Source organism: Shewanella sp. 8A (assembly GCF_023475945.1).
GTDB lineage: Bacteria > Pseudomonadota > Gammaproteobacteria > Enterobacterales > Shewanellaceae > Shewanella > Shewanella xiamenensis.
The window spans coordinates 1-48,097 of the sequence record NZ_JAMDJP010000034.1 but is presented as its reverse complement, the minus strand read 5'-3'; the positions used below and the strand labels follow the sequence as shown (position 1 = coordinate 48,097).

36 protein-coding genes and 3 tRNA genes are annotated in these 48,097 nt (G+C 46.0%); 23 read left to right on the top strand and 16 right to left on the bottom strand.

Annotated features, from left to right (window positions below; translation table 11 throughout):
• Window positions 1–176 precede the first annotated feature (176 nt).
• The 9 genes from ppiD to M0413_RS19220 all read right to left on the bottom strand — a co-directional run bounded on the left by ppiD (window position 177) and on the right by M0413_RS19220 (window position 9,272).
• Window positions 177–2,042, bottom strand: a complete 1,866-nt coding sequence (gene ppiD, locus M0413_RS19260; RefSeq protein WP_069454684.1) for a peptidylprolyl isomerase — start codon at window positions 2,040–2,042, stop codon at window positions 177–179.
• 226 nt (window positions 2,043–2,268) lie between these two features.
• Window positions 2,269–2,556: a nucleoid-associated protein HU-beta gene (hupB, locus tag M0413_RS19255; protein WP_255211589.1), complete on the bottom strand. Its 288-nt coding sequence runs from the start codon at window positions 2,554–2,556 to the stop codon at window positions 2,269–2,271.
• 244 nt (window positions 2,557–2,800) lie between these two features.
• The gene (gene lon / locus M0413_RS19250; RefSeq protein ID WP_144345840.1) at window positions 2,801–5,158 is read right to left on the bottom strand and encodes an endopeptidase La; all 2,358 of its coding nucleotides are present in this window, start codon (window positions 5,156–5,158) and stop codon (window positions 2,801–2,803) included.
• A 132-nt stretch (window positions 5,159–5,290) separates the two neighbouring features.
• Complete coding sequence (clpX, locus tag M0413_RS19245) at window positions 5,291–6,571, bottom strand: ATP-dependent protease ATP-binding subunit ClpX (protein WP_144345839.1); 1,281 nt, start codon at window positions 6,569–6,571, stop codon at window positions 5,291–5,293.
• A 99-nt stretch (window positions 6,572–6,670) separates the two neighbouring features.
• A complete protein-coding gene (clpP, locus tag M0413_RS19240; protein WP_037417193.1) occupies window positions 6,671–7,279 on the bottom strand; it encodes an ATP-dependent Clp endopeptidase proteolytic subunit ClpP in 609 nt (202 codons plus the stop codon).
• 89 nt (window positions 7,280–7,368) lie between these two features.
• The gene (tig, locus tag M0413_RS19235; protein ID WP_249555326.1) at window positions 7,369–8,673 is read right to left on the bottom strand and encodes a trigger factor; all 1,305 of its coding nucleotides are present in this window, start codon (window positions 8,671–8,673) and stop codon (window positions 7,369–7,371) included.
• 261 nt (window positions 8,674–8,934) lie between these two features.
• Window positions 8,935–9,010 (bottom strand) — tRNA-His (locus M0413_RS19230).
• Window positions 9,011–9,019: 9 nt separating this feature from the next.
• Window positions 9,020–9,096, bottom strand: a tRNA-Arg gene (locus M0413_RS19225).
• Window positions 9,097–9,195: 99 nt separating this feature from the next.
• Window positions 9,196–9,272 (bottom strand) — tRNA-Pro (locus tag M0413_RS19220).
• 351 nt (window positions 9,273–9,623) lie between these two features.
• Here M0413_RS19220 and folD point away from each other — a divergent pair.
• A complete protein-coding gene (folD, locus tag M0413_RS19215) occupies window positions 9,624–10,478 on the top strand; it encodes a bifunctional methylenetetrahydrofolate dehydrogenase/methenyltetrahydrofolate cyclohydrolase FolD (protein WP_011623249.1) in 855 nt (284 codons plus the stop codon).
• Window positions 10,479–10,570: 92 nt separating this feature from the next.
• On the opposite strand, the gene cysS is transcribed toward folD, so the two are convergent.
• The gene (cysS, locus tag M0413_RS19210) at window positions 10,571–11,950 is read right to left on the bottom strand and encodes a cysteine--tRNA ligase (RefSeq protein ID WP_069454683.1); all 1,380 of its coding nucleotides are present in this window, start codon (window positions 11,948–11,950) and stop codon (window positions 10,571–10,573) included.
• A gap of 140 nt (window positions 11,951–12,090) precedes the next feature.
• Here cysS and M0413_RS19205 point away from each other — a divergent pair, with 140 nt between their 5' ends.
• Together M0413_RS19205 and M0413_RS19200 are read left to right on the top strand one after the other, a co-directional pair.
• Window positions 12,091–12,582 (top strand): peptidylprolyl isomerase, encoded by a 492-nt coding sequence (locus M0413_RS19205; protein WP_011623251.1) that lies wholly within the window; start codon window positions 12,091–12,093, stop codon window positions 12,580–12,582.
• Window positions 12,583–12,591: 9 nt separating this feature from the next.
• Entirely contained in the window at window positions 12,592–13,311 is a 720-nt protein-coding gene (locus M0413_RS19200; protein ID WP_037427923.1) for a UDP-2,3-diacylglucosamine diphosphatase, read from the top strand.
• 73 nt (window positions 13,312–13,384) lie between these two features.
• On the opposite strand, the gene miaE is transcribed toward M0413_RS19200, so the two are convergent.
• Window positions 13,385–14,167, bottom strand: coding sequence for a tRNA isopentenyl-2-thiomethyl-A-37 hydroxylase MiaE (gene miaE, locus M0413_RS19195; RefSeq protein ID WP_069454682.1), 783 nt, complete (start codon window positions 14,165–14,167; stop codon window positions 13,385–13,387).
• A 280-nt stretch (window positions 14,168–14,447) separates the two neighbouring features.
• On the opposite strand from miaE, the gene M0413_RS19190 reads away from it, so the two are divergent.
• The gene (locus tag M0413_RS19190; RefSeq protein WP_037427921.1) at window positions 14,448–15,044 is read left to right on the top strand and encodes a Yip1 family protein; all 597 of its coding nucleotides are present in this window, start codon (window positions 14,448–14,450) and stop codon (window positions 15,042–15,044) included.
• A 193-nt stretch (window positions 15,045–15,237) separates the two neighbouring features.
• Here M0413_RS19190 and glnS read toward each other — a convergent pair whose 3' ends face one another.
• The 3 genes from glnS to M0413_RS19175 form a co-directional block, all read right to left on the bottom strand.
• A complete protein-coding gene (gene glnS, locus M0413_RS19185; protein ID WP_037417167.1) occupies window positions 15,238–16,908 on the bottom strand; it encodes a glutamine--tRNA ligase in 1,671 nt (556 codons plus the stop codon).
• Between the two features lie 184 nt (window positions 16,909–17,092).
• Window positions 17,093–19,387, bottom strand: a complete 2,295-nt coding sequence (feoB, locus tag M0413_RS19180; protein ID WP_144345835.1) for a Fe(2+) transporter permease subunit FeoB — start codon at window positions 19,385–19,387, stop codon at window positions 17,093–17,095.
• Entirely contained in the window at window positions 19,380–19,619 is a 240-nt protein-coding gene (locus M0413_RS19175; RefSeq protein WP_011623257.1) for a FeoA family protein, read from the bottom strand. Before M0413_RS19175 ends, feoB begins: the two co-directional genes overlap by 8 nt.
• A 425-nt stretch (window positions 19,620–20,044) precedes the next feature.
• Here M0413_RS19175 and M0413_RS19170 point away from each other — a divergent pair, with 425 nt between their 5' ends.
• The 14 genes from M0413_RS19170 to panP all read left to right on the top strand — a co-directional run bounded on the left by M0413_RS19170 (window position 20,045) and on the right by panP (window position 41,892).
• A complete protein-coding gene (locus M0413_RS19170; RefSeq protein ID WP_249555324.1) occupies window positions 20,045–21,010 on the top strand; it encodes a DmsE family decaheme c-type cytochrome in 966 nt (321 codons plus the stop codon).
• Window positions 21,011–21,023: 13 nt separating this feature from the next.
• Window positions 21,024–23,162 (top strand): MtrB/PioB family decaheme-associated outer membrane protein, encoded by a 2,139-nt coding sequence (locus M0413_RS19165; protein ID WP_249555322.1) that lies wholly within the window; start codon window positions 21,024–21,026, stop codon window positions 23,160–23,162.
• Window positions 23,163–23,197: 35 nt separating this feature from the next.
• The gene (locus tag M0413_RS19160; protein ID WP_249555320.1) at window positions 23,198–25,117 is read left to right on the top strand and encodes an OmcA/MtrC family decaheme c-type cytochrome; all 1,920 of its coding nucleotides are present in this window, start codon (window positions 23,198–23,200) and stop codon (window positions 25,115–25,117) included.
• A gap of 245 nt (window positions 25,118–25,362) precedes the next feature.
• Window positions 25,363–27,543 carry an OmcA/MtrC family decaheme c-type cytochrome gene (locus tag M0413_RS19155; protein WP_203431907.1) on the top strand — a complete coding sequence of 727 codons (2,181 nt, stop codon included), beginning with the start codon at window positions 25,363–25,365 and terminating at the stop codon, window positions 27,541–27,543.
• A 329-nt stretch (window positions 27,544–27,872) separates the two neighbouring features.
• Entirely contained in the window at window positions 27,873–29,843 is a 1,971-nt protein-coding gene (locus tag M0413_RS19150) for an OmcA/MtrC family decaheme c-type cytochrome (RefSeq protein WP_249555318.1), read from the top strand.
• A 68-nt stretch (window positions 29,844–29,911) separates the two neighbouring features.
• A complete protein-coding gene (gene mtrA, locus M0413_RS19145; protein ID WP_037417148.1) occupies window positions 29,912–30,913 on the top strand; it encodes a decaheme c-type cytochrome MtrA in 1,002 nt (333 codons plus the stop codon).
• A 12-nt stretch (window positions 30,914–30,925) separates the two neighbouring features.
• Window positions 30,926–33,019, top strand: a complete 2,094-nt coding sequence (locus M0413_RS19140) for an MtrB/PioB family decaheme-associated outer membrane protein (RefSeq protein ID WP_249555316.1) — start codon at window positions 30,926–30,928, stop codon at window positions 33,017–33,019.
• Window positions 33,020–33,299: 280 nt separating this feature from the next.
• Window positions 33,300–33,914, top strand: a complete 615-nt coding sequence (locus tag M0413_RS19135; RefSeq protein ID WP_249555314.1) for a hypothetical protein — start codon at window positions 33,300–33,302, stop codon at window positions 33,912–33,914.
• Between the two features lie 2 nt (window positions 33,915–33,916).
• Window positions 33,917–34,627 carry a uracil-DNA glycosylase family protein gene (locus M0413_RS19130; RefSeq protein ID WP_249555312.1) on the top strand — a complete coding sequence of 237 codons (711 nt, stop codon included), beginning with the start codon at window positions 33,917–33,919 and terminating at the stop codon, window positions 34,625–34,627.
• Window positions 34,628–34,645: 18 nt separating this feature from the next.
• Window positions 34,646–35,878 (top strand): sugar diacid recognition domain-containing protein, encoded by a 1,233-nt coding sequence (locus M0413_RS19125; protein WP_172587500.1) that lies wholly within the window; start codon window positions 34,646–34,648, stop codon window positions 35,876–35,878.
• A gap of 254 nt (window positions 35,879–36,132) precedes the next feature.
• The gene (locus M0413_RS19120; protein WP_249555310.1) at window positions 36,133–37,125 is read left to right on the top strand and encodes a catalase family peroxidase; all 993 of its coding nucleotides are present in this window, start codon (window positions 36,133–36,135) and stop codon (window positions 37,123–37,125) included.
• A gap of 301 nt (window positions 37,126–37,426) precedes the next feature.
• Complete coding sequence (locus M0413_RS19115) at window positions 37,427–38,785, top strand: GntP family permease (RefSeq protein WP_037427906.1); 1,359 nt, start codon at window positions 37,427–37,429, stop codon at window positions 38,783–38,785.
• 58 nt (window positions 38,786–38,843) lie between these two features.
• Window positions 38,844–39,989 (top strand): glycerate kinase, encoded by a 1,146-nt coding sequence (locus M0413_RS19110; RefSeq protein ID WP_249555308.1) that lies wholly within the window; start codon window positions 38,844–38,846, stop codon window positions 39,987–39,989.
• A 253-nt stretch (window positions 39,990–40,242) separates the two neighbouring features.
• Entirely contained in the window at window positions 40,243–41,892 is a 1,650-nt protein-coding gene (gene panP / locus M0413_RS19105; RefSeq protein ID WP_249555306.1) for a pyridoxal-dependent aspartate 1-decarboxylase PanP, read from the top strand.
• Between the two features lie 364 nt (window positions 41,893–42,256).
• Here the strand turns inward: panP and M0413_RS19100 are convergent, their stop codons facing one another.
• Both M0413_RS19100 and M0413_RS19095 read right to left on the bottom strand, forming a co-directional pair.
• On the bottom strand, window positions 42,257–42,697 hold the full coding sequence (locus M0413_RS19100) for a hypothetical protein (RefSeq protein ID WP_249555304.1): 441 nt from the start codon (window positions 42,695–42,697) through the stop codon (window positions 42,257–42,259).
• 751 nt (window positions 42,698–43,448) lie between these two features.
• Window positions 43,449–44,006 carry a hypothetical protein gene (locus M0413_RS19095; protein WP_249555302.1) on the bottom strand — a complete coding sequence of 186 codons (558 nt, stop codon included), beginning with the start codon at window positions 44,004–44,006 and terminating at the stop codon, window positions 43,449–43,451.
• Window positions 44,007–44,285: 279 nt separating this feature from the next.
• Between M0413_RS19095 and M0413_RS19090 the strand changes: the two genes are divergently transcribed.
• The 5 genes from M0413_RS19090 to M0413_RS19070 all read left to right on the top strand — a co-directional run bounded on the left by M0413_RS19090 (window position 44,286) and on the right by M0413_RS19070 (window position 47,735).
• Entirely contained in the window at window positions 44,286–44,750 is a 465-nt protein-coding gene (locus M0413_RS19090; protein ID WP_023267497.1) for a hypothetical protein, read from the top strand.
• A gap of 63 nt (window positions 44,751–44,813) precedes the next feature.
• Window positions 44,814–45,188 (top strand): hypothetical protein, encoded by a 375-nt coding sequence (locus M0413_RS19085; RefSeq protein WP_249555300.1) that lies wholly within the window; start codon window positions 44,814–44,816, stop codon window positions 45,186–45,188.
• 141 nt (window positions 45,189–45,329) lie between these two features.
• On the top strand, window positions 45,330–46,097 hold the full coding sequence (locus M0413_RS19080) for an SDR family oxidoreductase (RefSeq protein ID WP_218678464.1): 768 nt from the start codon (window positions 45,330–45,332) through the stop codon (window positions 46,095–46,097).
• A 13-nt stretch (window positions 46,098–46,110) separates the two neighbouring features.
• Window positions 46,111–47,004: a bifunctional transcriptional activator/DNA repair enzyme AdaA gene (locus M0413_RS19075; protein ID WP_249555298.1), complete on the top strand. Its 894-nt coding sequence runs from the start codon at window positions 46,111–46,113 to the stop codon at window positions 47,002–47,004.
• 77 nt (window positions 47,005–47,081) lie between these two features.
• Window positions 47,082–47,735 (top strand): Vat family streptogramin A O-acetyltransferase, encoded by a 654-nt coding sequence (locus tag M0413_RS19070; protein WP_144375635.1) that lies wholly within the window; start codon window positions 47,082–47,084, stop codon window positions 47,733–47,735.
• Window positions 47,736–48,097: the final 362 nt, after the last annotated feature.

Genomic DNA, 48,097 nt, shown 5'->3' with positions numbered 1-48,097 from the left:
ATGAGACCGCATCTGAGTTTAAATATGGCAACGCCCAATCAGGTGCACAATAGAAAAGGCCAGCTACTGGAGCTGGCCTAAAAACTGTCAACCTATCTTAGGACGGGACAATTAGCAAAACACTTTATATTTGCTTTGCGAACATAAGGGATAGACTGAGTTATCCCTTATCACCATTAACCTTCTACAGGATAATGGATTTTCGCATTCGCTTTCAGTGACTCGATCAAACCGCGGTAATCCGCTTCGCTGTATTGTGCATTTAGGCGTTGTTTTAGTGCATTGACTAATTCATCGCTAACAGACTCAGCCGCGTTCACTTTGTCCAGTGCAATCACAGCATAGCCATTTGCTAAAGCGACAGTATCAACCACAGGTGCGGCACTCGGCGTTGGCATTTGGAAGGTTTTAGTCACAATGGCCGCGTCTAAATCCTGTGCACCACGCCCCAATTTAGCCTTAGCGATTAAGCTCACATCAGCAGCGCCCGCTTTCACTTGCGCCATTAACTCTTCTGCTTTAGCACGTGCTGCTGCGTTCGCTTGATCTTGCTTTAAACGCTCTGCGATGTCGGCCTTCACTTCGGCTAATGGCATAGTGCCCGCATCGTGATGTTCTTTCATGCGAATAACCACTACATGATTCGGCTCAAGCTCAATCACTTCACTATTTAGCCCTTGGCGCATCACTGAGTCTGAAAATGCTGCTTTTACTACATCAGGCTTGTTCAATGCCGCTGGCACATCATCACGCGAAAATAGCGGCGTTGTCTTAATCTCAACACCCACTACTTTTGCAGTTTCGGCTAAGGTATCAGGCACTTCGTAGCTGGTATCAGCCAGTTTGCTCTGCAAGCTATAGAATTGATCTACCGCTTTTTTCTCTTGTAACTGAGCAATAATCTTAGTTTTAACGTCAGCAAAGGGCACTGTGGTACCAGGCTGAACGTCTAACAGTTTGATGATGTGGAAACCAAAATCTGTTTTGACGACAGCTGAGTGTTGGCCTTTTTGCAGAGCAAAAAGCGCAGCATCGAATGAGGGGTCCATCACACCGGGCTCAAACCAGTCTAATTTTCCGCCCTGCTCTGCACTTAAGGTATCTTCAGAATTGGCTTTGGCTAACTCAGCAAAATCAGCACCGTTATCTAACTGCTTGGCTAAATCTTCAGCCTTGGCTTTCGCAGCGGCTTCATCGCTACCTGGGCCAATCAGAATGTGCGCGGCTAAACGTTTCTCGTTAGACACATATTGTGTCTTATGCTCATCGTAGTAAGCCTGAGCTTCTTCTTCGGTCACTTTGCTGTCTTTGGCAAAATCAGCCGCGTTTAACTCAACATATTCTAAACTCACCTTCTCTGGGCTCATAAACTGGCCCTGGTTGGCGTCATAGTAGTTTTTTACTTGCTCGTCTGTCACAGAGGCATTGGCAAGGTATGGCGCAGAGTCCACCACTAAATAACGAATGTCGCGAGTTTGGCCTTGCAGCTCAGCTAATTGTTTAGCTTCACCGGGTAATACAAATTCAGTGCCCACTAACGCCGCAGTTAACTGACGACGAGTCATATCGACACGCATCATGCTTCTAAAGGTTTGTGGCTGATAACCTAACTGACGCAAAATAGCCTGATAACGGTCGTTATCAAATTTACCGTCAGTTTGGAAAGCGGGTTCAGATTTAATCGCTGCAATAATTTGTTCGTCAGAAACACGTAATCCCATCGCAGCGGCAGCTTGATCGATCAGTTTGTCTGCCACTAGACGCTCGAGAACGCTCTGCTTAATGCTTTCTAGGTATCTTTCGTCCGCAGATAGGGCAGCAAACATTTCGCCCAGTTGTTGTTCCATACGAGCGCGTTCGCTCTGGTAGGCTTGTTCTAACTCGGCTTTAGTGATCTTGTCACCGTTGACTTCTGCGGCAGGTACATCGGAAGTTGAGCCTAAATAGCTACTCACCCCTGCAAATGCAAAAGATAAAATCACAAGTACGAGAATGCCTTTAGCAATCACGCCTTGCGAACCATCGCGGATCTTTTCTAACATCAGATATCTCGCTCGTTGCGATTAACAAAATAAAAAGGCGCATCAGGTTGAGATGCGCCTTTCTGTAATTAATAGGGATTATTCAGACGCTACCACTGGTAAGTGCTAAAACCCCGAGTAATGGTAGAAATTGACCTTCAAAATCCATTACTTTCAATTCGTAAAAAGCACTGTTTAAACAGTGCTTATCATTACGAACGCCTTACAAAGGCTGCGATATCAAAAATTAATTGACAGCGTCTTTCAGAGCTTTACCCGCTTTAAAAGCTGGGATCTTTGCTGCTGCGATTTTGATTTCTTCACCCGTTTGTGGGTTGCGGCCAGTGCGTTCAGCGCGCTCACGCACTTCAAAAGTACCAAAACCAACAAGAGAAATTTTATCGCCTTCTTTCAAACCTTCAGTCACAGCTGCGATAAAAGAATCCAGTGCACGGCCGGCAGCGGCTTTAGAAATGTCAGCACCAGAAGCGATTTTCTCGATTAGTTCAGATTTGTTCATGTCATCCCCTTGAATGTAATTTTTTTGCGCCGCAACCAAATCCGTCTCTAGAGCGGTCTGCGGAGGCTTTTATAACAAGCTTGAATTCAAAGTTCAAGCTGAGTTCGAAAACCAAAGAAATAAAACTAGATACAGCTCAAAGCCAGTTGCCCCAAGGGCTTGGAGCAGCTGGCTCTCCACTGACCTAGGCTACCACAGGTCTGCGCTTTGTTAAGCCCCTTTTTTCATTTTTTTTAACGTCATAGCGCATTTTCTTGCGTTATGCCAAGTTTTTAACCACTTCGAAGCCTTCAACGGGTCTTTCTAGCGCCAGTTTTAACACTTCGTCGACCCAACGCACAGGGCGAATTTCTAAATCGGCAATGACATTGGCAGGAATTTCTTCCAGATCGCGCTCATTTTCTTTTGGAATAAGCACCAATTTAATGCCACCGCGATGTGCTGCCAGCAGTTTTTCTTTTAAACCACCGATAGGTAACACTTCACCGCGTAAGGTAATTTCACCCGTCATGGCCACATCGGCGCGCACAGGGTTACCAGTGAGGCTGGAAACAAGCGCAGTACACATTGCAGCACCTGCGGATGGACCATCCTTCGGCGTTGCTCCTTCTGGTACGTGCACATGGATATCACGCTTCTCATAAAAGTCGCCATTGATACCCAATTGTTCCGCACGGGCACGCACAACGGTCATCGCCGCTTGAATCGACTCTTGCATCACATCGCCAAGTGAGCCTGTGTAAGTCAACTTGCCTTTGCCGGGCACTGAAGTCGCTTCAATGGTGAGCAAATCACCACCCACTTCAGTCCAAGCCAACCCTGTGACTTGACCGATTTGGTTGTTCGATTCCGCCTTGCCATAGTCAAAACGCTGCACACCGAGGAAAGACTTGAGATTATCCGCGGTGACTGTAACTGACTTGATGGATTTATCCAGCAGGATCATTTTCACGACCTTACGGCAAATCTTAGACAACTCACGTTCTAGCGCCCGCACACCCGCTTCACGGGTGTAGTAGCGGATGATGCCGACTATCGCACTGTCTTCAATATGAATTTCATTCGCTTTAAGGCCGTTACGCTCGATTTGCTTCGTCAATAAATGCTGCTTAGCGATATTGAGTTTTTCATCTTCGGTATAACCCGACAGACGGATCACTTCCATACGATCTAAAAGTGGCCCCGGAATATTCATCGAATTCGAGGTCGCCACGAACATTACATCGGATAAGTCGTAGTCGACTTCGAGGTAATGGTCGTTAAAAGTCGCGTTTTGTTCAGGATCGAGCACCTCTAATAGTGCTGATGCTGGGTCGCCACGCATGTCCGAACTCATTTTGTCGATTTCATCCAGCAGGAATAAGGGGTTTTTCACGCCCACTTTGGCCATTTTTTGGATGATTTTACCTGGCATAGAGCCAATATAGGTACGGCGATGTCCACGAATTTCCGCTTCATCACGCACGCCGCCTAAGGCAACACGCACATACTTACGACCCGTCGCCTTGGCAATCGATTGACCGAGTGAGGTTTTACCTACACCTGGTGGTCCAACTAAACACAGGATTGGCCCTTTCAGTTGACGCACACGGCTCTGCACCGCCAAGTATTCCAGAATACGGTCTTTGACCTTTTCCAAACCATAGTGGTCAGTATCCAATACCTCTTGGGCTTTCGCTAAATCACGTTTGATTTTAGAGCGTTGACTCCAAGGCACAGACGTCATCCAATCCACATAGCTACGAACCACGGTCGCTTCGGCAGACATCGGCGACATCATACGTAATTTGTTCAGTTCAGCGACCGCCTTTTCTTTGGCATCGCTTGGCATATTGGCTTCTTCAATCTTACGATTTAAGACTTCAAATTCGTCATGGCCTTCGTCTAAGTCACCCAATTCTTTTTGGATGGCTTTCATTTGCTCGTTCAGGTAGTACTCACGTTGGCTCTTTTCCATCTGCTTTTTAACGCGGGTGCGGATGCGTTTTTCAACCTGTAACAGGTCAATTTCCGACTCCATCATCGCCATTAAATATTCAAGACGTTCGCCAATATTGGTCATCTCAAGGACAGATTGTTTGTCCTCAAGCTTAAGCGGCATGTGAGCCGCCATCGTGTCAGCAAGGCGCGCCGCTTCATCGATACCTGAAAGAGAGGTTAAAACCTCTGGCGGGATCTTCTTGTTGAGCTTGATATAGCCTTCAAATTGGCCAATCGCGCTACGAACCAAGACTTCCTCTTCTTTGTCTTCTAAAGGCTCAGATTCGAGATATTCAGCCTTAGCCACAAAGAAATCTGTTTCTTGGGTATAACGCGTAATACGGGCGCGGCGACCACCTTCGACCAACACTTTGACTGTACCGTCTGGTAGTTTCAGCAGTTGCAGAATAGATGCCACTGTACCAACGTCAAAGATATCGTCTTTGGTCGGCTCATCTAACTCAGCATCACGCTGAGCAACTAAAATAATTTGCTTATCCTGGGCCATTGCCGTTTCGAGACAACGAATCGATTTTTCTCGGCCAACGAACAACGGAATTACCATATGGGGATAGACCACCACATCTCTCAGTGGCAGCACGGGGAGTTCGATATGCGCTTCACGCTCTAAGGTCATAGTTCGATTCCGTTTAAATAAAAGGGATTTGTTAAGGAGTATATTGGGGCGGTTTAGGCCCTTTCAATGGTCAATACGAAAAAAGGAGCCCATTGGACTCCTTGATTTTCAGTTTATTAGCTATCTGTACAATTATTGTTCGCCAGAAGCCACCTGTGCTTCATTGCGCTCATAAATCAGAATCGGTGCAGACTCACCATTAACCACTGACTCATCGACAACCGCTTTCACTACACCTTCTATCGATGGGATATCATACATAGTATCAAGTAAGATACCTTCTACGATTGAGCGTAAACCACGGGCCCCTGTTTTACGTGACATGGCTTTATGGGCAATCGCTTTAAGTGCATCTTCGCGAAACTCTAATTCGACCCCTTCCATCTCAAACAGTGCGTTGTACTGCTTAGTTAAGGCATTTTTAGGCTCAGACAGAATTTGCACTAATGCATCTTCATCCAATTCAGTTAGTGTAGCAACGACTGGTAGACGGCCGATAAACTCGGGGATCAAGCCGTATTTAACTAAATCGCCTGGCTCAACTTGAGACAGGGTTTCAGATATCGTTGCTTTATCTTTTTCGCCTTTAACTTGCGCACCAAAACCGATACCCGAACCCACGTGAGCACGCTGTTCAATCACCTTTTCAAGACCCGCAAATGCACCACCACAGATAAACAGGATCTTAGAGGTATCTACCTGTAAGAACTCTTGCTGTGGATGCTTACGCCCACCTTGTGGCGGAACCGCGGCAACCGTACCTTCGATAAGTTTCAGTAGCGCTTGCTGCACACCTTCACCCGATACGTCACGGGTAATTGACGGGTTATCCGATTTACGGCTGATTTTGTCGATTTCGTCGATATACACGATACCACGCTGCGCTTTCTCAACGTCGTAATCGCACTTTTGCAGCAGCTTTTGAATGATGTTTTCAACGTCTTCACCCACATAACCGGCTTCAGTTAAGGTGGTAGCGTCTGCCATAGTAAATGGGACATTCAATGAGCGCGCGAGCGTTTCGGCCAGCAGTGTTTTACCACTGCCCGTTGGACCAATCAGCAGAATGTTACTCTTGCCCAATTCCACCCCATCTTTAGGGGATGAATTTCTCAGACGTTTGTAGTGATTGTATACCGCAACAGAAAGGACTTTTTTAGCTCTGTCCTGCCCAATGACATAATCATCTAAATGTGCACGCAACTCATGTGGCGTGGGTAATTTATCATTATCACGCTTGGGGGAGATTTCTTTAATCTCTTCACGAATGATGTCATTACATAACTCGACACATTCGTCGCATACATATACTGATGGGCCTGCAATCAGTTTTCTGACTTCATGCTGGCTCTTACCGCAAAAAGAGCAGTACAGCAATTTACCGCTGTCACCATTATTTTTGTTGTCGCCCATTAATTACCTCATTTGCAGTCTGCTCTACTGCTTATCTTAAACTTGTTCACTTTAAACTCAGCGTTGCTTTACAGAGCATAGCCCAGTCAAAAGTAAAAATCAGCTGCGTTTAGTCATCACTGCGTCAACTAAACCATATTCCACAGCTTGAGTAGCGCTCATGAAGTTATCGCGATCAGTATCACGCTCAATTACTTCGAGTGGCTGGCCCGTATGCTCTGACAGCATCAGGTTCAGTTTATGCTTGATGCCTAAGATTTCTTGGGCATGAATAGCGATATCAGAAGCCTGACCTTGGAATCCACCCAGTGGTTGGTGGATCATCACGCGAGAATTAGGTAAGCAGAAACGCTTGCCCTTTTCACCGCCAGCTAATAAAAACGCGCCCATACTGGCCGCTTGACCAATACACACCGTACTCACATTAGGCTTAATAAATTGCATGGTATCGTAAATCGCCATGCCCGCGGTGACTGATCCACCGGGTGAGTTGATATATAAAAAGATATCTTTATCTGGGCTTTCTGATTCGAGGAATAGCAACTGCGCCACAATCAGATTTGCCATATGCTCTTCAACTTGACCCACTAAAAAGATAATCCGCTCTTTTAACAGACGAGAATAAATGTCGAATGAGCGTTCACCCTTAGCAGTCTGTTCGATCACCATAGGCACTAAAGCACTTTGTATGTCTGACGCATTATGCATTATTCATTTCCCTAAATAAAAATGGCTCGCATGAGGAGCCTCATACGAGCCATTATAAATGGCGAACTGCCAATCAAGTCAAGCTTAGCTTATGCGCGACCTGTAGCCTTGTTCATAAATTCTTCAAAAGCGACTTCTTTTTCGGTCACTTTGGCTGTTTTAAGCAGTGCTTCAACAGCTTGCTCTTCAAGCGCAACGTTGCGCATGTTTTGCATCAGCTCTTTATTGCTGTTGTAATACGCAATCACTTCACTTGGATCTTCATAAGCAGAAGCCATAGAAGCGATTAAGCCTTGTACACGCTCATCTTCCGCTTTCAGCTCGTTAGTCTTGATGACTTCGCCTAATAACAGACCGATCTTCACGCGACGAGCTGCTTGCTCAGTGAATAATTCAGCTGGCAGTTCAGGCATGTTCGCCGTTTGACCGCCGAAACGTTGCATCGCTTGTTGACGCAATACGTTAACTTCACCATCGATCAGTGCTTTTGGCAGTTCGATGTCATTGTTAGCTAATAAACCTGCGATCACTTGCTCTTTCACATTAGCTTTTAACGCTTGCTCAAGCTCACGGTTCATGTTCTTACGGATTTCAGCTTTAAGGGCTTCTAAACCACCTTCGCTGATACCGAATAATGCTGCAAACTCATCGTTTACTTCAGGTAAGTTAGCCGCTAATACTTCAGTTAAGGTGATAGCAAACTTAGCTGCTTTACCTTTTAAGTTTTCAGCGTGATATTCTTCAGGGAAAGTCACGTCGATAACGAACTCTTCACCGGCTTTGTGACCTAAGATACCCGCTTCAAAACCTGGGATCATACGGTTACTACCTAATTGCAGTTCGAAATCGTCAGCTTTACCACCTTCGAATTCAACACCATCAACTGAACCCACAAAGTTCATTTTCACTTTGTCGCCGTCAGCGGCTTCACGCTCAACTGCGGCGAAAGTCGCGTGTTGCTTACGTAAAGTTTCGATCATGCTGTCTACATCTGCATCGGTTACAGAGGCTTTTGGTTGCTCTACTTCAATTGCATCTAAACCTTTCAGCTCAACTTCTGGGTAGATTTCGAAAGTTGCTACGAATTCGAATTTTTCACCGTCAGTTGCACCTGGAACGAAAGTTGGTGCACCTGCTGGGTTTAATTTCTCAGCGATGATCGCTTCGATAAAGTTACGTTGCATCACTTCACCAGTGATGTCTTGACGAATAGCTGCGCCATAACGTTTGTTGATTACAGTAACAGGCACTTTGCCAGGACGGAAACCTGGGATACGAGCACGCTTAGCTTCACGTTGTAAACTGTCTTTAACCAGTTTTTCAATTTGTTCAGCAGGAACAGAAATGGTCAGGCGACGCTCTAGGCCTTGGGTTGCTTCAACAGAAACTTGCATTGTTTTACCTCGAAATTTGTCTAACGTCCTTTGTAATAGTCGAATCTTCAACTATTCAGGTATTCGTTTCTTGATCATTAAATTTGACTACAATGCCCACCACTACTGGCTTTTGGCACAGGTCGCTGTTAGTTGATATCTATCAAGACGCGACATTATAGCCACCGTTTTGTGCAGAGTCGAGCCTCAACGGCCGAATCTAGGGTATAAAAAAAGCGACCAGAGGTCGCTTTTTTTATTTTGTACTCAAAGTACTAAAAATGGGGTGACTGATGGGGCTCGAACCCACGACAACCGGAATCACAATCCGGGACTCTACCAACTGAGCTACAATCACCACTGAAACTGGTACGCCCGGCAGGATTCGAACCTGCGACCACCCGCTTAGAAGGCGGGTGCTCTATCCAACTGAGCTACGGGCGCATGGTCTACAGATTACTCTGCATCCTAACCGGCGTTGGATAGCATTTGGCTATCCATGCTACTCGCTCACTTAAACACTCGAGCAAATAACAATTAAAGTGGTCGGTGATAGAGGATTCGAACCTCTGACCCTCTGGTCCCAAACCAGATGCGCTACCGGACTGCGCTAATCACCGAAGGTCTTACTATATTTGGCATTAACTGAGAGAGTTTCCTCTATTCTACTCTCATCCAAAATCTGGATTTATTACAGTACTGTGCTAATCACCAAAAAAGTTTTCAAAGCAAATCAACACATCTGCTCGAGAACGGAGCGCATCTTAGCCCCTCACTTTGCACCCGTCAACGATTTTTTTAACCGTTCATGCTAGATGCTGAATTATCAGTCGAATACGCTTTTTTTTATCCATTTCACGACGGCATTTGCCATGACACACCCGCTACGCCCTGTTAAAATAGCCGCGATTGCCAATCTCTGTGTTAACTACCGTTTTAACCATCGCCAATATAAAGGATATCCTACACCCATGACAGCCCAAATAATCGACGGCAAGGCGATTGCTCAATCCATCCGCACTCAACTGCGCGAAAAAGTTACCGCCCGTAAAGAGGCTGGACAACGCGTACCAGGTTTAGCCGTGATTCTCGTGGGAGCAGACCCCGCCTCTCAGGTTTATGTTGGTAGTAAACGTAAAGCCTGTGAAGAAGTGGGATTTATTTCTCGCTCTTACGATCTCGATACCAGTTATACCGAGGAAGCATTATTAGCCCTTATCGACGAACTCAATGATGATCCGACGATCGACGGTATCTTAGTGCAGCTCCCTCTGCCTGCGCATATCGAAGACTCTAAAGTGATCGAGCGCATTCGCCCCGATAAAGATGTCGATGGTTTCCACCCATATAACGTTGGCCGTTTAGCGCAGCGTATTCCGGTGCTGCGCTCTTGCACGCCGATGGGCATTATGACACTCATTAAATCCACTGGCGTCGATACCTATGGCTTAGATGCGGTTGTCGTTGGTGCCTCGAACATTGTCGGCCGACCAATGACACTCGAGCTACTGCTTGCGGGCTGCACCACCACAACTTGCCATCGTTTTACTAAAAACCTCGAACAAAAAATTCGCCAAGCCGATTTAGTGGTGGTTGCCGTGGGTAAACCTGGCTTTATCCCTGGTGAATGGATTAAACCCGGCGCTATCGTTATCGATGTGGGTATCAACCGCTTAGAAAATGGTACCTTAGTGGGCGACGTGCAATATGATGTTGCTGCGCAAAACGCTAGCTTTATCACACCTGTACCTGGCGGTGTGGGACCAATGACCATAGCCAGTCTTTTAGAAAACACCTTATATGCCGCCGAGCAATATCACGACTAGGTTCTAGGTTCGGCAAGCATAAAAAAACCTGCATAATGCAGGTTTTTTTATTGGCTGAAGATTTTTTTATTAAAAACAATAGCTAATTAAGCCTATTTCTTACGCCAAGTGGTGCCACTTGGGCCATCCTCTAAGACCACACCAAGCTCATTTAACCGATTACGCGCCACGTCAGCCGCTGGCCAATCTTTTTCACTGCGAGCGCGGTTACGTTCAACGATCAATGCTTCAATCTCTGCAACCTCATCGTCACTGCCCTCACCTTTAAAGAAGGCCTCGGGAGATTGATGCAGTAAGCCCAGCACATCAGCAAGTTGTTTCATTGACACGGCTAATGCAGAAGCCTCTGCCATATCAGTGAGTTTCAGACGGTTGATCTCACGCACCATATCAAACAGCACTGAATAGGCTTCAGGGGTGTTAAAGTCATCGTCCATTGCCGCTTTAAACTTAGCGACAAACTCTTCGGCAGGTGCCGGCGCTACAGTCAGGTCAACATCTTTAATCGCAGTGTATAAACGCTCTAACGCCGCACGCGCCTGCTTGAGGTTTTCTTCAGAGTAGTTAATCTGGCTACGATAGTGACCCGATAGCAGGAAGTAACGTACGGTTTCAGCGTCGTAATGACTTAATACATCACGAATGGTGAAGAAGTTGCCTAAAGATTTAGACATCTTTTCGCGGTCGATCATCACCATGCCAGTGTGCATCCAATAATTTACGTATGGCGTGTCATGGGCGCAGCAAGACTGGGCAATTTCATTCTCATGGTGTGGAAACTGTAAATCTGAGCCGCCACCGTGGATATCGAAATGTAAACCTAAGTGCTTGCTATTCATCGCCGAACATTCGATATGCCAGCCTGGTCGACCCGGTCCCCATGGAGATTCCCATGTTGGCTCACCCGGTTTAGACATTTTCCACAGCACGAAATCCATTGGATTTTGCTTATTATCATCAACCTCAACCCGTGCACCAGCCTGTAATTGCTCCAGATTCTGGCCAGATAGGCGACCGTATTCGGGGAAAGAGGCCACACTAAACAGCACATCGCCATCGGCAGCGATATAAGCATGACCACGGGCCAATAAACGTTCGACCATATCGATGATTTCGGCAATGTGCAGAGTGGCACGTGGTTCGAAATCGGGACGGATCATATTCAGCGCATCGAAATCCTTGTGCATTTCACCAATCAAGCGATCGGTTAATGTATTGCAGTCTTCTTGGTTTTCGTTAGCACGCTTGATGATTTTGTCATCAATATCGGTGATGTTGCGCTGGAAATTCACTTCATAACCCGCGTAACGCAGGTAGCGAACGATCATATCGAAGGAAACAAAAGTACGCCCATGGCCAATATGACAGAGATCGTAAACGGTCACGCCACATACATACATCCCAACTTTTCCGGGATTAATAGGCTTAAATTCCTGTTTTTGGCGGGTAATACTGTTGTAAATCTTCAACATCGGTATTCTCTTCAAAGATAGATTCAAGTGTAAAATCAAGGGGTCAGTCTACCACGCTGACGAGGGTTTTGAATACTGCACTTTGCGCGCAATCCGAGATAAGTTAGAATCGCGCCACTATTTACTGAGAGTATGAAAACATGATCACATTACACACTAATTTTGGCGACATTAAACTGCAACTGAACGCCGAAAAAGCCCCGCTGACCGTGGCAAACTTTATGAAATATGTTGACGAAGGTTTCTTCGACGGCACCATTTTCCACCGTGTAATTGACGGCTTTATGATCCAAGGCGGTGGTTTTACCGCTGAAATGAGCCAAAAACGTTGCCATGAGCCAGTGAAAAACGAAGCCAACAACGGTTTATCAAACCGTACTGGTACTATCGCGATGGCGCGTACTTCGGACCCACACTCAGCGACGGCTCAGTTTTTCATCAACGTCAACGATAACACCTTTCTCGATTTCAAATCTGAAAGCATGCAAGGTTGGGGTTACTGCGTGTTTGGTGAAGTGGTTGAAGGCATGGACATCGTTGAAAAAATCAAAGCTGTCAGCACTGGTAACCGTGGCATGCACCAAGATGTGCCATTAGAAGCGGTTGTGATTGAAAAAGTAAGTGCGGCCTAATTCCCTAGGATGCGAACCTTATTTATTGGCGATCTGCACTTAAGTGCCGATCGCCTCGATATCACCCAAGCCTTTAATCGTTTTCTCGATACCGAACTTGATGATGTAGATGCTCTCTATATTCTGGGGGATCTCTTTGAGGTATGGGTCGGCGACGATTTAGCCTTGCCCTTTGCCATCGAATTAGCGCGCAAGCTCAAGCAAGTCTCCCAAACCTTGCCCATCTACTTTATTCACGGTAATCGTGACTTTATGTTAGGCAAACAATTTGCCGATGCTGCGGGTATGCAAATGTTGCCCGAAGTCAAATGCTTAGATCTCTATGGTGTTAACACGGTTATTTTGCATGGCGACAGCTTGTGTACCTTAGATAAAGCCTACCAACGCTTTCGCAAATTACGCAGTTTTGCCTTTGCCCGTTGGCTTTATAGCTGTTTGCCGAAGAAAAAACGTCAAGCCATTGCCAATAAAATCCGCAGTAACAGCCAAAGCAGTAATCAGCAAAAAAGCTATGTGATTATGGACGTAGAACCCAGTGCGGTGAATGCGTTATTTGCTCAAACCCACAGCAAACAGATGATCCACGGTCATACCCATAGGCCTGCTATCCATGAATTAAACAATGGCTGCAAACGCATTGTAGTCGGTGATTGGTACGAGCAAGGCAGCGTGTTAGTGGTCAGCGCCGACGGTGTGGAGTTAAAAAGTCTGCCCTTCGACGCCAGCTAAGCACCTATAGCGTCTTCACCATTAACACATCTACCGCTAAGGCCTCATACCTGAATATGGTTGAGGCCGCTATTTATCTTTCCCACTGGGCAACTAAGGGTTGACCACTGTGGAAATGAAACTCGTCATCGGGCGCCATAATCAATTCGGCTTCTCTCTCGCCAAAATAAGCAACTCGCTCGCTGATATCCTCAGTCGATACTAACTGTGCCAGCTTAAGATAATCCTCAAAATGACGCGCCTCTGAGCGCAGCAGTGACACATAAAACTTACTTAACTCTGCATCCAAGTAAGGCGCTAATTTGGCAAAGCGCTCACAGGAGCGCGCCTCAATGTATGCACCCACAATCAACTTATCCCGCAGAATATCCTTCTCATGGGTGGTCACGTGGCTCATCATCCCTTTTGCGTAACGCCCAGCACGAATATTACGATATGGGATTTGCCGTGCGTGCATCAGCTCCAGCACTTGCTCAAAATGATGGAATTCTTCTTTTATCAAACGGATCAGTGGTGGGATCAGATCCTGTGCAAAAGCAAAATGTTGATTCGGCTGTAGATTGGCTACCAACTCATTCTTTTTGACATCACGAGCCAAAAACTGCTCGATATTGCGATCCTTATGATAAACAAATTCCTCATAGGGTTTCGCCCATGCCAATAGCGATTGTCCGCTGTCTTTATCCAAGGCATATCGCCTCAATAAGAACATCGCAGTCTGCGCCGCTTTTAGCTCACAATTACAATGGTCAATTAAGAGTTCATCTAACGAGGCAGAGGCTCTTGCTACATCAATCCAAGTTTGCGGCGTCTCACAACGAAGAAACGCATGAACAGGTGCCAGTAATTGCTGCATGGGATCACTCAAAAATCTTAAAGAAAATATCGCCATATTTTACGCGTAATTATCAACAAGCTATAGCTTTAGACACCAGTAAACTTGACTAGCTGAACTTTTTGTTCAATAAATAATCTACACTTTAAGAACTGAGATCCTGATCACGGCACATCTCAATTCAAAGAGTAGGCAATCGGGAGTTAAAGGGATTGTGGAGCATTAACCCTGATTGCAGAGCTGTTATCAGCTCGTCTGACGTTTGGCGAGCCAACATCAATGCTGAACAAGGATAATTATAATGATACTGAATCACTTAATGGGGTTATACACTCATCCAAAGCAAGAGTGGCATGCGATTGAACAAAACCATGAAGCACTCAAAAGTAGCTTAAGTCACGTTCTTCTCATCGCACTCATTCCCGCTGTCTGTAGCTTTATTGCAACAGCTTACATTGGCTGGAATCCAGGAGCCGGTGATCCTATTTATCTCACGCCGCAAAGTGCAATGTTTATGTCCGTAGGTATGTATTTTGGCCTAATTGCAGGCGTCTTTGCCCTCGCCTATTTAGCCTTTTGGATGGCAAAAACCTTCGATGCTCAGCCAACTTTCACCCAAGCATTAGAACTCGCGTCGTACACCGCAACACCGCTGTTTATGGTTGGTTTGGCGGCACTCTACCCAGTACTCTGGTTTATTATGATTGTTGGGCTGATTGGTTTAGCCTACTCGGTTTATCTGCTATATGCAGGTGTGCCCATCATTATGAATATCCCTGAAGAGAAAGGCTTTATTTACGCCAGTTCGATGGTCACAGCAGGTTTAGTGCTCTTGGTTGGATTAATGGCCACCAGTGTTATCCTCTGGAGCATTGGGTTTGGTCCTATGTACCAATAAGGGATTAATCCGCACTCAGGTGCAAACGACTTGAAATACTGATAGTGATAAATTGATAGTGGCAAATAGACGTGTTGAAAACGAAAAGTTGTAAAACAGAAAAGGCCCTTAGCTTGAAAACACTAAGGGCCTTTTTATTCTTTACTGCTGTTGACAGTTAGTCGCGACAGAGATTATCGCGGCCATCAACTTGCTATTCAAACGAGTCCCGCAGTGCAACCGTTAGGTTAAACACTAAATGCTCGGCTGAAGAGTCTTTATTGTCAGCACAGAAATAACCTTCACGCTCAAACTGATAAGCTTTTTCCGCTGGCGCATTCGCAAGGCTTGCTTCAACTAAACCATTAACCACTTCAAGTGAGTTAGGGTTAAGCACTTCATCCACTGTCTCGGCAGCAGCAGGATTTGGATCAGTGAACAAGCGTTGGTATAAACGGAATTCAGCAGGTTTAGCCGTAGTCGCTTCAACCCAATGGATTACGCCTTTCACCTTGCGACCATCGGCAGGGTTTTTACCTAAAGTATCGGCATCGTAGCTACAGTAGACGGTAGTGATATTACCTTCACTGTCTTTGTCACAACGTTCGGCTTTAATCACATAGGCGTTACGCAGGCGCACTTCTTTGCCCATGACTAGACGTTTGTACTGCTTATTGGCTTCTTCTCTGAAGTCAGCCACATCGATATACAGTTCGCGGCCAAAGGCGAGTTCGCGCGTCCCCATGCTTTCATCGCTTGGGTGAGACGCCGCTTGAATCGTCTCGATTTGACCTTCTGGGTAGTTCTCAATCACCACTTTTAATGGGCGAAGTACGGCCATCGCACGTGGGGCATGTTCGTTGAGCTCTTCACGGATGCAGGCATCGAGCATCGCCGCTTCAATCATGTTTTCTTGCTTAGTGATACCAATACGTTGGCAAAACTCGCGGATAGACGCTGGGGTATAACCACGACGGCGTAGACCTGCAATTGTTGGCATACGGGGATCATCCCAGCCGGTTACTAACTTGCGTGTCACTAAGTCATTTAATTTACGCTTAGACATCAGCGTATATTCAAGATTTAAGCGTGAAAACTCATATTGACGAGTACGATTTGGCGCTTGAAAATCATCTAAATTGTCGAGAACCCAGTCATACAGACGGCGGTTGTCTTGGAACTCAAGCGTACATAATGAGTGCGTAATGTGCTCGAGCGCATCGGAAATACAGTGAGTAAAATCGTACATTGGATAAATGCACCACTTATCACCCGTTTGGTGATGGTGAGCAAAACGAATACGATAAATCACCGGATCGCGCATACACATAAAAGGCGATGCCATGTCAATTTTTGCGCGCAGCGCACATTCGCCCTCTTTGAATTCACCTAGACGCATTTTTTCAAATAAGCGCAGGTTTTCTTCCACAGGAGTATCGCGATAAGGGCTATTTTTACCAGGCTCTTTTAACGTGCCACGGTATTCACGGGTTTCATCAGCATTGAGAAAACACACATAGGCTAAGCCTTTATTGATTAACTCAACGGCATATTGATGTAATTGGTCGAAATAGTTAGAGGAATAACGCACCTCACCATCCCACTGGAATCCCAACCAACGCACATCCGCCTGAATAGAATTGACATAATCGATGTCTTCTTTTTCAGGGTTGGTATCATCAAATCGTAAGTTACAGAGACCTTGGTAATCGCGGGCGATGCCAAAGTTCAAACAGATGGACTTAGCATGACCTATATGTAAATAACCATTTGGCTCAGGTGGAAAACGCGTCTGCACACTCGTGTGCTTACCGCTTTTCAGATCCTCATCAATGATATTACGAATAAAGTTACTCGGACGTACTTCAGTGTCCACATGACTCATGGAATTCCTCTTTGCGAACAATGGCAATTTTAACAAAACCAGCATGATCCTACAGATCTCGGCCAGTTACAATGCCCAGTATTAAAAACTAAGGGTTATGCCGTGGATAGTAAAACAATAAAAGCAGCCGTGAAAGCTGCTTTTATCTTTGTAACCACTAAGCTGACATTTATTACTCAGGGATTTACTCAGTAATAATCCGCACACCTGGGATAATTTGCTGAGTTCTGCGCCCTTTACGTTTTAGCCATAGATAGAATATGACTAACGCACTGAGGAAGAAACCAATCCATAGACCCGATTGCAATGGGTGCTCGGCAAAGGTTGCTACTTGGTAAGCGATAGTTGCACTGCCATAGGCCAGAGAGAATGTCCATGTCGCTGCAAACGTTGCCCAACGAGTACCAAACTCGTTCACTAAAGCGCCCATCGCCGCAACACAGGGAGTATAGAGTAAGATAAACAGCAAATAAGAAAACGCTGCCACCTTGGTAGTAAACCCAGATTGCAAGGCACTAAAGGTTGACGTTGCAACACCTTGCGCCTCTGCCGCAACATCGGTACTGGACACATCGCCTACAGATAACTTAAGCGGGTCTTCCAAATCTAAACCAAACAAGTTTGCTGGGATAGTCGCAAGAGCCTCATTAAAACTATCGGCTAATGGTGTTAATTCGCCGTCCTCAGAACCGGCATTGGTATATAAGCTATTGAGTGTTCCCACCACAGCTTCTTTGGCAAAAATCCCAGTGATAATCCCGACCGTTGCAGGCCAGTTATCTTGCTCAATTCCCATTGGCGAGAAGATAGGTGTCACTTTCTGGCTCGCTACGCTTAAGAGTGACGCTTGGCTATTCTCATGGCCAAAGCTACCATCTACCCCTATCGCATTGATAAAATTGAGCAGTGTCACCACTAGTACAATGGTTTTACCCGCACCAAGGATAAAACTCTTAGTCCGCTTACCAGTACGCACCATCACCGCTTTAAATTTAGGCAACTCATAACTTGGTAACTCCATCACTACCGCACTACTGGTGCCTGGTAATAAAGTGCTTCGCAGCAACAATCCGGTACCTATGGCCGCAAAAATCCCGATGATATACAGTAAAAATACTAGATTTTGGCCAGAGTCAGGGAAAAATGCCGCCGCAAATAGTGCATACACAGGCAACCGTGCGCCACAAGACATAAAGGGAGCCATCATTCCCGTGACAATACGCTCACGCTCACTGCCTAAGGTACGCGTTGCCATAATGGCTGGTACAGAGCAACCAAAGCCCACGATCATTGGTACGAAAGCTTTGCCCGGTAAACCTATGCGACGCATTAATCCGTCAACCACAAACGCGGCACGAGCCATATAGCCCGAACTTTCAAGAACAGATAAACCAAGGAATAATGCCGCAATCACAGGAATAAACGTAGAAACGGTTTGAATACCTTGGCCCACACCACCCGCAAGGATAGTCACCAACCAAGCTGGCGCGCCTATGTTATTGAGCAGTGCACCAAAATGATCGACCAGTAATGCCCCTGCGAACACATCGAAGAAATCGATAAACGCACTGCCGATGTTGATGCTGAACATAAACATCAAATACATGACAAATAAGAACACCGGAATGCCAAGTACAGGATGTAAGACTAATTTATCGAGTTTATCACTCAAGGTTAAGAAGCCATCGGCTTTAACGGAACCTTGGAATACTCGCTCCACAAAATTAAAGCGAGTGGTTGCGACCATCACTTCAATGTCGTGTCCTTGCTGCGCAATTTGCTGAGTACAAGTATTCACCTCATCCTGAAGCTCAGCATTTTTACAGCTACCACAACCAGAACCGTTACCCAACATCGCTAAGGCGCGGCCACGGCTTAAATTGGGATCTTTACTACAAAGTAGTTGCACGCCTGCTTCAATTTGCTCGTCGTAATCAAGTAACAAAGGCGCTTCAGATACACGACCTTCAAGTAAGTCAAGCACTTGCGCTTGAACTTTAGCAACATCAGCAGGATCGCGGGAACAAACCCCGATCACTGGGCAGCCAAGCTCTTGGCTCATTTTCTTTAAATCGACACGAATGCCACGCTTGATAGCTGCATCGATTTTGTTCAACACCACCACCATAGGGATCGACAATTCACGCAGTTGTGCCGTCAAATAGAGGTGGCGCTCGATATTGGTCGCATCAACTAAGTTAATGATGCCATCGACACGTTGTTCGGCGAGATATTGTTGAGCAATCTGCTCATCGAGAGAACAATCACAGCTATTACCCGCAGGGAGTAAATCATAGATACCGGGTAAGTCGGTTAAGTAAACGTCAGCACCATTGAGAGTGAAATGACCGGTTTTTTTCTCAACCGTCACACCGGACCAGTTGCCAACTTGCTGATTCGCGCCTGTAAGCGCGTTAAAGAGTGTTGATTTCCCAGCGTTTGGGTTACCAACGGTGACGCAATGAAACTGCTTAGTCATTCGCCTTTTCCACCTCAATAATGTCTGCCAAGTCTCTGCGCATACAAAGCTTACTACCACGAATATCCAGCTCTAAACCAGAGCCCATTGGCGCTCGGCGAATCAAAGAAAATCGTGTATTTGGGGTAATGCCCATGGACAATAATTTACGCTTCACTGTTTGCGGCAAATCTAATCGCCCGATTTCAGAAATAATGCCACGGTCACCGGGACTGAGTTCGCTTAACTTCATTACCTATTTCACCTTGTAACAGCTTCAGCTTGAAAAACTGTGCTCATTTTATCTGAGCTATGGAGCTAATAACTTTACCTAGATCAAGCTTTTTGACTGGTAACGATAATAGTTTTCAATTGTGTTGAGTATTATGTGACAAAAATCTCAATGAATAAACGCCTGACCGAAAATAAAAATGCCAGCTAGCTGCCACCATTTATCGCAATCGAACAACATGTTCAATAAGCGTTAAAAAAAGTCATCCTCGGTACAAAATGAGATATTGATCACGCTTATTGTTTATCCCTACAAAATCATTCCTCTTTACAGTCAACCAGCTAAAAAATGTTAAGCACTTGTCACGTGCTTGTTCTAATATTAATCAGCTAAATTAGCGATGTCGAAAGCTTGAAAAATAACAAATAAAACGCACTCGGGAATAGATGAACATGGATATTGGTTTAAAGTTCAAAAGCATAACTCAGGTTATGCTTGCTCTGATGTTATCGATACTCAGCCTTTCAACGGTAGCAACACCTTGGGATGACAAGCCACCCGAGGAGGTCGTCGCGACTTTGGACAAAAAATTTGCCGAAGGTAAGTACTCGGCCAAAGGAGCTGACACTTGCCTGATGTGCCATAAGAAAAGTGCCACTGTGATGGCCATTTTTGATGGTGTACATGGTAATCCTAATGTCAAAGATTCCCCCATGGCCGACTTACAGTGTGAGGCTTGCCACGGCCCACTCGGTAATCATAACAAGGGCGGCAAAGAGCCGATGATCACCTTCGGCCAGAATTCTCCGGTTCCCGCGCAAAAACAAAACAGTGTCTGCATGAGTTGCCATAACGACGATCAACGCATCGCGTGGAAAGGTAACCACCATGACAATGCCGATATCCCTTGCAGTAGCTGCCACCAAGTACACGTGGCAAAAGATCCTATTAGCGACAAAGCGAACGAAGTAGCGATTTGTACCCAATGCCATACTCAGCAAAAAGCGGATATGCACAAACGCTCATCCCATCCACTACAATGGCAACAAATGGTCTGTAGCGATTGCCACAATCCCCATGGCAGTTTAAATGATGCCAGTCTGAAACAAATGAGCGTCAACGAAAACTGTTACAGCTGCCACGCCGAAAAACGCGGTCCTAAATTGTGGGAACATGCGCCAGTCACCGACAATTGTGCTAACTGCCATAACCCCCACGGCAGCGTGAATGAGTCAATGCTCATCAGTAAACCGCCACAATTATGCCAACAATGCCACGCCTCCGATGGCCACAGCAGTAATGCTTACTTTGGTAATAAAACCAATGCCTTCACCTCGGGTAATTCCTGTATGAATTGCCATGGACAAGTGCATGGTTCAAACCATCCATCCGGCAAGTTGCTCCAGAGATAACAAGGGAATGATCATGCCAATAATGAACATATCGACTCCTAAAGCTTATTTCTCACTCACATTACTGGCTTGGGCGATTAGCGGCGTACTTAACACATCCCATGCTGAAGGATATGAAATCCAAAAAGCGAATCGCAGCGGCGTAAAAAGTGAGTCATGGAGCTGCAAGCAATGCCAGCCCAAAACAGGGCGCCAAGGCAACGTCAGCGCCACGCTCGCCTATAATGACGGTGAAGATAGCCGTTTTGGTAATCGCACTGGCACGGATAAAGATGGCTTGGTCGGTGCTGTGGGCGCCGATATACAATACCAAGCTGAGAGTGGTTACCAAACCCGGCTAGAGGCCGATAAACTGGGATTTGATACGGGGTCTGCCAAGCTCACCACAGGCCAACCTGGACACTATCAAATCCAATTAGGTTATAAAGGGCTCGCCAATTATCAATACAATCAGCTAAAAAGCCCTTATCTCACCGATAACGATAAGATGCTCTTGCCCGATAATTGGGTAGAGGGAGCAACGACACAGTCCATGCCGTTACTGCAATCGAGTTTAATCGAGCAGGACTTAAGCATTACGCGGAATAGATTCAACCTCGGCGGTTACTACGCAGGCCATATCTCATCGAGCAGCCGCTACAAAGCCTCGGTGAACTACCAGCATGAAAACCGCAGCGGCGCGAAAAAGACCAGCGCAAATATTCTCACTAACAGTGTGATGTTGGCGCAGCCAATTAATGACAGCACAGATGAAGTCGATGCCAGAGTTTATTTTGGCGGCGCAGGCTGGCAAGCGGGCATAAACAGCCAGATAAGCCAATACAAGAATGACCATCAGGCACTGCTATGGCAATCGGCCTATACGCCCATATTTGGTGCGGCCTACTTTGGCCAAAATGCCGTCGACCCAGATAACAAGGCCTATCGGATCGCAGCCGAGGCCAGTGGTGGTCAAAATGGTCATAACATCCTTATGCACGCAGGCATCAGTAACATGTCACAGGATGAGGCTTTTCTGCCAGCAACCATTAATGGCCCCTCCCCTGTACTGCCAACCGATAATTTAGATGCCCAAGTGGACGTCCTAGATATGGTGCTTAAGTATTCAGGCCGCATCACACAGGATTTGAGTGTTCAAGCCAGTTATAACTATCAAGACAGGGAAAACAAGACGGCTCAGTTAGATTTCCCACAGGTCGTGACCGACAGCTTTTATCAAGGCACAGCTACAAATCGTCTCTACGATAAACGCAGTAAACAATTTGATCTCAAAGGTAAATATCGCCTAACGCCGTCGGCCTATGCTGAAGCGGGATATAGCCGAGATGAAATCATGTATTCGGAGCTTGATAGGCAGTCCATCGATGAATCGGGTCTCTTTGCCAAACTCAGCTACCGCTATTCGCCAGCTTGGTCAGCTTGGTTAAAGGGCGAAGTATTAGATCGTAATGGCAGTGAATACGATGCTGTAACAAGCTCACAAAGTCCGAGTAATCCTTGGCTACGTAAGTCTTATCTTGCTGATCGCAAACGTCAAAAAGTCACCTTGCACACAGATTACCAAACCGATGTAGGGTTCTCTGTGGGTGCGAGTTTACACAGTATTGATGATGACTATAACCATACATCAGTCGGGCTCACCCAAGTGTCTTACCTTGGCTACGATGTAACTGCGCAGTATCTAATTAGCGACAATCTAAGTCTTAACGCCTATCTCAACCAAGACTGGCGCGATTCAGATCAGGCCGGAAGCAATCGTTTCTCAACACCTGATTGGTACAGCACCGCGGAAGAGAAATCGACCCTGATTGGCGCGGGTATCGCCTATCAAAACCTGCTGGATAATCGTTTAGATCTGGGATTGGACTACAGCTACTCCGATGGTCAAAGCGATACTGAAATCACCTATGGCATCACTAGCCCCTACGGTGACTACTACAGTCGCAAGCACAATATTAACGCCTACGCCAAATATAAGCTGGCCGACAGTATGTCATTACGCTTCGATTGGTTGTTCGAGAAATATCAAGATGCAAACTGGCAAAACCAAAACACCACTTGGGACACTGTCCCCAATGTGCTCAGTTTTGGCGACATCAGCCACGATTACAATGCTCATTACTTAGGTTTGACCTTAAGCTACCAAATGTAACTTAGGCACTGACAGCGTATTCCAAGGATAGAAATATGAACAAGTTTGCCAAATTAACCACACAATATAGTTTGATGCTGCTCCTCACCACACTTGTCTCCGCTTGTGGGGGCAATGATGGTAATGATGGCTCACCCGGTGAGCCGGGGAAACCATCCGCAATAACGATCACTAGCCTAAACATCATGGTCGATAAAGTTACCGTGACCGACGGCATTGCCCAAGTCGATTATCAGGTGAGCAATCAAGACGATGAAGCCGTGGTTGGTATTCCTTCAGCCACCTTTATTGCGGCGCAATTACTACCTCAGGGCGCCACAGGTGCTGGTAATAGCAGTGAGTGGCAACATTTCACCTCTGAAACGTGCGCCGCTTCTTGCCTGGGCACGTTTGTTGACCATAAAAACGGCCATTACAGCTATCGTTTTAGCGCCACATTTAACGGCATGAATGGGGTGACATTCGTTAACGACGCCACCCAACGACTAGTCATCAAACTGGGCGGCGATGCATTAGCCGATGGCACAGCGCTCCCTATAACTAATCAGCACTATGATTGGCAAACCTCGGGGAATACCTTAGCTTATACCCGTAACTTAATTACCATTGAAACCTGTAATAGCTGCCACAACAATTTAGCGTTCCATGGTGGACGTTATAACCAAGTTGAAACCTGCGTAACCTGCCATAACAGTAAAAGAGTCAGCAATCCCGCGGATATTTTCCCGCAAATGATACACAGCAAACATTTAACGGGATTCCCTCAATCCATCAGTAATTGCCAGACTTGCCACGTTGATAATCCAGATTTAGCCGAGCGTCAAAATTGGCATAGGGTACCCACCATGGAAGCCTGTGGTGCCTGCCATACCCAAATTAATTTCCCTGCGGGCCAAGGCCATCCAGCCCAAGCGGATAATAGCAATTGCGTTGCTTGCCATAATGCCGATTGGACCGCCAGCGTACACGGCAATGAAGATCAAATGGCCGCGTTAGCTCAATTTAGTCCTAGCATCAGTAGTGCAAGCATGGATGCCAATGGCACAGTGACTGTTGCGGTGACCCTGATCAACCCCAGCACAGGCACTGCTTACCTAGATAGCGCAGATAAACTCAGATTTATCAGCGATCTAAGGGTTTATGCTAACTGGGGAACCAGTTTCGATTACAGTACCCGCTCTGCGCGCTCAATTCGTCTCCCTGACTCCACGCCAGTTTCTGGCAGCAATGGCACCTACGTTTACACTATTTCAGGTCTCACCGTTCCAGCAGGTACAGAGGCCGACCATGGCGGCTTAGCGATTCAGGGCCGGGTATGCGCCAAAGATAAAGTATTAGTGGATTGCAGCACCGAACAGGCAGAAGTGCTGGTGATCAAATCAAGTCATAGTTACTTCAATATGTCTGCATTAACCAGTACTGGCAGGCGCGAAGTCATTAGCAATGCCAACTGTGCTAGCTGCCACGGCGATCAACAACTGAATATTCATGGTGCGCGCAACGATTTAGCAGGCCAATGCCAACTTTGCCACAACCCGAATATGCAGGCCGACGCTACAGCGGCCAATCCCTCCATTACCTCCTTTGACTTTAAGCAGTTAATTCATGGCATCCATACCAGCCAATTTGCTGGTTTTGCAGATCTCAACTACCCAGGCAAAATCGGTAATTGTGCTCAATGCCATATCAAAGATGCAGCAGGCGTTTCAACGGTTGCCCTGCCCTTAAATACAGCGGTTCAACCGCTTGCGCTTAACAATGGCACCTTTACCAGCCCGATAGCCGCCGTATGCAGTAACTGTCACTCAAGTGATACCACCCACAACCATATGATGCAGCAAGGCGCTGTCTTTGCTGGAACAAAAGCAGATGCGACCGCGGGCACTGAAACCTGTGCATTCTGCCATGGACAAGGGGCCGTCGCCGATGTACTCAAGGTCCACCCAATTAATTAACCCTATGATGCAGGCCAAAAGGCCTGCAACTGCAGATATAAAAGGAACTCATACTATGCAGCCTTCTACCTCTAAAGAAATAGTCAGATCTCAATCACATAACCCGCTTAAAGTGACTGATAAATACCAATGACTTAGTTAGCCTTACAGGTGGGATCTAATCCCACACATTAAATGCCAATAATGAGATTTATTCTTATTTGATAAGTGTTTAATGATGATTAAAACTATTGCAGGGAAATATCATGATGAAACGGTTCAATTTCAATACCGCAACAAAAGCGATGTTGGGTGCCGGTTTACTTTCACTTCTTCTCACTGGCTGCGGTGGCAGTGACGGTAAAGATGGTGAAGACGGTAAACCAGGCGTTGTTGGTGTCAATATCACCTCAACCTCAACCTTAAAAGCAAAATTCACAAATGCCACTGTTGATGCAGGCAAAGTCACCGTTGATTTTACGTTGGAAAATGCTAATGGCGTTGCCGTATTAGGCTTAACTAAAGATCACGATTTACGGTTTGGTATTGCGCAATTAACTCCAGTTAAAGAAAAAGTGGGTGAAACTGAAGCTAACCGCGGTTATCAATGGCAAGCTTATATTAATGCCAAAAAAGAGCCAGGTACCATTCCATCCGGCGTTGATAACCTCAAGCCATCAGCCCAATACCAAGCAAACGTTGAAGCAGCAAGTAAATGTGATACTTGCTTAGTTGACCATGGTGATGGTAGCTATAGCTACACCTACCAAGCCAACATTGCTAATGTAACTGAGCCATTAACCGTTACTTACAGCGCTGACGCGACTCAACGCGCGACGATGGAGCTTGAATTACCACAACTCACAGCCAACGCCCATTTCGACTGGCAACCTTCTACTGGTAAGACTGAAGGTATTCAAACCCGTAACGTCGTTTCTATTCAAGCTTGTTATACCTGTCACCAACCTGAAAGCTTAGAGCTTCATGGTGGTCGTCGTATCGATATTGAAAACTGTGCCTCTTGCCATACTGCGACTTCTGGCGATCCAGAGTCAGGCAATAGCATTGAATTCACTTATATGATCCATGCTATCCACAAAGGTGGCGAGCGTCATACCTTCGATGAGACAGGCGCAGAAGTACCTGCTCCTTATAAGATTGTCGGTTACGGTGGTAAAGTGATCGACTACGGCAAAGTAGGCTTCCCATTAAAACCTGCTGCTGATTGTTCAGCCTGTCACGTTGAAGGTGCTGGTGCACCTGCCAATGCAGACCTATTCAAAGCAGATTTAAGCAATCAAGCTTGTATTGGTTGCCATACTGAAAAACCATCTGCTCACCATAGCAGCACTGACTGTACCTCTTGCCACAATGCGACAGAGCCTTACGGTGGTACAGGTAGTGCAACTAAGCGACATGGTGATGTGCTTAAAGCTTACAAAGATGCAGAAGCAATGAGCGTTAAGTTCACTGACATTGCAGCAGATGCTAATGGCAAATTAACATTCAAAGTCCAAATCTTAGACGGTTCTGGTAATGCAGTAGATAAACTCAGCATAAATCAGTCAAGTAGAGTGCTTATTGCATGGGATAGTGATAAAAACTACCCAGAATACGCTTCATCTTCTTCTCGTCGCGTTGCGCTATCGGAAGGTACATTTGATGCGGCTAACAAAACTTATTCGTTAACTGCTAGTAAAATGGTATTTCCTGCAGACGCTGTAGGTAAAACTTTCGAACTATGGTCAACTCTTGAAGTTTGTTTCAACAACGGCGGTTACGGTGTTTCAGATGTTGTGATGACCGATTGCTCTACACCCAATGTACGTAAAGTTATGATCAAAGAAGCTCCATTCCATTTTGTTTGGAACGGAACAGCTGCTGACCAAAGTGCTAAACCAGGTGTACGCCGTGAAATCATTGACCCAGCTAAGTGTCAAGGTTGTCATAATCAAGTAATCCACCATTATGACAATGGCGTCAACTGCCAAACTTGTCATACATCGGACAAAACCCTGAAAAATGATGCGGCCTATCCAGGCGGTAAGATACCAACCAGCTTTGCTTGGAAAGCGCACGAGCGTGAAGGACATTATCTGAAATATGCAGGCGTACAATCCGGTACTGTACTAAAAACCGATTGTGCAACATGTCATACTGCAGATAAATCAAACGTTGTAACAGGTATTGCTTTAGGCAGATCACCAGAACGTGCATGGCGCTTTGGTGATATTAACAACAACGGTGCAGAAATTTGGGTATCTTCCGATGCTGGTGCATGCTTAAGTTGTCACCAGAAATATCTGTCTGACGCTGCTAAATCGCATATCGAGACTAATGGCGGTATCTTAAATGGCTCAAGTGCAGCAGATGTTCAAACTCGTGCCTCTGAAAGCTGTGCGACTTGCCATACTCCATCACAATTGATGGAAGCTCACGGTAACTAAGTCGACGTAATTCTCTCAATAGAGAGCAAGAACAAAAAGAGAGAGGTATCCCCTCTCTCTTTTTTATTTTAGCTTCACAATCCGTCGTTTTTTTGATCTAAATTTGTTTTTCCCCTGTGGTTTAACTACCTCTTTAGAAATAGAAAGATCCAAGTCACACATTAGCAAAGGCTTAGAAGATTTTAGAGGCATGTTAGGTTAGCCTTTCCTTGGGGAATTCTATTTCCAGCATCCACTTAGGTTGCCTTCAAGACCAAAGCACAGACAAAGAATCTGTCGGGTGAAGAAGACAAGCACTTAAGTAATGCCAAACCTATGCAGGGAAAAAAATGATGAACGCAAAAAAATCAAAATTCGCACTGCTGCTTGCAGCAAGTGCCGTCACTATGGCCTTAACAGGCTGTGGTGGTAGCGATGGTAACGATGGTAAACCCGGTGAACCTGGTGGAGAGCCAGCTCCCGCTATTCAAAAGCTCAATTTTACATTCAACAAATCTGTTGTGACTAACGGTGTACCTAGTGTTGAATTCACTGTCACCAACGAAGACGATTTACCGGTCGTGGGTCTGCAAAAAATGCGTTTTGCAGCAGCTCAATTACTTCCTCAAGGCGCTACAGGTGCCGGTAATGCCTCTCAGTGGCAATACTTTGGTGATGAAACCTGTGATCTCGCTTCAACTTGCCCAGGTACTTTTGTTGACAAGAAGAACGGCCACTACAGCTATACCTTCAAGATGAACTTAACTGCCAATGCTAAGATCACCTACAACGACCAGTTGGCTCAACGTGTGCTAATCCGCGCTTACAATACGCCACTACCAGATGGCACCTTAGTGCCTAACAGCAACGCTTTTGTAGATTTCACCGCTGACACGGGTGCAGAACCTAGCTACAGCCGTAAAATCGTTGCCACTGAAAGCTGTAATACTTGCCACCAAGACTTAGCACAGGTTAAACATGGTGGTGCGTATTCAGATGTTAACTACTGCGCAACGTGCCACACCGCAGGCAAAGTGGGCGTAGGTAAAGAGTTTAATGCTCTAGTTCACGCCAAGCATAAAGACCTGACCTTAGGCTCATTAGAAAGCTGCCAAAGCTGTCACACTGAAAATGAAGCAACACCTGATTGGGGCAACTGGTCACGTATTCCAACTGCCGCAACCTGTGGAAGCTGTCATAGCACTGTGGATTTTGCTGCGGGTAAAGGTCACTCTCAACAACTCGATAACTCTAACTGTATAGCCTGCCATAACAGCACTTGGACAGCCGAGTTACATACAGCTAAAACCGCTGACAAAAAAGCCGTTATCGCTCAATTAGGTATGTCTGCAACATTAGCTGCTCAAGCAGACAATACTGCGGTATTAACCGTGTCTATCTTAGATAAAGACGGCAATGCCATTGATGCGGCGAGTGTACAAAATAAGATTAAACGTTTAGAAACTATCACTAACGTTGGACCTAACTTCCCCATCATGGGCTATAACAAGAGCCCAGGTAGCGGTACAGCTAAAGTGGCCAAAGATCTAGTCAAAGATGGTGCATTACAAGCTGATGTTACCATCGCTGATGGTAAACTGGTGTTCACTACTCCTGCACTGCCATTTGGTGCGGGCGATACTGATACCGCCTTTACCTTTATTGGCTTAGAAATGTGTAACACTGGTACCACATTAACGGCTTGTACTGCTAATAGCACAACCACCAGTATGAAAGCCGAGTTAGCCTTTGGTACTAAATCTGGTAAAGCGCCTAGTACGCGTCATGTTAACTCAGTGAACTTCAGTACTTGCCAAGGCTGTCACAGTGACACCTTTGAAATCCACAAAGGTCACCATGCAGGCTTTGTGATGTCTGAACAAGTTTCACATGCCAAAGACGCAAACGGTAAGCCTATCGTGGGTGTTGATGCTTGTGTTGCTTGTCACACACCAGATGGTACCTATGCAAACGGTGCTAACAAAGGTGGTTTCGAAATGAAACTACACGTGGTTCACGGTGAGCAAGGCGTGATCAAAGAATGTACTCAGTGCCACAACGACTTCAACTTAGATGCGTTTAAAGTGAAAGGTGCATTGGCTACTTCTGCAGGTAAATACACCACCCCAATCACAGCAACTTGTACTTCATGTCATACCATTGGTACAGATAAAATGACCAAACACTCTGCTGACACTCTTGTAAGCTTTGGCGCGGTTATTGATGGTGATTATACTCAAGCCAACCAAGCGGCACAGTCAGAAACCTGTTTCTACTGCCATACCCCAACAGTTGCAGATCACACTCAAGTGAAAATGTAATTTGCCCAAGCAGGGGGAGTTCGCTCCCCCTTTCTTGAATTTTGTTGGGACAAATTGGGAAGCCTATTATGAAGAACAGTCACAAAATGAAAAATCTACTGCCGGCATTTGTCATCACAATGGCAATGTCAGCAGTTATGTCTTTATGCATCACACCAAACGCTTACGCGTCGAAGTGGGATGAAAAAATGACCCCTGAGCAAGTCGAAGCGACCTTGGATAAGAAGTTTGCCGAAGGCAACTACTCCCCTAAAGGTGCAGACTCTTGCATCATGTGCCATAAAAAATCTGAAAAAGTGATGGACCTTTTCAAAGGTGTCCACGGCGCGATTGATTCGTCAAAAAGCCCCATGGCTGGCCTGCAATGTGAGGCGTGCCACGGCCCAATGGGCCAGCACAACAAAGGCGGCAACGAGCCGATGATCACTTTTGGTAAGCAATCAACCTTAAGTGCCGATAAGCAAAACAGCGTATGTATGAGCTGTCACCAAGACGATAAACGTATGTCTTGGAATGGCGGTCACCATGACAACGCCGATGTTGCTTGTGCTTCTTGTCACCAAGTACACGTAGCTAAAGATCCTGTGTTATCTAAAAACACTGAGATGGAAGTCTGTACTAGCTGCCACACTAAGCAAAAAGCGGATATGAATAAACGCTCAAGTCATCCACTCAAATGGGCCCAAATGACCTGTAGCGACTGCCACAATCCCCATGGGAGCATGACAGATTCCGATCTTAACAAGCCTAGTGTTAATGATACCTGTTATTCCTGTCATGCCGAGAAACGCGGCCCAAAACTTTGGGAGCATGCACCCGTCACTGAGAATTGTGTCACTTGCCACAATCCTCACGGTAGTGTGAATGATGCCATGCTGAAAACCCGCGCGCCGCAGCTGTGTCAGCAATGTCATGCTAGCGATGGCCACGCCAGCAATGCTTACTTAGGTAACACTGGTTTAGGTTCTAATGTCGGTGACAATGCCTTTACGGGTGGAAGAAGCTGCTTAAATTGCCATAGTCAGGTCCATGGTTCTAACCATCCATCTGGCAAGCTATTACAGCGCTAAGGAGACGAGAAAATGAAATTTAAACTCAATTTGATCACTCTCGCGTTATTAGCCAACACTGGCTTTGCCGTAGCCGCTGATGGTTATGGTCTTGCTAATGCCAATACTGATAAAGTGAAATTATCCGCATGGAGCTGCAAAGGCTGCGTGGTTGAAACGGGCACATCTGGCACTGTGGGTGTCGGTGTCGGTTATAACAGTGAAGAGGATATTCGCTCCGCCAATGCCTTTGGGACATCCAATGAAGTCGCGGGCAAATTTGATGCCGATTTAAGCTTTAAAGGTGAAAAAGGTTACCGTGCCAGTGTTGAAGCTTATCAACTCGGTATGGATGGCGGTCGTTTAGATGTGAATGCAGGCAAACAAGGCCAGTACAACGTCAATGTAAACTATCGCCAAATTGCGACCTACGACAGCAATAGCGCCCTATCGCCCTACGCGGGTATTGGTGGCAATAACCTGACGTTACCCGATAACTGGGTAACTGCTGGTTCAAGCAGCCAAATGCCATTGTTGATGGATAGCCTCAATGCCCTCGAATTATCACTTAAACGTGAACGCACGGGATTGGGATTTGAATATCAAGGCGAATCCCTGTGGAGCACCTATGTTAACTACATGCGTGAAGAAAAAACTGGCTTAAAACAAGCCTCTGGTAGCTTCTTCAACCAATCGATGATGTTAGCAGAGCCAGTGGATTACACTACCGACACCATTGAAGCGGGTGTCAAACTCAAAGGTGATCGTTGGTTCACAGCGCTCAGTTACAATGGGTCTATATTCAAAAACGAATACAACCAATTGGACTTTGATAGTGCATTCAATCCTACCTTTGGTGCCCAAACCCAAGGTACGTTGGCGCTTGATCCCGATAATCAGGCACACACAGTGTCATTGATGGGACAGTACAACGATGGCAGTAACGCCCTATCGGGTCGTATTCTTACTGGACAAATGAGCCAAGATCAGGCGTTAGTAACGGATAACTATCGTTATTCCAGCCAGCTAACAAGTGATGCGGTTGATGCAAAAGTCGATCTATTGGGCATGAACCTTAAAGTCGTTAGCAAAGTCAGCAAAGATCTTCGCTTGACAGGTAGTTACGATTATTACGACCGTGACAATAATACCCAAGTTGAAGAATGGACCCAGATCAGCATCAACAATGTCAACGGTAAGGTGGCTTATAACACCCCTTACGATAATCGTACACAACGCTTTAAAGTTGCCGCAGATTATCGTATTACCCGCGATATTAAACTTGATGGTGGTTATGACTTCAAACGTGACCAACGTGATTATCAAGACCGTGAAACCACGGATGAAAATACCGTTTGGGCTCGTTTACGCGTCAATAGCTTCGATATGTGGGACATGTGGGTAAAAGGCAGTTACGGAAAACGTGACGGCTCACAATACCAAGCGTCTGAATGGACTTCTTCTGAAACTAACAGCCTGTTACGTAAGTACAATCTGGCTGACCGTGACAGAACCCAAGTCGAAGCGCGCATCACCCATTCGCCGCTTGAAAGCCTGACCATTGATGTTGGTGCCCGTTACGCGCTCGATGATTATACCGATACTGTGATTGGCTTAACTGAGTCAAAAGACACCAGTTATGATGCCAATATCAGCTATATGATCACCGCAGACTTACTGGCAACCGCCTTCTACAACTACCAGATCATTGAGTCTGACCAGGCGGGTAGCAGTAATTACAGCACCCCGACGTGGACTGGCTTTATTGAAGATAAAGTGGATGTGGTCGGTGCAGGTATTAGCTACAACAACCTGCTGGAGAACAAGTTACGCCTAGGACTGGATTACACCTATTCCAACTCCGACAGTAACACTCAAGTCAGACAAGGTATCACTGGCGACTATGGCGATTATTTTGCCAAAGTACATAACATTAACTTATATGCTCAATATCAAGCCACCGAAAAACTCGCGCTGCGCTTCGATTACAAAGTTGAGAACTATAAGGACAATGACGCCGCAAATGATATCGCTGTTGATGGCATTTGGAACGTCGTAGGTTTTGGTACTAACAACCATGACTACACCGCACAAATGCTAATGCTGAGTATGAGCTACAAGCTCTAATCTGCGTTTATTGATGGTCAAAAGCCCGCTCTGCGGGCTTTTTTATTAGAACGTGTTGACGTTTCGAGAGTAAATATTATTCGTTCTGGCAAGCTCGTGCTCGCGAAACTATACAAAAACTCACCGCACTTTTGTTACAACATCTCGCTATTCCAACCCACAAAATCTTGAATAAGATCAGAATCTGGGGCAAAACTCGCACTCAAAATAAGGTATTCCTTGAGTTTACAAGCACTTTAGCGGATGTTAATTCAGCCCGTTAATTTTCAGTGGATATCAGATGTCGTCCTTCACTTGTTCTTTTTGGCGTTTATCGCCAGTACCCGCCTTGATAGGCTTAAGTTTGTTCTCTACCCCGGCCATGGCATTTGATTCCAGCGGTGGCACAGCAAGCTTATTTATCATCGTCGGTCTGGGTGGATTTACCCTGATCAATAGCTTAATGCAAGGGCTGTTCTTTTTTGCGGGTCAGTATCGTAATCCCATCTTTGCCAAACGCCACGTACTAACCGCACTGATAGTACCATTGCTCGCTTTTACCTTTACCCTTTATGAACACCGCACTTGGAGCGACTTTGCACTCAATCTTGGGATGATCATTGTTGGCGTTGGGCTGATTTTATTGCCGCTGCAGTTACGCCAACTTCATCAGCCCAGCAATCAACATGCGGGCTGGCTACTGAGTCTTGGCGCCTTATTGATTCTCGGCATCAGTTATCTACTGCCGCCCTGCGCTCTATTTGCCATCATCTTGGCCCATATTGCTTTAGCCTCTCATGCCAAAAATCCCACTAAATCCTTGGGTGCTAAGCCATTGAGTTATCTTGTATTAGCCGCCTCATATGCACTCTTTGGTTATTGGCTCTATCATCTATTGAGCAAACTAGGGGCTTAACGATGACAACCGCCCCACACCCAAGTATCGAGCCCGCTTGCTCAACCGAACTCAATTTACTGCTCAAGCAAATTCGCGCCTGCCAACTTTGTCAGGCCGAGCTTCCACTGCCAGCAAAACCTATCTTGCAAGCCAGTAGCCAAGCACGGATCTTAATTGCGGGCCAAGCCCCCGGTGTAAAAACTCACCACAAGGGCATTCCCTTCGATGATGCCAGTGGCGAGCGTCTGCGCACTTGGCTTAATGTCAGCAGAGAACAATTCTATGATCCCGCCCTGTTCGCCATAGTACCGATGGGGTTTTGTTTTCCGGGAACCATTGAACGAAACGGTAAAAAGCAAGGTGATAAGCCGCCGCGCCAAGAGTGCGCCACGACTTGGCATGAAAAGTTATTAGCCTTGATGCCACAGGTAGAGTTAGTGCTCGTACTTGGCCAATATGCAATTGATTACCATCTGCCACGTGCTAAGGCTCGTCTTACTACAGCATGCAGGGAGTTAACCTCACCGGACTTAACGTTATCAACGCCATTGTCGCCCCCAAAAGTCACAGTAACCCAAGCGATTGAGCAATGGTCCTCGTATTGGCCGCAATTGATGGTCATGCCCCACCCTAGCCCTCGAAACAACCTTTGGCTAAACCAGCATCCCGAATTTGAACGAGTGCTTATACCTAAGATAAGATCACGTATCGCGGCATTATTAAATGCTTAATTGAAATAGGCACAGACCATGTATCTGCTCGATTCCGCCATAGCCAAAAAAATTGTCAGTCGTACGATGAAAATCATCGGACACAATATCAATGTGATGAATGGTCAGGGGGTGATTTTAGGATCAGGCGATCCCAAACGAATGGGTTCAGTCCACGAAGGCGCATTATTAGCCATAGCGCAAAATCGCAATGTGGAATTGAGCGAAGAAGTCGCCTCCGGTCTTCATGGCGTAAAACCCGGCATCAACTTACCTTTGCATTACCAAGGGCAAATTATTGGTGTGATTGGCATTACTGGCGACCCGGCAGAACTAACCCACTACGGCGAGCTGCTAAAAATGACCGCCGAGATGATTGTCGAGCAAGCCAATCAACAGGATAAATTGCAATGGGAAAACCGCCAGCGTGAAGAATTTATTCTGCAACTTATCAAGGCACAAACCGATGACGATGAGCAATTGCATCGCTGGGCCAAGCAGCTCGATATTGATATCACGCTACCACGAGTGGCCGCCATTATTGAAGTGAGTGAAAAACAACCCTCCGCCATCCACAAAATGATATCGCAGGTAAACACATCAACAAATAACGAGCTAAGCGGTAGTGATGAGCGCAATCCCAGAGTCAGCGAAACCCTCAAGCAAGTATTGCATCTACTGCAAAATCCCGACCGCGGCAACCTAATTGCAATGACCTCCATGTCACAGCTGGTGATCCTAAAACCCGCTTTTCTAGATGGAAAACAATGGGATCCCGAGCTTGAAAACCAACGTATTGATAAGTTATTGCAACGATTACCTGCGCAGATGGACTTAAATTTTAAAATTGCCTTGGGCCACTTTTTTCCCGTAAAAGGTGGGATTGCACGCTCCTATCAAACCGCGCAAGAAACGTTGAGCTTAGGTAAACAGCTCAACCCTGAAGGCACAAAATACCTATTTGAGGATTATTCCTTACAAGTGCTGCTCTCAGGACTCAAGCATGACTGGCGCGGCCAAGCGCTAGCAAGTCCCTATCAGCAACTAACGCAGGCCGATAAAAATGGCCAATTACGTAAAACTTTAGCTGCCTACATCACCCACTTTGGTGATGCGCAGCGATGCGCCAATGCCCTGTTTATCCACCGAAATACCTTAAGATATCGTCTAGATAAAATTCAGCAATTAACCAAAACTGATATTCAATCCTTACACGGCTTATTAAGTCTGTATCTGGGACAACTGCTTGATACTTCTGCAAGCCCAAAGTAGCGGCCTCTGTTTAACCAGACGCTCCTTTAGCCACCGAATTCAACGACTGAGTATTTAACTCTCGTGGCTTAAGCAATCAATGGATATCGCAATCATGTCTCAAGCTAACCTCATTTACTGCACTATTACTCCACTATTGAGTAAGCAATACATTCGGTGAAAGATTTATACCGTATCTCCTGTCCTATATTTCTGGATAACTCTCTCGCGTCGACATTTCGAACGCTCGTTACAGTCCATTGAAAGGAATAACAATGACCCTATTCAAACTGACTTTACTTGCCAAAGCATGCATCATCACAGGCTTAGCCTTCACTTCACCGACATTAATCGCCGCCGAAAAAACCATTCCCGAGCTAGTTGATGCAGTCAATGGCACGCCGGATGCGGCAAGTCGCGAAGCGGGTAAAAAAGTGAAACTGCGTAATCACACAAAAGGATTTTGCACCTCCGGCTATTTTGCGCCCAACCCAGAGTTACAAGATTCACTATCAATTCCGTTCTTTAATCAAAGCCAAATTAAGGTTACTGCTCGTTTTTCCCTTGGTGGCACCAATCCTCAAATCTCCGACAAAACACCAGGGCGCTTTATGTCACTCAAAATTGATGGCGATAAAGAAAACCTGAACTTTGTCACCACCAATGTGCCAGTGTTCTTTGCTAGTAATCTGGATGATTTTTTTACCTTTCAGACCAAAGTGAAACAAGGTGCCGAAGGTAAACAGTGGCTTATCGATAATAAGCCCGACGCCAAAGCTTTTTTCGACGATGTAAAACAACTGCCACCCAGCCCCAGCTTTGCTAATAGTCGCTACTTTGGCGTAAACAGCTTTTTGTTTACCGACAAGCAAAATAACAGCGTTGCGGGTAAATGGATTTTTGAACCCGTCGCCGGCACAGCAGCCCTTTCTGCCAGCGAACTGGCTAATCTGGGTGATGATTTTTTAAAGGCAGAATTACTCCAGCGCATTAATACCCAGCCAGCACAATGGAACCTCTATATTCAACTGGCTGAATCGGGTGATGACATTAATAATCCAACGGTGATTTGGCCTGAGACTCGTAAGCGATTACTGGTCGGCCAAGTGGTGATTAACGGGGACCGCGATAGCGACTCCCAAGTGCAACAGTGTGATAAAGGCATTTTTAACCCACTGTTATTACCTAAGGGCATTGCCCCCTCAGCCGATCCGATACTTAATGCTAGAACGGCGGCTTATGTTGAGTCTTTTATTCGTCGTCAATAACTCAAGATATTAAACGCTACACTTTTAAGGTTGGTAAACCGCAGGTTTACCAACCCCTCGCAACAATATTTCTGCTATTACATTCGAAGTCACACGCATTATTTTGTGCATACGCACAAAATAATGGCCTGTTTATGCCGTAATTCCGTCAGTTTAACCAAAGCTATTCAATTCGCAGTATTCAATAATAGGCTGACCTTAAAGCAGCCTTTATTTGAACTTAGGATCAGATAACCGCCGCGCCCTACAAAAACAGCCAGAACCACTTAAGAACTTCAGCCAAGACTGAACGGGACAATCTATGAACTTAGTGCTCATCCTCATCGGCGTGATTGCATTTATTGTTATCGCGACCTCAAAATTTAAGCTCCATCCGTTTTTAACCTTAATTCTGGCCGCCTTTATTGGCGCCTTCGCCTATGGTTTACCGAGTGGCGATATTGCTAAAACCATCACCACTGGCTTTGGCAATATCCTCGGCTATATCGGTCTGGTGATCGTGCTCGGGACCATTATCGGTATCATCCTCGAAAAGAGCGGCGCCGCCATCACCATGGCAGACGTGGTGATTAAAGTCTTGGGTAAACGCTTCCCAACACTCACGATGTCGATTATCGGCTACTTAGTGTCGATTCCGGTGTTTTGTGACTCGGGTTTCGTGATCTTAAACTCGCTGAAACAATCCATGGCCAACCGCATGAAGGTCTCTAGCGTGTCGATGAGTGTGGCGTTAGCGACAGGTCTTTATGCGACTCACACCTTTGTACCGCCCACACCTGGCCCTATCGCCGCGGCGGGTAACTTAGGGCTAGAGTCCAACTTGGGCCTAGTGATTGGTGTTGGTTTATTTGTTGCTGCCGTTGCCTCACTTGCGGGCATGCTATGGGCGAACCGCTTTGCAGGGGTTGAACCTGATGGCGAAGGCGCGGAAGAACTCAAAGCTCAAGCCGCTGATTTTGAATCCTTAAAACAAAGCTACGGCACACTCCCTAGCCCATTAAAGGCATTTGCACCGATTTTTGTGCCTATCCTATTAATTTGTTTAGGTTCTATCGCTAACTTCCCTTCTGCACCACTGGGCAAAGAAGGCCTATTCAGCCTATTAGTCTTCCTCGGTCAACCCGTTAACGCCCTGCTTATCGGTCTATTCCTGTCACTGCTATTACTGAAAAGCGATAACAAGATTGCCGAGTTTAGCGAGCGTATTAGCCAAGGTTTAGTCGCCGCAGCACCGATTATTTTGATCACCGGTGCCGGTGGAGCCTTCGGCGCAGTGTTAAAAGCCACACCTATTGGTGACTTTTTAGGCAGCTCATTATCAGCACTCGGCGTTGGGATTTTCATGCCCTTTATCGTCGCCGCAGCATTAAAATCGGCTCAAGGTTCATCCACCGTTGCCTTAGTGGCAACCTCAGCCTTAGTCGCCCCAATGCTGGGCGATATCGGTCTTGGCAGCGAAATGGGCCGCGTATTAACCGTAATGGCCATTGGTGCTGGCGCCATGACAGTCTCCCACGCTAACGACAGCTTCTTCTGGGTGGTGACTCAATTTAGCCGCATGAGCGTCAAACAAGCCTATAAAGCCCAAACCATGGCGACCCTTATCCAAGGTGTAACCTCCATGCTGGCCGTGTATGTACTAAGCTTAGTGCTGCTCTAAGCCGCTGTTATCTTGTCCTTGGGCGCAACCAAGCGCCCAAAAAGCTGTAGGATTTTGAATGAAGATAGTTATTGCCCCCGATTCCTTTAAAGAGAGCTTAAGCGCACTCGATGTGGCTAACGCAATCGAACAAGGCTTAACACAAGTGATCCCAGACTGTGAGATTGTCAAAATCCCCGTCGCCGATGGCGGCGAAGGCACAGTGCAATCGATGGTCGATGCCACTGGCGGCAGCATTGTCAATTTAGAGGTCATGGGGCCACTCGGCCATAAAGTCAAAGCCCATTACGGCATTTTAGGCCAGCAAGCCAAAGGCACGATTGCGGTGATTGAAATGGCCTCCGCCTCGGGTTTGCACCATGTACCAAGGGTTCAGCGTAACCCGCTGATCACCACCAGTTATGGCACTGGCGAGCTGATTTGTGATGCGCTCAATCGCGGGATAAAACACATTATTTTAGGCTTAGGCGGCAGTGCAACCAATGATGGCGGCGCAGGTATGGCCCAAGCGCTGGATATTTTACTGCTGGATAAACAAGGCAAAACCTTAAGTGCGGGCGGCGCAGCGCTATCTCAGCTTGCCAGTATCGATATGAGCAACGCCCATCCGCTACTGAAAGAATGCACCTTTGAAGTAGCCTGCGATGTCGATAATCCGCTGTGCGGTGAGCGTGGCGCCTCGGCCATCTTTGGCCCGCAAAAAGGCGCAACACCCGAGATGGTGAGCACCTTAGACGCCGCCCTGAGCCACTATGCCGATGTTATCGCCCAAAGTGGTGTAACCGATCACCGTAACCAAGCTGGCGCGGGCGCGGCAGGCGGAATGGGGCTTGGCGTGATGGCGTTTTTAGGCGCCGAGCTTAAACCCGGTGTCGAGATTGTGATGCAAACGGTGGGACTGGCAGACAAAATTCGCGGCGCAGATCTTGTCATTACGGGTGAAGGCCGAATCGATGGCCAGACCATATTTGGCAAGACCCCGATGGGTGTATTAAAGCAAGCGCAGCTGCAAAATATTCCGACCATTGGGATTGCGGGTTGCCTTGGCGACAATGCTAATGCGGTGCTCGAGCAAGGTATGGCGGCGATTTTCCCCATCATTCCACATTTAAGTCCACTGGACGATGTGCTGGCTAACGCCAAAACCAATCTAATCAATACCGCCCGTAATATTGGCGCCGTTTTGATGCTGGGCAAGCGTTAACTTTACCTTAGCGTACAGACAATGTTTAGATAACCAACAACACACACCCAAGGCGCTATTTATAGCGCCTTTGTTTATTCTATAACCCAAGCACAGACTTAGGCGGTGTTTTAGTGCTTGATGCCTAAAAGGCCTTGCAGTAAAGTGAGCTCCCTTTTTGGTAATCCGTAAACGGGTTTAAGCGCCATGTATTTGGTTATACTCTTAATCACCTTTGCGGTTTCACTATAAGAATTAATAGACGGCAAGCCCCATGACCCAAAAACTCCCTCGCCAAGCCATCGCATCTGAAGAAAGTCTAATGCGGATTTTCACTGTGCCCGAAGATGCGGAATCCACCTTAAGCATTATCGAGCAGAAGCTTTCCGAGGACTTAGCCGGTTTTTTGGGTGACAGCATTGCCGCACTGGAAAAGCCGCTTTCCGAAATCGAAACCGATTTTCAAGCCTTTGAAATTCCAAGCCAGCCGCGTTTTGTCTCCGACTACACCGACGAAATCATGCAGAATCTGGTGGCGCATTCGGTGCATACGGCGGCGCCCAGTTTTATCGGCCATATGACCTCGGCACTGCCCTATTTCGTGTTGCCACTGTCGAAGATGATGGTGGGGCTGAATCAAAACTTAGTCAAAATCGAAACATCCAAAGCCTTTACGCCGCTTGAGCGCCAAGTGCTCGGCATGATGCACCATTTGATTTACGCTCAAGATAATGATTTTTATCGTAATTGGATGCACAGCGCCAACCATTCCCTCGGCGCATTTTGCTCTGGCGGCACAGTGGCTAACATCACCGCCCTGTGGATTGCCCGCAACCAATTACTCAAGGCCGATGGCGACTTTAAAGGCGTGACCCGCGAAGGCTTAATCAAGGCGCTGCGTCATTATGGCTTCGATGATTTAGCGATTCTGGTCTCCGAGCGCGGCCACTACTCCTTAGGTAAGGCCGTCGATCTGCTCGGTATCGGTCGCGACAATATCATCAGCATCCCAACCGATGGCAATAACAAAGTCGACGTTGCCAAAATGCGCGAAGTTGCCGCCGAACTGGCGAATAAGCGCATCAAAGTCATGGCGATTGTTGGGGTGGCAGGCACCACCGAGACGGGCAATATCGACCCTCTGCGCGAACTTGCCGCCTTAGCAAGTGAGCTAAACTGCCACTTCCATGTGGATGCGGCTTGGGGCGGCGCAAGCTTATTATCCAATAAATACCATCACTTACTCGATGGTATTGAACTCGCAGATTCAGTCACCATCGATGCCCATAAGCAAATGTATGTCCCCATGGGCGCGGGTATGGTGCTATTTAAAAATCCTGAGTTTGCCCATGCGATTGCCCACCACGCTGAATATATTCTGCGCCGAGGCTCTAAGGATTTAGGCAGCCAAACGCTCGAAGGCTCACGCCCCGGCATGGCGATGTTAGTGCATGCCTGTTTACAGATTATCGGCCGCGATGGTTATGAGATTCTGATCAATAATAGCCTTGAAAAAGCCCGTTATTTTGCCGAGCAAATCGACGCACACCCTGACTTTGAGCTAGTCACCGCGCCAGAGCTGTGCCTGCTTACCTATCGTTATGTGCCAGCAAGTGTGCAGGCGGCGATGCAAGTAGCGATAGAACAAGGCGATAAGACCAAACTCGCTCGCTTTAATGAGCTGCTCGATGGTCTAACTCAATTTATTCAAAAACACCAACGCGAACAGGGTAAATCCTTTGTCTCCCGCACCCGCATTCAACCCGCCCGCTACTTTAGACAACCCACAGTGGTGTTTCGCGTGGTATTAGCTAATCCTTTGACTAGCCATGAGATCCTTAATCAAGTGCTTATCGAGCAAGGTGAAATTGCCGCATTGGATAACGAGTTCTTACCTGCGCTATTAGCTATGGTCAATGAATAGCGAGTGAGTTGGCGTAAGCTTTAAATATCATTTAAATACAGCATGTTAATCAAAAACAGCCGCAAATATTTTGCGGCTGTTTTTGTTTGTAGAACTAAAATGGCGGAATGTTAGGTTAAAAATAGAAAGATGATCCAAGCACTTCTGATCTCGTTGCGGATATGCCGAATTCCATTGCTTCCGTGACACGCCGTGAAGCCATCCATGGCGGCTCTACGATGATATCCATATCATCGAAGGTCACGTCAGCAATCGAATTAACCTGACACAGAATTATGAACAGCCTCTTAGTGAAAACTCGCCTATGTTAGGGCTAAACAATGAAGAGTTCTTTAACGATAGTGCTTTTCACTCGCTGGATACATTAAGAGGTAAACGTTTTAAGTGCTTGATATAGTTCTAATGGTTCATTAGTTCCAACCACAATTGAAACGCCTGAACGGAAGTCAATTTTAACACCTTCGAAACCGGATATATTATATATTGCTCCTTCAGATGAAATTCGCATACCCCAACCACAATACCATTTATTTTTTACCATAGACACATTGGCAACATCTGAAAGATCAAATCTCTTTTTAAATAAACCAATTCCGTAGCTTAGCGTAAGCTTTTTATCTTCGATACTCACCCTCAACTTAAAGGTCATCAATAGTATGATACTCAATATTACTATTAAAATAATAAAATCGTTTTCACCTTTAAAGTCTTGCAGAAAAATTTTATTGACTATAAAAACAGACAGCAATACAACGAAATAAATTATAATGAAAGGGTATCCAATTTGATTATTTAAGTAACGCATCAACAATTCTCCTTTATGGCAAATTAATCTTGGCTATATTTTTAGATACGAAATCCTTAGCTAGGTATTAAAAATTTAGCCAACCATTTTATCTCATACCATAATGCACTTTCAGTTTACCTACAACCCGTATGGCATAAATTGCTTTAACCAAAGTAATAAAAAACACAAGGAGGTAATAAATCCAGCTATACATTTTAAATCAAAGACATAAAAAAGCTCCAAGTCATTAAAAATAGTATATTTCAAACGTGCAACTCCCAATACAACAAATGGCCAGCGTGGAAGATGAAGGTAGCCTCACTCTTTTTCCTATTATTTTCCAGTCGATGACGATTAGGTTCTTATGCTCAAATAGCGAATACGCCAAATTCAGCAGCTTGCGTGACACGCCGTAAAGCCATCCATGGCGGCTCTCGAATACATCCATATTATTGAAGGTCATGCCCGTAATAGAATTCGCCTAAACAAATTACGGCTTAATCTGTTGTATATTGAGGACAAATACTATGATAACAGTGCTGCATTGTTCACCACTTCCCATAGGAATTATGCAGTAAAAGAGTAACTATGGGAGGATATTAAGGAGTAGGATTTCTCCCCTTGAGAGGGCGCGGCATACAAACCTCTTATTCAATGTTTAACCAAGGTATAGCCGGAGGTTCACTGCCACGCTATTAAAGTTGGGAGTCAATATTTTCACCCAATTTTTTAGTTTATATATCTCCGTTTGTATGTCATTAATGGTTACTTAACTCATTTTTAATTTTCTGTAATCCGACCAACGCTCTCTTAATGACTCAATTAGAGATAGTGCTATGAAGAAAAACACCAAGCACCAAATATTCGGCTCGTAATTAACACCTAATCCATTTACGGGATAAATTAATGGCTCGTTCGTTCTCGCAAGATCAACGGCATAAATCCATAAAGCTCCTTCACTATTTTGGCTAAAAACACCATTATACCTCTTGGTATAATAGATTACTTTTTCGGGAAAACGTAACTCATTTAATGCTCTAGATAAATTTTTGCACTTTTGCCAACCACTAAACCATACCTCTCGTTCAGGAAAGGATGTATACAAAATAATACTATCCGCCCCTGAAATTTTATTCTTACATTCAATCGAGTAAAGAATACCTTCTACTTTTACAAGTTCAGATTCATTAACACCGCTAACAAAGTATCTAAAGTGCCAAGTCAGATAGAATAAAGATATAATTAATATTAGTTGCAAAGAAATTGGTAACTGCTTCAACCAGCTCATTAATTTAGATTTTTTCGGTACCGTGGGAATAATTTTCACTGTTTATCCTTTTTCACAGAAAATCGAGCAACCCTTTTCAAAAAATAACATAATGTGCTTTCAACTTACGTTCAAGCAATTAGTTATTAAGTTAGCTCTAAGAAAAAATTTAACAAGCACCCATTGTTAAATTCTTGGCATATCCTAATTGTGAGTAACAGACCATCTGCCATACCAACGGCTTAACGGCATTAGGCTGTGGGATGAAGCCCCATGACCACTCTGTTGGTTTTTACACCACGACAGAGTAATCTAACCAAATCAACAATGGGGTGTTCTATGGACAGAAAATCATTATTGCTAGTTACACTTATCCTGCCTTTTTCGGCCAATGCCGCCGTATACCAATGTGCCGATGGAAAATATCAGGCCGATCCCTGTGATGAAAATAGCCAACCCGTAGATCTCAGCGGCGTCGGTAGCGTGGTTAAAGGCCCTGATATTGCCCATGCAAACGCTGTTACTCACTCGGATAAAAAACAAGAAATTAGCGATTTTATTGATAAACAACGCATTAGCCGTGAAATCACTAAACTAGAAAACGACCGAAAACTCATTATCGATCAAAGGGATAAACGTATTGTCGAGCTAAGAAACGATAGAAGTTACGCCAATAACAATCTTGCTGGGGCAACTTGGGAGCAAAGCTTGGCGCAAGAAATGTCGGCTGTGGCACAGCAAGCAGATACACAGGTTGCGTCTATCGATAGGCAAATAGAACAATTACGACTCAAGTTAAAGTAGATAAAGCGCAGCCACTCACGCTTTCCCATGCCAAATAGATAAGAACCAATACAAGGAATGACGATGTATTTTATTGCGGCTTTTGGCCTATTGATGCTTTTTTTTAGCCTTGTAATGGTCATCAAGCCTTCGGCTTTCGCTAACGGTATCATTGCATTTAGCGAGCAGCCCTACTTCCATATTGCTGAAGTGGTTAGCCGTATTATTGCGGGTATGATTTTTATCCAATATTGCGCCGATACCCGATTTCCACAGATCTTTTTGGCGATAGGCGTTGTCTTATTCTGTGTGGGAATAGGCTTGGCATGCACGCCGCCGAGTAAACATCGTAAATTTGCCCTATGGTCAGCCCAAGCGTTTAACAATAAATTCCGCTTAATCGGTGTTGTTTCCTTCCCGCTGTCTTTGCTGCTGATTTATGCTGCTGGCATCGCCTAAAACTCAGTGACAATCCACCCAACTTCCACGACTGAAGCGCCGAGTGTAAAAGCGCAAGATTCGGGTCGAGTTGCATGCCCTAACCCTGCACTATGTCTCTATCGGCGCATATTGGCCGAGGCAATCAATGGAGACATATCTATGGCAGTGTTACAGGGAAAGGTCGCAATCATTACTGGGGCAAGTTCGGGGATTGGCTATGCCACCGCGAAACGCTTCGCCCGTGAAGGCGCAAAACTGGTGCTAGGCGCGCGCCGCGGCGCCATATTGGCCTCATTGGTGGATGAGATCATCAGCCAAGGCGGTGAGGCGGTTTATCTGGCGGGCGATGTAACCGACGAAGTGTATGCCAGTGATTTAGTGGCGCTTGCCGTTGAGCACTATGGTGGATTGGATATCGCCTTTAACAATGCAGGCATTAATGGCGAATTAGGTGTGGATTCGGATGCGCTCAGCCGAGCCGAATGGGAAAATACTCTAACAACCAACCTTACCAGTGCATTTTTAGCGGCAAAATATCAATTACCACAAATGCTTAAACGTGGCGCAGGGTCGATTATTTTTACATCTTCCTTTGTTGGCTATACCATAGGTTTTCCGCAAACGGCAGCCTATGCGGCGAGTAAAGCGGGGATGATTGGCTTAACCCAATCCTTGGCCGTTGAATACGGCGCGCGCGGCATTAGGGTTAATGCGCTATTGCCTGGCGGTACAGATACCCCAATGGGGCGGGAGTTTGCCAATACCCCGGAGGCCATGGCCTTTGTGAAAAACCTCCATGCCCTCAAGCGCCTCGCAGATCCCGCGGAAATTGCCCAATCGGCGCTATATCTCGCCTCCGATGCGGCCAGTTTTACCACAGGGATAGCCTTATTGGTCGATGGTGGTGTGTCCATCTGTAAAACCTAGGGAATGGATAACGATGACCCAAGATTACGAGCGAATTGCGCGTGCCATTGACTTTATTCGTCAGCATGTGGGTCATCAACCCTCACTGGCGGAGATTGCGGCGCACGTCCATTTAAGTGAATTCCATTTCCAGCGGCTCTTTAGTCGCTGGGCGGGGATCACTCCCAAGCGTTACTTGCAGGCCTTAACCCTAGAGTGGGCAAAACAGTTATTGCAGCAGCCGTCCCACTCGACCTTGAGTGCCAGTTATGAGTTAGGCCTGAGCAGTGGCTCGCGTTTATACGATCATTTTGTGCAACTTGAGGCGGTCACGCCCTTCGAATATCGACAAAAAGGCTTAGGGATCAGCATTGCCTATGGCTATCATCCTACGCCCTTCGGTTTAGCCTTTATCGCCCAAACAGCCCGGGGCATTTGCCAGTTTGATTTTGTCGATATGCTGCAAATTCAATTGCCATTAGAACGTTTAAAGCAGAGCTGGAGTCAGGCCACCATTTATGAGGACACAGCGCAAACAGCAAGCTTAATTGATCACCTCTTTAGCCAGTACTTTGCTGACACGAGTGCCAAAAAGCTTAGTTCAATAGCATCCAGCACTCAGGCTATTCACCAAGGTGAGCCTTCCCCGCTCTCACTCTGGGTAAAAGGCACCAATTTTCAGCTTAATGTGTGGCGCGCCCTACTAAATTTACCTAAGGGAGAGGTCGCCTCCTACGGTGATATTGCCAAGGCCATTGGTAAGCCTAAGGCCTCACGCGCGGTCGGTTCGGCGATTGGCGCTAATCCGGTGGCATTACTTATCCCCTGCCATCGGGTGCTACGCCAAACTGGTGAACTTGGCGGTTATCGCTGGGGTGAAACCCGCAAACATGCCATATTGGCAAGGGAAGCGGCCTATAGTGAGTAAAACCATTAAACAGAGGTTTGACAGGCTTTCATGCTCTTAACTGAATTCTTAGCTATTAAATAATAAGGGAGGCAAACATGCCGACGCATTCCCCATCCCAACAGGGACCTAACCCGAATGACAAATCCCCCTTAAAAGGATTTCCTCAGGTGGGTTTTCTGAAGAACTTCATTAGCCGCGACAACATTATCGTCGGCGATTACACCTATTATGACGATCCGGCAGGGCCTGAGCGCTTCGAATCGAATGTACTTTATCACTTTGACTTTATTGGCGATAAACTGATTATTGGTAAATTTTGTGCCATTGCAAGGGACGTTAAGTTCATCATGAATGGCGCCAATCATTCAGTGTCTGGCTTTTCCACTTATCCCTTTTATATCTTCGGTAATGGCTGGGAGAAGGCAACACCTAAGCCAGAAGACTTTCCTTTTAAGGGCGATACCTGTGTCGGTCACGATGTTTGGATTGGTTATAACGCCACAATCATGCCTGGAGTGAAGATTGGCCATGGCGCGATTATCGCAAGCCAATCTGTCGTCACAAAAGATGTACCGCCCTATGCTGTTGTGGGTGGTAATCCTGCCACCATTATTAAGCTAAGATTCGAGCAAACTGTGATAGATAAGCTCGTTGCTATTGCATGGTGGGATTGGCCGATTGAGAAAATCACTCAGCACTTAAGCGCTATCGCTGGCGCAGAACTCACTAAGTTGCAGCTGGCAGATTAAGCAAGTGACACCCACAAAACGAGTTCCAAGTGAAAAGGTGAAACCTTTGTGAATATCAAAGGAATGACTGTTGGCAGTATCGCTAGCGCTTAACTCCCGTAAACCCAATGATAAACAAGTAATCATCCTGATTAGGATATTGGGCTAAAAAATGGACGCAAAATGATGCGTCCATTTGCAGTAAGATTAGACGGTTAATTACGTTTAATTGGGGTCAAACCTTTATTACGACTCTCAATAGCATCGTCTAAGGGCTTTGTTTCCTAAATCGATTCAGCGAACAAAGCCCCTCATAATCGTCTAAATATCAAACTACACGGTAAGTTACAGGCATGCCTAGCCCTGTAAGCTTGTTCAAAGCC

Bases quoted from the DNA above. Each gene is read 5' to 3' on its own strand.
- M0413_RS19170 (WP_249555324.1), top strand. From the start codon at position 20,045: ATGAACATGGATATTGGTTTAAAGTTCAAAAGCATAACTCAGGTTATG.
- M0413_RS19205 (WP_011623251.1), top strand. From the start codon at position 12,091: ATGATCACATTACACACTAATTTTGGCGACATTAAACTGCAACTGAAC.
- M0413_RS19100 (WP_249555304.1), bottom strand. From the start codon at position 42,697: ATGCGTTACTTAAATAATCAAATTGGATACCCTTTCATTATAATTTAT.
- panP (WP_249555306.1), top strand. From the start codon at position 40,243: ATGACCCAAAAACTCCCTCGCCAAGCCATCGCATCTGAAGAAAGTCTA.
- feoB (WP_144345835.1), bottom strand. From the start codon at position 19,387: ATGACTAAGCAGTTTCATTGCGTCACCGTTGGTAACCCAAACGCTGGG.
- lon (WP_144345840.1), bottom strand. From the start codon at position 5,158: ATGACCTTAGAGCGTGAAGCGCATATCGAACTCCCCGTGCTGCCACTG.
- clpX (WP_144345839.1), bottom strand. From the start codon at position 6,571: ATGGGCGACAACAAAAATAATGGTGACAGCGGTAAATTGCTGTACTGC.
- M0413_RS19140 (WP_249555316.1), top strand. From the start codon at position 30,926: ATGAAATTTAAACTCAATTTGATCACTCTCGCGTTATTAGCCAACACT.
- M0413_RS19160 (WP_249555320.1), top strand. From the start codon at position 23,198: ATGAACAAGTTTGCCAAATTAACCACACAATATAGTTTGATGCTGCTC.
- mtrA (WP_037417148.1), top strand. From the start codon at position 29,912: ATGAAGAACAGTCACAAAATGAAAAATCTACTGCCGGCATTTGTCATC.
- glnS (WP_037417167.1), bottom strand. From the start codon at position 16,908: ATGAGTCATGTGGACACTGAAGTACGTCCGAGTAACTTTATTCGTAAT.
- M0413_RS19190 (WP_037427921.1), top strand. From the start codon at position 14,448: ATGATACTGAATCACTTAATGGGGTTATACACTCATCCAAAGCAAGAG.
- M0413_RS19130 (WP_249555312.1), top strand. From the start codon at position 33,917: ATGACAACCGCCCCACACCCAAGTATCGAGCCCGCTTGCTCAACCGAA.
- M0413_RS19120 (WP_249555310.1), top strand. From the start codon at position 36,133: ATGACCCTATTCAAACTGACTTTACTTGCCAAAGCATGCATCATCACA.
- M0413_RS19090 (WP_023267497.1), top strand. From the start codon at position 44,286: ATGGACAGAAAATCATTATTGCTAGTTACACTTATCCTGCCTTTTTCG.
- M0413_RS19115 (WP_037427906.1), top strand. From the start codon at position 37,427: ATGAACTTAGTGCTCATCCTCATCGGCGTGATTGCATTTATTGTTATC.
- M0413_RS19125 (WP_172587500.1), top strand. From the start codon at position 34,646: ATGTATCTGCTCGATTCCGCCATAGCCAAAAAAATTGTCAGTCGTACG.
- M0413_RS19080 (WP_218678464.1), top strand. From the start codon at position 45,330: ATGGCAGTGTTACAGGGAAAGGTCGCAATCATTACTGGGGCAAGTTCG.
- M0413_RS19200 (WP_037427923.1), top strand. From the start codon at position 12,592: ATGCGAACCTTATTTATTGGCGATCTGCACTTAAGTGCCGATCGCCTC.
- clpP (WP_037417193.1), bottom strand. From the start codon at position 7,279: ATGCATAATGCGTCAGACATACAAAGTGCTTTAGTGCCTATGGTGATC.
- folD (WP_011623249.1), top strand. From the start codon at position 9,624: ATGACAGCCCAAATAATCGACGGCAAGGCGATTGCTCAATCCATCCGC.
- ppiD (WP_069454684.1), bottom strand. From the start codon at position 2,042: ATGTTAGAAAAGATCCGCGATGGTTCGCAAGGCGTGATTGCTAAAGGC.
- M0413_RS19165 (WP_249555322.1), top strand. From the start codon at position 21,024: ATGCCAATAATGAACATATCGACTCCTAAAGCTTATTTCTCACTCACA.
- M0413_RS19075 (WP_249555298.1), top strand. From the start codon at position 46,111: ATGACCCAAGATTACGAGCGAATTGCGCGTGCCATTGACTTTATTCGT.
- miaE (WP_069454682.1), bottom strand. From the start codon at position 14,167: ATGCAGCAATTACTGGCACCTGTTCATGCGTTTCTTCGTTGTGAGACG.
- M0413_RS19135 (WP_249555314.1), top strand. From the start codon at position 33,300: ATGTCGTCCTTCACTTGTTCTTTTTGGCGTTTATCGCCAGTACCCGCC.
- M0413_RS19085 (WP_249555300.1), top strand. From the start codon at position 44,814: ATGTATTTTATTGCGGCTTTTGGCCTATTGATGCTTTTTTTTAGCCTT.
- M0413_RS19070 (WP_144375635.1), top strand. From the start codon at position 47,082: ATGCCGACGCATTCCCCATCCCAACAGGGACCTAACCCGAATGACAAA.
- M0413_RS19150 (WP_249555318.1), top strand. From the start codon at position 27,873: ATGATGAACGCAAAAAAATCAAAATTCGCACTGCTGCTTGCAGCAAGT.
- tig (WP_249555326.1), bottom strand. From the start codon at position 8,673: ATGCAAGTTTCTGTTGAAGCAACCCAAGGCCTAGAGCGTCGCCTGACC.
- M0413_RS19155 (WP_203431907.1), top strand. From the start codon at position 25,363: ATGATGAAACGGTTCAATTTCAATACCGCAACAAAAGCGATGTTGGGT.
- M0413_RS19175 (WP_011623257.1), bottom strand. From the start codon at position 19,619: ATGAAGTTAAGCGAACTCAGTCCCGGTGACCGTGGCATTATTTCTGAA.
- cysS (WP_069454683.1), bottom strand. From the start codon at position 11,950: ATGTTGAAGATTTACAACAGTATTACCCGCCAAAAACAGGAATTTAAG.
- M0413_RS19110 (WP_249555308.1), top strand. From the start codon at position 38,844: ATGAAGATAGTTATTGCCCCCGATTCCTTTAAAGAGAGCTTAAGCGCA.